The 44,089-nt window shown below is 60.1% G+C and carries 35 protein-coding genes and 1 pseudogene; 9 read left to right on the plus strand and 27 right to left on the minus strand.

Annotation, left to right across the window (positions count from 1 at the left end; translation table 11 throughout):
* Positions 1-118: 118 nt before the first annotated feature.
* Complete coding sequence (locus tag HXW87_RS14330) at positions 119-1,552, minus strand: heavy metal sensor histidine kinase (RefSeq protein ID WP_239779118.1); 1,434 nt, start codon at positions 1,550-1,552, stop codon at positions 119-121.
* Positions 1,549-2,223, minus strand: a complete 675-nt coding sequence (locus HXW87_RS14335) for a heavy metal response regulator transcription factor (RefSeq protein WP_047291700.1) — start codon at positions 2,221-2,223, stop codon at positions 1,549-1,551. Before HXW87_RS14335 ends, HXW87_RS14330 begins: the two co-directional genes overlap by 4 nt.
* Before the next feature lie 409 nt (positions 2,224-2,632).
* Here HXW87_RS14335 and HXW87_RS14340 point away from each other — a divergent pair, with 409 nt between their 5' ends.
* From HXW87_RS14340 to HXW87_RS14365, 6 genes are all read left to right on the plus strand, one after another.
* Entirely contained in the window at positions 2,633-3,880 is a 1,248-nt protein-coding gene (locus HXW87_RS14340; protein ID WP_239779119.1) for a TolC family protein, read from the plus strand.
* Positions 3,881-3,929: 49 nt separating this feature from the next.
* Positions 3,930-5,123, plus strand: coding sequence for an efflux RND transporter periplasmic adaptor subunit (locus HXW87_RS14345; RefSeq protein ID WP_239779120.1), 1,194 nt, complete (start codon positions 3,930-3,932; stop codon positions 5,121-5,123).
* A 15-nt stretch (positions 5,124-5,138) separates the two neighbouring features.
* Positions 5,139-8,288, plus strand: a complete 3,150-nt coding sequence (locus tag HXW87_RS14350; RefSeq protein WP_239779121.1) for a CusA/CzcA family heavy metal efflux RND transporter — start codon at positions 5,139-5,141, stop codon at positions 8,286-8,288.
* A gap of 258 nt (positions 8,289-8,546) precedes the next feature.
* Positions 8,547-8,750 carry a co-regulatory protein PtrA N-terminal domain-containing protein gene (locus HXW87_RS14355; RefSeq protein ID WP_239779122.1) on the plus strand — a complete coding sequence of 68 codons (204 nt, stop codon included), beginning with the start codon at positions 8,547-8,549 and terminating at the stop codon, positions 8,748-8,750.
* A gap of 76 nt (positions 8,751-8,826) precedes the next feature.
* A complete protein-coding gene (locus HXW87_RS14360) occupies positions 8,827-9,159 on the plus strand; it encodes a DUF2790 domain-containing protein (protein WP_041073199.1) in 333 nt (110 codons plus the stop codon).
* A gap of 460 nt (positions 9,160-9,619) precedes the next feature.
* Positions 9,620-10,000 carry a DUF6124 family protein gene (locus HXW87_RS14365; RefSeq protein ID WP_239779123.1) on the plus strand — a complete coding sequence of 127 codons (381 nt, stop codon included), beginning with the start codon at positions 9,620-9,622 and terminating at the stop codon, positions 9,998-10,000.
* 199 nt (positions 10,001-10,199) lie between these two features.
* On the opposite strand, the gene HXW87_RS14370 is transcribed toward HXW87_RS14365, so the two are convergent.
* The 24 genes and pseudogenes from HXW87_RS14370 to HXW87_RS14485 form a co-directional block, all read right to left on the minus strand.
* Complete coding sequence (locus HXW87_RS14370) at positions 10,200-11,525, minus strand: OprD family porin (RefSeq protein WP_239779124.1); 1,326 nt, start codon at positions 11,523-11,525, stop codon at positions 10,200-10,202.
* A gap of 440 nt (positions 11,526-11,965) precedes the next feature.
* Positions 11,966-12,046: pseudogene (locus tag HXW87_RS14375) on the minus strand (transcriptional regulator); the annotation flags it as partial.
* 270 nt (positions 12,047-12,316) lie between these two features.
* Complete coding sequence (gene nuoN / locus HXW87_RS14380; protein WP_095666947.1) at positions 12,317-13,780, minus strand: NADH-quinone oxidoreductase subunit NuoN; 1,464 nt, start codon at positions 13,778-13,780, stop codon at positions 12,317-12,319.
* 7 nt (positions 13,781-13,787) lie between these two features.
* Positions 13,788-15,320: an NADH-quinone oxidoreductase subunit M gene (gene nuoM / locus HXW87_RS14385; RefSeq protein ID WP_027614661.1), complete on the minus strand. Its 1,533-nt coding sequence runs from the start codon at positions 15,318-15,320 to the stop codon at positions 13,788-13,790.
* 39 nt (positions 15,321-15,359) lie between these two features.
* The gene (gene nuoL, locus HXW87_RS14390) at positions 15,360-17,213 is read right to left on the minus strand and encodes an NADH-quinone oxidoreductase subunit L (protein WP_095666946.1); all 1,854 of its coding nucleotides are present in this window, start codon (positions 17,211-17,213) and stop codon (positions 15,360-15,362) included.
* Positions 17,210-17,518 carry an NADH-quinone oxidoreductase subunit NuoK gene (gene nuoK / locus HXW87_RS14395; protein ID WP_003180046.1) on the minus strand — a complete coding sequence of 103 codons (309 nt, stop codon included), beginning with the start codon at positions 17,516-17,518 and terminating at the stop codon, positions 17,210-17,212. Before nuoK ends, nuoL begins: the two co-directional genes overlap by 4 nt.
* 3 nt (positions 17,519-17,521) lie before the next feature.
* Complete coding sequence (gene nuoJ, locus HXW87_RS14400) at positions 17,522-18,022, minus strand: NADH-quinone oxidoreductase subunit J (RefSeq protein WP_041073216.1); 501 nt, start codon at positions 18,020-18,022, stop codon at positions 17,522-17,524.
* Positions 18,023-18,031: 9 nt separating this feature from the next.
* Entirely contained in the window at positions 18,032-18,580 is a 549-nt protein-coding gene (nuoI, locus tag HXW87_RS14405; RefSeq protein WP_003223795.1) for an NADH-quinone oxidoreductase subunit NuoI, read from the minus strand.
* 11 nt (positions 18,581-18,591) lie between these two features.
* Positions 18,592-19,599 (minus strand): NADH-quinone oxidoreductase subunit NuoH, encoded by a 1,008-nt coding sequence (nuoH, locus tag HXW87_RS14410; RefSeq protein ID WP_047291723.1) that lies wholly within the window; start codon positions 19,597-19,599, stop codon positions 18,592-18,594.
* Positions 19,596-22,310 carry an NADH-quinone oxidoreductase subunit NuoG gene (gene nuoG, locus HXW87_RS14415; RefSeq protein WP_121184787.1) on the minus strand — a complete coding sequence of 905 codons (2,715 nt, stop codon included), beginning with the start codon at positions 22,308-22,310 and terminating at the stop codon, positions 19,596-19,598. The genes nuoH and nuoG overlap by 4 nt, the downstream gene beginning before the upstream one ends.
* A gap of 136 nt (positions 22,311-22,446) precedes the next feature.
* A complete protein-coding gene (gene nuoF / locus HXW87_RS14420) occupies positions 22,447-23,802 on the minus strand; it encodes an NADH-quinone oxidoreductase subunit NuoF (protein ID WP_041073222.1) in 1,356 nt (451 codons plus the stop codon).
* Positions 23,799-24,296, minus strand: coding sequence for an NADH-quinone oxidoreductase subunit NuoE (nuoE, locus tag HXW87_RS14425; RefSeq protein WP_003223804.1), 498 nt, complete (start codon positions 24,294-24,296; stop codon positions 23,799-23,801). Before nuoE ends, nuoF begins: the two co-directional genes overlap by 4 nt.
* 2 nt (positions 24,297-24,298) lie before the next feature.
* Positions 24,299-26,083, minus strand: a complete 1,785-nt coding sequence (gene nuoC, locus HXW87_RS14430) for an NADH-quinone oxidoreductase subunit C/D (protein ID WP_041073225.1) — start codon at positions 26,081-26,083, stop codon at positions 24,299-24,301.
* Between the two features lie 69 nt (positions 26,084-26,152).
* Entirely contained in the window at positions 26,153-26,827 is a 675-nt protein-coding gene (locus HXW87_RS14435; protein WP_003223809.1) for an NADH-quinone oxidoreductase subunit B, read from the minus strand.
* 10 nt (positions 26,828-26,837) lie between these two features.
* Entirely contained in the window at positions 26,838-27,251 is a 414-nt protein-coding gene (locus tag HXW87_RS14440; protein WP_003223812.1) for an NADH-quinone oxidoreductase subunit A, read from the minus strand.
* A 742-nt stretch (positions 27,252-27,993) separates the two neighbouring features.
* On the minus strand, positions 27,994-29,319 hold the full coding sequence (gene aceA, locus HXW87_RS14445; RefSeq protein WP_041073228.1) for an isocitrate lyase: 1,326 nt from the start codon (positions 29,317-29,319) through the stop codon (positions 27,994-27,996).
* 473 nt (positions 29,320-29,792) lie between these two features.
* Positions 29,793-30,554, minus strand: a complete 762-nt coding sequence (locus tag HXW87_RS14450; protein ID WP_047291730.1) for a secretin N-terminal domain-containing protein — start codon at positions 30,552-30,554, stop codon at positions 29,793-29,795.
* Positions 30,555-30,943: 389 nt separating this feature from the next.
* Positions 30,944-31,369, minus strand: a complete 426-nt coding sequence (locus tag HXW87_RS14455) for a GNAT family N-acetyltransferase (protein WP_003223818.1) — start codon at positions 31,367-31,369, stop codon at positions 30,944-30,946.
* Positions 31,362-32,534: a cupin domain-containing protein gene (locus HXW87_RS14460; RefSeq protein ID WP_239779125.1), complete on the minus strand. Its 1,173-nt coding sequence runs from the start codon at positions 32,532-32,534 to the stop codon at positions 31,362-31,364. The genes HXW87_RS14455 and HXW87_RS14460 overlap by 8 nt, the downstream gene beginning before the upstream one ends.
* A gap of 86 nt (positions 32,535-32,620) precedes the next feature.
* Positions 32,621-33,991: an adenylosuccinate lyase gene (gene purB / locus HXW87_RS14465; protein WP_047291732.1), complete on the minus strand. Its 1,371-nt coding sequence runs from the start codon at positions 33,989-33,991 to the stop codon at positions 32,621-32,623.
* A 127-nt stretch (positions 33,992-34,118) separates the two neighbouring features.
* Positions 34,119-34,742 (minus strand): high frequency lysogenization protein HflD, encoded by a 624-nt coding sequence (gene hflD, locus HXW87_RS14470; RefSeq protein ID WP_003223824.1) that lies wholly within the window; start codon positions 34,740-34,742, stop codon positions 34,119-34,121.
* On the minus strand, positions 34,739-35,863 hold the full coding sequence (gene mnmA / locus HXW87_RS14475; protein WP_239779126.1) for a tRNA 2-thiouridine(34) synthase MnmA: 1,125 nt from the start codon (positions 35,861-35,863) through the stop codon (positions 34,739-34,741). The genes hflD and mnmA overlap by 4 nt, the downstream gene beginning before the upstream one ends.
* A 59-nt stretch (positions 35,864-35,922) precedes the next feature.
* Positions 35,923-36,369, minus strand: coding sequence for an NUDIX hydrolase (locus tag HXW87_RS14480; protein ID WP_041073236.1), 447 nt, complete (start codon positions 36,367-36,369; stop codon positions 35,923-35,925).
* 196 nt (positions 36,370-36,565) lie between these two features.
* Positions 36,566-38,791, minus strand: a complete 2,226-nt coding sequence (locus HXW87_RS14485; RefSeq protein ID WP_239779127.1) for an NADP-dependent isocitrate dehydrogenase — start codon at positions 38,789-38,791, stop codon at positions 36,566-36,568.
* Between the two features lie 480 nt (positions 38,792-39,271).
* Between HXW87_RS14485 and icd the strand changes: the two genes are divergently transcribed.
* Entirely contained in the window at positions 39,272-40,528 is a 1,257-nt protein-coding gene (gene icd / locus HXW87_RS14490; RefSeq protein WP_041073239.1) for an NADP-dependent isocitrate dehydrogenase, read from the plus strand.
* A 79-nt stretch (positions 40,529-40,607) separates the two neighbouring features.
* Here the strand turns inward: icd and HXW87_RS14495 are convergent, their stop codons facing one another.
* Positions 40,608-40,889 (minus strand): cold shock domain-containing protein, encoded by a 282-nt coding sequence (locus HXW87_RS14495; protein WP_047292037.1) that lies wholly within the window; start codon positions 40,887-40,889, stop codon positions 40,608-40,610.
* 224 nt (positions 40,890-41,113) lie between these two features.
* On the opposite strand from HXW87_RS14495, the gene clpS reads away from it, so the two are divergent.
* Complete coding sequence (gene clpS / locus HXW87_RS14500) at positions 41,114-41,497, plus strand: ATP-dependent Clp protease adapter ClpS (RefSeq protein ID WP_011334948.1); 384 nt, start codon at positions 41,114-41,116, stop codon at positions 41,495-41,497.
* A 30-nt stretch (positions 41,498-41,527) separates the two neighbouring features.
* Positions 41,528-43,798: an ATP-dependent Clp protease ATP-binding subunit ClpA gene (gene clpA / locus HXW87_RS14505; protein ID WP_095666943.1), complete on the plus strand. Its 2,271-nt coding sequence runs from the start codon at positions 41,528-41,530 to the stop codon at positions 43,796-43,798.
* The last annotated feature ends 291 nt before the right edge of the window (positions 43,799-44,089 follow it).

Genomic DNA, 44,089 nt, shown 5'->3' on the forward strand with positions numbered 1-44,089 from the left:
CTGATCTTCAAAGGCCAAGGCAAAAGATCGCAGCCTGCGGCAGCTCCTACAGGACATCGGTCAATGCCAGCTTCATGCTTGGTATCAAGCATGGCGTCAGGCCCGGGCATACCGCGACTCACTGTGGGAGCTGGCCTGCAAGCGATGGGGCCATGGGTGCCGCCGCAGGAAAACCGAGGCGGAACACGGTCATGACGCCGGGCAAGCTCTTCACCTCCGCCACCCCCTGATGCAGGCTCATGATCGAGCGCACGATTGCCAGTCCCAGCCCGGTGCTGCCCTGCGAGCGCGAGCGGGCGCTGTCGACGCGGTAGAAGCGGTCGAACAAGTGCGGCAGATGCTGTGCTTCGATGCCGACGCCGGGATTGCTGACCAGCAGTGATGTCTGCGTCGCGCCTTGCTCGATCAGCAAGGTGATGGTTTTACCGTGCGGGCAATGACGCAGCGCATTGGACAGCAGGTTGGAAATTGCCCGCTGAATCATCAGCCGATCGCCCAACACCGGGGCGCTGCCCACAACATTCAAGTGAATCTGCTTGTCCTGCGCCGACAGCGAAAACATCTCCGCGACCTTCGCCGCCTCAACCTCCAGCGCCACCGATTCAAACGGCGCCAGCGCCGACGGATGACTGACCTGCGCCAGAAACAGCATGTCCGAGACAATCCGCGCCACACGCTCCAGTTCCTCGATGCTGGACACCAGCACATCCTTGTACTCCTCGGTCGTACGCTCGCGGGACAGCGTTACCTGGGCCTTGCCCATCAGGTTGTTGATCGGCGTACGCAGCTCATGCGCCAGGTCATCGGAGAACTGCGACAACTGCTGCACCCCGGCATCGAGGCGGTGCAGCATGAAGTTGATGCCCTGCGCCAGTTCGCTCAGCTCCTGCGGCATGTTCACCACCGACAGCCGATGCTCCAGATCCTGCGTCGAGACCATCGCCGCCACTTTGCGAAACTCGCGCAGCGGCGCCAGTCCGCGCTGCACCGCGCCCCAGGCTGTGAGGCCGATGAACATCAGCAGCAACGGCAACGCGATCAGCGTCGAGCGCAGATAGGCACTGAGCAGCGCTTGATCATGCGCGTTGTCCATCGACAGCAGCACCGGCACGCTGCTGCCGTCCTTGAGGCGAATCAGCTTCGATGCGGTGAGGAACCGCGCGCCTTCAGCATCGCTGCTGTCGCTGTAGGTCAGTTGATCGGTGGTTCCGCGAACCGCTCTGAGTTCCACCCGTGGATCGGTGAGTCCCGAGCCGGATTTGAGCAGCGGCGAACGCAGGTTCGACCGGTCATAAATCGTCAGCGTCAGGTTGTCATGGCCCATGACCTGATCGAGCAGAATGTGCGGCTTGCCACTGACTTCGTTGGCGTCGACGTACAGCGACAGGCTGTGCTCCACCTGCGCCATCTTCTTTTGCAGGCTGTCGCGCGACAGCGCATTCAGCTCATGGGTCAGGGCGAAATACGCAAGGATCGCCAGAAACACCACCAGCAGCGCACCGAGAATACTCACCGTCAACCCGAGGCGCATCGACAGGCTGGCCGGCTTCATTCCCGCGCCTCCAGCACGTAGCCGACACCGCGCAGGGTGTGGATCAGCTTGTTGTCGAACGGGTCATCAATCTTCGCCCGCAAGCGGCGGATCGAGACTTCGACCACGTTGGTGTCGCAGTCGAAATTCATGTCCCACACCAGCGAGATGATTTGTGTGCGGGTCAGCACCTCGCCGGACTGGCGCATCAGCAAGTGCAGCAGGGCGAACTCCTTGGTGGTCAGGTCGATGCGCTGCGCGCCGCGAAATGCCCGATGGCGGCCTGGATCGAGTTCCAGATCGGCGACTTTCAACACCTGTGGCACTGGGATGTTTTCACTGCGGCGCATCAAGGTGCGGACCCGCGCGAGCAATTCGGGAAACTCGAACGGCTTGACCAGATAGTCGTCGGCGCCCAGATCCAGACCACGAATCTTGTCCGCCAGCCGCCCGCGCGCGGTGAGCATCATCACCCGCGTCGAGTGGGTGCGGCGCAGTTGTTCCAGCACGCCCCAGCCGTCCAGTTCTGGCAAGTTCACGTCGAGAATGATCAGGTCGTACGTCTGCTGTTGCGCGAGATGCAAGCCATCGGCACCGGTGGCGGCGTGGTCTACGATATAACCACTTTCGGTCAAACCCTGATGCAAGTATTCGGCAGCTTTAAGCTCGTCCTCGACGACAAGGATTCGCATGATCTTTCACCACTTTCATTTAATGGATGTTTAATTAAGGCGGTCGGGAAAGTTGTTGTTTTTGTAGGGCCTTGCGCACGTTTCAATAACTTGATGCCAGGCACGGTAAAGGCTGAAGTGGCTACAGGGTCAACGAACGGAGCCTTTAAACCGGCGTTGCGCGACACCCTGTCGCAGCTTGTACGACTAATTTCCGAGACTTCGATTTCGGCAAGTGCTGTTTGGCAGATAATCCGTGCGTATGTGTTTCGATGTATTACGACAACGCCGTTTGCACTTCGCATCCTAGAGCAAAACAACTTTCGCTAACCGTTGATAACGGATTTGTAATGTTCCAGTCACCTTGACGATAAGTTCAAAACCCTACCGTGGCGGCATCAAAGATTCTTGAATAAAGGAAGTCTTCCAATTGCCCGGTTTAATCAAACTGACGGCGCGAACACGCCTGAACATAACCGCCAGCGGCCTCTTGTGGTTGGCGTGCAACAGCCTTGCCAGCGCCTCGACCCTGACTCTGGATCAGGCGCTGCAAAGTGCCTTCGCCGGCAACCCCGACCTCGCCGCCGCGCAGTGGGAAATCGGCATCGCCGAGGGCGATCGCCAGCAGGCCGGGCTGATCCCCAATCCCGAAGTGTCGTGGGAGGCCGAAGACACGCGGCGCGACTCGCGCACCACTACGCTGATGCTCAGTCAGCCGATTGAACTGGGCGGTAAACGCGCCGCGCGGATCAATGTTGCCAGCCGCGCGCAGGACGCCGCCGGCATCGAGCTGGAGCGCAAGCGCAATGCCTTGCGCGCCGATGTGATTCAGGCGTTCAACAGCGCGCAAACCGCGCAGCAACGCCTGCAGTTGGTGCGCCAGTCGCTGCAACTGGCCGAGCACGGCTTGCGCGTGGCGCATGGCCGGATCGAGGCCGGTAAATCGTCGCCGGTCGAAGGCACGCGGGCACAGGTGCAACTCTCGGAAGTGCGCCTGGAGCTGAGCCGCGCCGAGCGCGATCAGGCCAACGCGTATCAACAGTTGGCGCAGGTCATGGGCGCGCCGTTGCCGACTTCGACCAACGTGCAAGCCGCCACGCAAAACCTCGCCACGCTGCCGCCGCCCGGCCGTTTGCTTGAGCGTCTGAACCAGACTGCCGAGCTGCGTCTGGCGAAACTGCAGATCGATCAGCGCGAAGCCTCATTGGGCCTGGAAAAGTCGCAGCGCATTCCCGACCTGACCGTGAGCATCGGCAGCCAGTACAGCGAAACCGAGCGCGAACGGGTCAACGTGGTCGGGCTGTCGATGCCGATTCCGCTGTTCAACCGCAATCAGGGCAACGTGCTCGCCGCCGCCCGTCGCACCGATCAGGCGCGGGATCGGCGCAACGCCACCGAGCTGCGCTTGCGCACCGAAGTCCAGACCAGTCTGGAGCAATGGCAGACCGCCAACGGCGAAGTCAACGCGTTCAATCAGACCATCCTGCCCGCCGCACAAAGTGCAGTGGACAGCGCCACCCGTGGTTTCGAAATGGGCAAGTTCGGTTTCCTCGACGTGCTCGACGCCCAGCGCACCCTGATTGCCGCGCGCAGCCAGTACATCCAGGCCGTCAGCGAGGCGACCGACGCCCGCGTGCGCCTGGAACGGATCTTCGGCGACCTCAGCGTCAGCCCTTGAATTTCACTGTTCAGACAACTGCGCGATGGCATGGCGCAGAGGAGTTTCCATGGATAAAAAACTGATGGTGGTCGCGGTGGCGACCCTGGCGCTGGGCATTGGCATCGGTTCGATGTGGCCGGCCACGAGCAACATCGACGCGCATGCCGATGAGGCTTCCGAACATGCCGATCACGCCGAGGAGGGCGCTGCCGCCGAAGGCGAACACGCCGAAGAAGGCCACATCGAATTGAGCGCCGAGCAGATCGCCGCCGCAGGCATTCAACTGGTTGAGGCGCGGGCGCAGCGCATCAGTCTCGGCCTGTCGTTCCCCGGCGAAGTGCGCTTCGACGAGGACCGCACTGCGCACGTGGTGCCGCGCGTGCCGGGGGTGGTCGAGTCGGTGGCGGTCAACCTCGGGCAAGCGGTGAAGAAGGGCCAGTTGCTGGCGGTGATCGCCAGTCAACAGATCTCCGATCAGCGCAGCGAGCAGGCTGCCGCGCAACGTCGCCTGGCGTTGGCGCGTACCACCTACGAGCGCGAGAAAAAGCTTTGGCAGGACAAGATCTCCGCCGAGCAGGATTTCCTCCAGGCCAGGCAAGCGTTGGAAGAGGCGGAAATCGCCATGAACAACGCCCGACAGAAAATCAGCGTGCTCAGCGGCAGCGTGGTCGCCACCGGCGGCAATCGCTACGAACTGCGCGCGCCGTTCGACGGCGTGGTGGTGGAAAAACACCTGACGCCGGGCGAAGTGGTTGATGAAACCACCGCCGCGTTCACCCTTTCGGACTTGTCCCGCGTGTGGGTGACCTTCGGCGTTTCGCCCAAGGACCTGACCCAGGTGCAGGTCGGCAAAGCGGTGACCGTCAGTGCGCCGGAATTGAAAGCTGAAGTGACTGGCAGTGTGGCTTATGTCGGCAGTCTGCTCGGCGAACAGACCCGCACCGCGACCGTGCGCGTGACCCTGGAAAACCCGCAAGGCTCGTGGCGACCGGGGCTGTTCGTCAGCGCACGGGTCGCCACTGACAGCCGCGAAGCGAAAGTGGCCGTGCCGGAAACCGCGATCCAGACCGTCGAGGACAAACCCACGGTGTTCGTGCGTACCGACGACGGCTTCAAGGCGCAGGCGGTGGAACTGGGCAGCCGCGCCGCCGGCCACGTGGAAGTCACCCAAGGGCTGGAACCGGGCGCGCAAGTCGCCAGTGCCGGCAGCTTCGTTCTCAAGTCGGAGCTGGGCAAAGCCTCGGCCGAGCACAGTCATTAATTCTGGAAGGTTCCCATGTTCGAACGCCTGATCCAGTTTGCCATCGAGCAGCGCATCATCGTGCTGCTCGCCGTTCTGCTCATGGCCGGCCTCGGTATCGCCAGCTATCAGAAACTGCCGATTGATGCCGTGCCCGACATCACCAATGTCCAGGTGCAGATCAACACCGGTGCCGCCGGGTTCTCGCCGCTGGAAACCGAGCAGCGCATCACTTTCCCGATTGAAACCGCGATGGCCGGTCTGCCGGCGCTGGAGCAGACTCGCTCGCTGTCGCGCTCCGGGCTGTCGCAGGTCACGGTGATCTTCAAGGACGGCACCGACCTGTTCTTCGCTCGCCAACTGGTCAATGAGCGCCTGCAGATCGCCAGGGAGCAATTGCCCGAAGGCGCGGAAGCGCTGATGGGGCCGATTTCCACGGGTCTCGGCGAGATTTTTCTGTGGACGGTGGAGGCGCAGGAAGGCGCGTTGAAGGACGACGGCACAGCCTACACGCCGACCGATCTGCGGGTGATTCAGGACTGGATCATCAAACCGCAATTGCGCAACGTACCGGGGGTGGCGGAGATCAACACCATCGGTGGGTTTGCCAAGGAATATCAGATCGCGCCGGATCCGAAACGCCTTGCTGCGTACAAGCTCACCCTCACCGATCTGATCACTGCGCTTGAGCGCAACAACGCCAACGTCGGTGCCGGGTACATTGAGCGCAGCGGCGAGCAGTTGCTGATCCGCGCACCAGGGCAAGTGGCGAGCACCGAAGACATCGCCAACATCGTCATGGCCAATGTCGATGGCACGCCGATCCGGGTCAAGAATGTCGCTACAGTGGAAATCGGCCGCGAACTGCGCAGCGGTGCGGCCACCGAAAACGGTCGTGAAGTGGTGCTCGGCACGGTGTTCATGTTGATCGGCGAGAACAGCCGCACCGTCTCGCAAGCGGTGGCCAGCAAGCTCGAACAGATCAATAAATCCTTGCCGCAAGGCGTGATCGCGGTGCCGGTGTACGACCGCACGCACCTGGTCGACAAAGCCATCGCCACGGTGAAAAAGAACCTGATCGAAGGCGCGATTCTGGTGATCGCGATTCTGTTCCTGTTCCTCGGCAACATTCGCGCTGCGCTGATTACCGCGATGGTGATTCCGCTGTCGATGCTGTTCACCTTCACCGGCATGTTCAGCAACAAGGTCAGCGCCAACCTGATGAGCCTCGGCGCGCTGGACTTCGGCATCATCGTCGACGGCGCGGTGGTGATCGTCGAAAACACCCTGCGCCGGTTGGCACATGCGCAGCAACATCACGGGCGTTTGTTGAGCCGTGCCGAGCGTTTCAAGGAAGTGTTCGCCGCCGCGAAAGAGGCGCGGCGCCCGCTGATTTTCGGTCAGTTGATCATCATGGTGGTGTACCTGCCGATCTTCGCCCTGAGTGGCGTCGAAGGGAAAATGTTCCACCCGATGGCGCTCACCGTGGTCATCGCGCTGCTCGGTGCGATGCTGCTGTCGGTGACCTTCGTCCCGGCGGCGATTGCGCTGTTCGTCACCGGCAAGGTCAAGGAAGAAGAGGGCGCGGTCATGCGCGGCGCACGTCGGGTGTATGCGCCGGCGCTGGCCTGGGTCATGGCCCATCGCACGGTTGCGGTGGGCGCGGCGTTAGGGGTGATCGTGCTCAGCGGCGTGCTCACCAGCCGTATGGGCAGCGAGTTTGTGCCGAGCCTCAGTGAGGGTGATTTCGCCCTGCAAGCACTGCGCGTGCCGGGCACCAGCCTGACGCAATCGGTGGACATGCAGCAGCGCCTGGAAACGCTGATTCTGGCCAAAGTGCCGGAGGTTGAACGGGTGTTCGCCCGCACCGGCACGGCGGAAATCGCTTCCGACCCGATGCCGCCGAACATCTCCGACAGCTACGTGATGCTCAAGCCGAAGGAGCAATGGCCAGACCCGAACAAGTCCCGCGAAACCCTGATGGCCGAACTGCAAGCTGCAGCCGCGACACTGCCGGGCAGTAACTATGAACTGTCGCAGCCGATCCAGTTGCGCTTCAACGAACTGATTTCCGGCGTGCGCAGCGATGTTGCGGTCAAGGTGTTCGGCGATGACATGGACGTGCTCAACGCCACGGCGGCGAAGATCGCGGCGGCGATGCAGAAGGTCAGCGGCGCGTCTGAAGTGAAGGTCGAGCAGACCACCGGGTTGCCAGTGCTGACCATCAACATCGACCGCGACAAGGCAGCGCGTTACGGGCTCAACGTCGGCGATGTGCAGGACACCATCGCCGTGGCCGTCGGCGGGCGTCAGGCCGGCACCTTGTACGAGGGCGATCGGCGCTTCGACATGGTGGTGCGGTTGTCCGATGCCATGCGCAAGGACATCGACGGCTTGTCGGCGCTGCTGATTCCGGTGCCGGCGCTGAGCGGTGCGGCGAACCAGATCGGGTTTATCGCGCTGAAGGACGTCGCCAGCCTCGATCTGGTGCTCGGGCCGAACCAGGTCAGCCGCGAAAACGGCAAGCGCCTGGTGATCGTCAGCGCCAACGTGCGCGGGCGCGATATCGGCTCGTTCGTCAGCGAAGCGAGTGCGGTGATCGAGCGCGAGGTGCAGGTCCCGGCCGGTTACTGGACCCGTTGGGGCGGGCAGTTCGAGCAACTGCAATCGGCGGCCAAGCGCTTGCAGATTGTGGTGCCGGTGGCGCTGCTGCTGGTATTCGGGCTGTTGTTCATGATGTTCAACAATGTGAAGGACGGCTTGCTGGTGTTTACCGGGATTCCGTTTGCGTTGACCGGTGGGGTGATGGCGTTGTGGCTGCGGGATATTCCGTTGTCGATTTCGGCAGGCGTCGGGTTTATTGCGCTGTCCGGAGTGGCAGTGCTCAACGGGTTGGTGATGATCGCGTTCATTCGCAATTTGCGCGAGGAAGGGCGGTCGCTGGCCGAGGCGATCAATGTCGGTGCGCTGACGCGGTTGCGGCCGGTGTTGATGACGGCGCTGGTGGCGTCGCTGGGTTTCATTCCGATGGCGCTGGCAACCGGCACCGGTGCTGAAGTGCAGCGGCCGCTGGCGACGGTGGTGATCGGCGGGATTCTGTCCTCGACCATTCTCACGCTGCTGATCTTGCCGGCGCTGTACCAGATCGCCCATCGCCGGGATGAGGACGTAGTGCCCATTCGGTAGAACAGCACTACCTTTGTGGCGAGGGGATTTATCCCCGATGGGGCTGCGCAGCAAGCCCGCTTTTTTGGATAAAGAGCGGGGCCGCTGCGCGGCCCCATCGGGGATAAATCCCCTCGCCACAAGGTATTTCTCAGGCCTGAGATTTTCTGTGTGGCTGCCGTACTTGCCACATTACGAATCTGTAATTCCCCCGCCACCGTCACGAAAGGTACGCCTTGTTACCTTGATCCCGTCAGTTACTTAAACGAGGAATCAAAAATGAAAATCGTACAAATGGGTGCTTTTGTGGTGGCGTTGGCGATGTCTTCCCTGGTCATGGCTGAAGGTGGCGGCGACCGCACGTTCGACCGGATGATGACCAACAATGATCGTTCCATGGAGCTGTTCGTGGCCAAGGAAAAAGCCGCCGGCAACCCGGTGGTGGTCAATGAAAAAGCCATCGACAACAGCAAGAGCCTGTAAGCGACAGCACTTGATCAAGCCCGTCATCGCGCATCGATGCTGGGCTTTTTTATGCCTGGATGGGAAGGAAATGGATATGAAAATACGCAAGTTGATCGCGTTCGCCAGCGTCATGGCAATGTCTTCTCTGGTCATGGCCGAAGGCGGCGGTGACCGCACTTTCGAGCGTGCCTTCAGCGCCAACGCCAAAGCCATGGAGCAATACGCCGCCGAGCAGGGCAAAGCGCCGCCGGTGGTCAAGGAATACGAATACGGCATGAAGCTCGACGTGGTGAAAATCGTCAGCGTGGTGAAGCCGCAGCCGGCTTGCTCGGTGGTGCCGACGGCCATGACCTACGAGGACTCGCAAGGACAGCTCAACACCCTCAAGTACAGCGTGGCCGGCGTGTGCCGCAACAGCGGTGGCTAACCAACACCTAATCCCTGTAGGAGCTGCCGAAGGCTGCGATCTGTTGATCTTGGTCTTCAAAGTCAAAAGATCGCAGCCTGCGGCAGCTCCTGCACGGGGCACATTTTCAGTATCACGATCTGTATTTAGATTCGGAATGTTTAAAGGTTGTGTGGGAAAAGCAGAACCTTCCCACAATGTTTTCAGGTTGTCCCTCGGACGTCCGCTCTCTAGCCTGTGTGGGTCGCTGCCAAATCAGCGATCGGGATTGGAACCCCTCGGCTTAACTGAAGCAAATCGCACCGTTCATGACGTATGCTTGCGCACTTTCATGTGTGCACTCCGTTATGGCGGCTGTGCGCGGGAGACTTCGAGTCTGTCGGGTTTTGCTCAGTTGCCCGGGTTCCAACCTGCGTACAGCTGCCACCCTTTCGCGTGGAACCGAAAGGGTCAGCTCCACCGTCAAGCTGAGTAAAACATTATGAAAAAGCCAACACCGAATCCGCCCGAAACAGACACGCCTGCAGACCCCGATCCAACATCCCCCTACGCCGCCATCGACACCCACAAACTCCACGAAGCCGCCGACCGCGCCCTCGACTACTACCTCAAGCCCGCACCGCCCATCATGGCCACACCTTACACCGCCAACGCGCTGTTCCTGGTCAACCCCAACGCCGACACCGAATCCCTGCTGGCCAACGCTTGCGAATCCCTGGCCTCGGCCACGGTGATGCTCGGTGACTTCGCGGCGCTGCTGGAGGGCACGCATCGCAAGACTCTGCTGGGGATTGCGCAGGTGGTCATGCTTGGTGAACTGGCGGTGAACAAGGCACTGGATAACGTCGAACCCACTGCATAAAAAATAGCTTCTGTAGGAGCTGCCGAAGGCTGCGATCTCTTGATCTTTAAAATCAAAGTCCAAAGATCGCAGCCTTCGGCAGCTCCTACAGGATTGTGTTTGAAGACGAAAAAAAGGCGCCCCGTAGGACGCCAAAAAATTCACCTCTGACCAAAGGAGCAAGGAGCTTCTAAAGGTGAATGGTATTGCTCGGGGAAACTCAGAGAATCGCCAGCGGGTATTCGACGATCACGCGCACTTCATCCAGGTCCGACTCGAATGCCGTGGCGCGAGTGGTGGCCTGGCGCAGACGCAGCGACAGGTCTTTCATCGAACCGCTCTGCACCACGTATTTGACTTCCACATCACGCTCCCAGCGTTTCTGGTCGGTCAGCGGATTGCCGTCGGCATCGCGGCGCATGTACACGGCGTTGGCGTTGGAATAATCGGCGTCGGTGCCGCGCGCGTAACGGGTCATGAACGACAAACCGGGTATGCCGTAAGCGGTCATGTCGAGGTCGTAGCGCACCATCCACGAACGTTCCTTCGGCGAGTTGAAGTCGCTGTACTGGATCGAGTTGTCGAGGAAGATCGAGTCGGACTGCCGCAGGTAGTCGAAGTCGTCGTTGCCGTTGTTGCGCTGGTGGGAGAGGGCGACGGAATGGGCGCCGAGTTTGACCCCGACGCGGCCGCTCCAGATATTGTTGTCGAACTGGCCGAGCAGTTGTTTGCCTTCGTCGACCGCCTTGTAATAGTTCAGCCCCCCGAACAGCGACAGGTCGTCCGCCAGCGGATAGGTCCAGGCGGTGCCGGCGTAATACTGGTTCCAGGCGTCCTTGAGGCGGCTGGAGTACAGGCTGAAACTGAGGTTCTTGTTCAGCACATAATCGCCACCGCCATAAGCGATCCACGGCGAGTTGACCGGACCGGCGTAAAACGTGGCGAAGTTCTCGCGCATGTCGTTGGACACCGGCTGGCTCATCGCATGCAGCCGTCCGCCCTGAATCGACAGACCGTCGATGCTGGTGTTGGTCGCCGTCACGCCGCGAAAACTTTCCGGCAGCAAGCGTGAGTCACCGGCCGCCACCACCGGGTTGGCCGGAAACACATCCCCGACCTTGATCACCGTGTCGAACGCCCGCACTTTCGCGGCGCCACCGAACTTGGTGTATTCATCCCGCGCCTGGCCGTCACTGTTGACTGGCAGCACATCGAACGAACTGCGCCCGCCGTTGCGGCCGTCACCGGTGTCGAGTTTCAAGCCGATCATGGCAAATGCATCGACCCCGACCCCGACGGTGCCTTGGGTAAAACCGGATTCGAACTTGCTGATCACCGCATGCGCCCAGGCCTCGGAATAACCGTTGCCGGTGGGGCTGGACTGGCCATTGCGATGATCACGATTGAAGTAGAAGTTGCGGTTGAGCACGGTCAGGCTGCTGCCTTCGACAAAACCCTCGGGCTTGTCTTCTGCAAACACCATGGACGGCCCTGAGCCGACCACCACCGCTAAAGCGGCCATCGATATTTTTGTAGGGTTAACCATCAAACACTCCTTGGGTTCGGCAGAACGGGAACGTGCGTCGGCGTGGTTTTATTGTTCAGCGGGGCAGGGCCCGCCGGCATTGGTCGCCGGGTCACATCGTTGCAGGCTGCGGATAACGCCAAGGTGATGGGGGGATTACAATTTCGTCATGTGGTTATATGGATTGAGTGAACGCCACATAAACCTGTGGGAGCGAGCCTGCTCGCGAAAGCGGAGTGTCAGGCACTGAAGATGGGGATGTGCCGACGCCTTCGTCGGAACGCCGCCCGGATCAGGCTCGCTCCCACAGTGGGTTGAGTGAGTCTGCTAGATCACATGAGAGCAGATGTAGCTTTTTATCGTTCGAAGGTATCCAGCAAACCGTGTGATAGAGAGGCATCAGTTTCGGCGGGAAGTATGAGTTTGCCCTTCGTGTCGCCGATCCGTTTTACACGCGTCTTCTTCAAGGTAATTTTGCCTTGGCGTTCTTCGGCTATCGCATCAAGGCCATCCATCAACTCTGAAAAAATATCCCGCTTCATGGTTCGTAGATCTCCACTTGATAGGTGATCCTCAAATTTAACCGCAATTACCTTCTGCAGAATGTCAGCCATTGCTCACCGCTTTGCAGGCAAATTCCTAGAAAGGGGAGAGCGTTATAAGTCAAAAGATCGCAGCCTTCGGCAGCTCCTACAGACCGCATACCATCCCAATGTAGGAGCTGCCGAAGGCTGCGATCTTTTGATGTTGATTCCCGCAAAAACAAAAACGGCACCCGAAGGTGCCGTTTCCGTTTCCAGCCAGCCGAGCAATCAGCCCGCCAGACCCGCCTGCTGAACCAGCGTCAGCAATGGCTGCGGGTACACACCGAGGAAGAACGCAACCACGGCGATGGCCAGCAGCATCACGCCGCCTGCCTTCTGTTCCCAGTGCAGCTGGGCGTCGTGGCGGCGCAGGTTCGGTTCGATCAGGTACAGGGTGACCATCACGCGCAGGTAATAGAACACGCCGATGGCGCTCCCCAGTACCAGCGAGCCGACCAGCCACCATTGGTGCGATTCGACACCGGTGGCGATGATGTAGAACTTGCCGATGAAGCCAGCGGTCAGCGGGATACCGGCCAGGGACAGCATCATCACGGTCAGGACGGCGGTCAGGTACGGACGGCGCCAGAACAGGCCGCGGTATTCGTACAGCGCGTCGGCGTCACGGCCGTTGTACGGCGAGGACATCAGGGTGATCACGCCGAACGCGCCGAGGCTGGTGATCACATAAGTCACCAGATACACGCCGATGGCTTCCACCGCCAGACCCTTGCTCGCCACCAGCGCGATCAGCAGGTAGCCGAAGTGTGCGATGGACGAGTAACCGAGCAGACGCTTGAGGTTGCTTTGGGTCAGGGCCAGCAGGTTACCGAACAGGATCGAGGCGATGGCGATGACGGTCAGTACGTCGCTCAGCACGCCACTGCTCGCGGCAGGGGAGATCTGGAACAGACGCACCATCACCGCGAACACGGCAACCTTCGACGCCGTGGCGAGGAACGCGGCCACCGGCGCCGGAGCACCTTCGTACACGTCCGGCGTCCACAGGTGGAACGGTACCAGCGACAGCTTGAACGCCAGACCGATCAGCATCATGCCCAGACCCAGCTGCGCCAGCGAGCTCGGCAGGTTGGTGGTAGCCAGTGCCTGACCGATACCGTTGAAGCTCAGGGTGCCGGCGTCAGCGTAGAGCAGGGCCATACCGAACAGCAGGAACGCGGAACCCGCAGCCGACAGCACCATGTATTTGATGCCGGCTTCCAGCGAACGCTTGTTGAAGAAGGCGTAAGCCACCAGACCGTAGACCGGTACCGACAGCAGTTCCAGACCAATGAACAACCCGGCCAGGTGCTGCGCGCTGACCAGAACCAGACCACCGGCGGCGGCCATCAGGATCAGCAGGTACAGTTCTTCACGGTTGCCCGGGTAACCCGAACCGCCATCGCCGAGGTAGGCGTGGGCGAGGGTTACACAGGCGAGGGTGGCGACCAGGATCAGCGCCATGTACAGACAGGCGAAGGTGTCGACTTGCAGCAATGGCGTCACGGCCAGAGGCGCGACTTTCAGGGCTGGCAGGATCGACAGCAGGGCCAGGTTCAGACCGGCGACCGAGATCAGGAAGGTCTGCGAGTGGTTGCGGCGCCAGGCGATTGCCAGCATCACCACGATAATGGTGAGGCTGGTGATCAACAGTGGCGCAAGCGCAATAAAGTGTTGAATCGTGAATTCCATAGCGCTCTTACCGGGCCGAAGCGAGTTGAGTGAAGGCGGTGCCGAGCCACTGCTGCACGCCATGCATCGTGGCGGCGGAAGTGTCGAGGAACGGTTGCGGGTAGACGCCGAGGTAAATCAGCAGCGCCGCAAGGCCCAGCACCATGGTCAGTTCGCGACCGTCCATGCCGTGCAGGATCGAATCCGATTTCGACGGACCGAAGTAGGCACGATGGATCATGATCAGCGAGTAGACCGAACCGAACACCAGACCGGAGGTGGCAATCGCGGTGATCCATGGCGCACTGGCGAACGTACCGATCAGGATCAGGAACTCGCCGACGAAGTTACCGGTACCCGGCAGACCCAGAGAGGCGGCTGCAAAGAACAGGCTGATCGCCGGCAGGTAAGCGATACGCGACCACAGACCGCCCATCTCACGCATGTCCCGAGTGTGCAGACGCTCGTACAGCTGACCGCTGAGGATAAACAGTGCTGCCGCCGACAGACCGTGCGCCAGCATCTGGATCACTGCACCTTGCAGCGCCAGTTGGCTGCCGGAGTAGATGCCGATCAACACGAAGCCCATGTGGGAAACGGACGAGAAGGCGATCAGACGCTTGATGTCGGTTTGCGCGAACGCGAGGAACGCACCGTAGAAGATCCCGATCAGACCGAGGGTCATGGCGATCGGCGCGAACTCGGCCGAAGCATTCGGGAACAGCGGCAAGGCGAAACGCAGCAGGCCGTAGGCCGCGGTTTTCAGCAGGATACCGGCGAGGTCGACAGAACCGGCAGTCGGCGCCTGGGCGTGGGCATCAGGCAGCCACGAGTGGAACGGTACGACTGGCAGCTTGACCGCGAAGGCGATGAAGAAGCCGAGCATCAGGATGTACTCGGTGGTCATCGACATCTTGGTCTTCAACAGGTCGGCGTAGTTGAAGGTGATCACGCCGGTGTTGTTGAAGTTGACCAGCACCAGACCGAGGATCGCCACCAGCATGATCAGGCCGGAAGCCTGAGTGAAGATGAAGAACTTGGTCGCCGCGTAGATCCGGGTTTTCTTGCCGTCCGAAGAACTGTGACCCCAGAGCGCGATGAGGAAGTACATCGGCACCAGCATCATTTCCCAGAAGAAGAAGAACATGAACAGGTCGAGGGCGAGGAACACGCCGACAACGCCGCCCAGGATCCACATCAGGTTCAGGTGGAAGAAGCCAACGTGACGTTGAATCTCTTTCCACGAGCAGAGTACCGAGAGGATACCCAGCAGACCGGTCAGCAGGATCATCAACAGCGACAGGCCGTCGAGGGCCAGGTGCACGTTGATGCCAAAGCGCTGGATCCAGACGTGCTTGAACTCAAGTGCCCAGGTCGGATCGGCGCCAGGCGCCGGCGCAAATGAATAGTCACCGTGGGCCCACAGCCAGAGGCCGAGGGCGAGTTCCAGGGTCATGGTCAACAGCGCAATCCAGCGGGGGAGGGTAGCGCCGAAGCGCTCACCCATCCAGCACAGCAGGCCGCCGATGAAGGGGATCAGGATTAGCCAAGGCAGAATCATGACGGGCTCGTTTCCTTTCGCAAATTCGCAAGGTTCATATCAGACCGCTACCAGCACGATGGCGCCGATTACCAGCACGGCACCAGCAGCCATCGAGGCGGCATACCAACGCAGTTGACCGGTCTCGGTGCGGCTCAGGGCGGTGTGACCACCCTTGGCCATACGCGGGATCAGACCGATGGTCTGGTCGAGCGGGTCTCTGCGCAGTACATGGCTGATCGCAAGGTACGGCTTGACGAACAGTTTGTCGTAGATCCAGTCGAAGCCCCAGGCAGCGAACCACCAGGCCGAAAGGAAACGGCCGATGCCGCTGTTGGCGATCGCGGTCACGAAGCGACGCTTGCCGAGGAACAGCAGGGCCGCCAGCAGGATACCGGCCAGAGCGATGGCGCCCGAGGCGATTTCCAGACTGTGCTTGGCTTCGCCACCGGCATGGCCGACGCTCTCCGGCAGTACGCCGTGCAGCGGCGGTACGATCATGGCGCCGACGAAAGTCGACAGCACGATCAGCACCGACAGTGGCAGCCAGTGAGCGATGCCGTGACCGGCGTGGGCTTCGGTCTTGGCTTCACCGTGGAACGTGATGAAGATCAGGCGGAAGGTGTACAGCGACGTCATGAACGCGCCGACCAGACCGGCGTAAAGCAGACCGTGGTTGCCGCTGGCGAACGCTTCCCAAAGGATTTCGTCCTTGGAGTAGAAACCGGCGGTGACCAGTGGCAGGGCGGCCAGTGCAGCACCACCGACGATGAAGCTGGCGTAGGCCAGTGGCAGTTTTTTCCACAGACCGCCCATCTTGAAGATGTTCTGCTCGTGGTGGCAGGCAACGATCACCGCACCGGAAGCAAGGAACAGCAGGGCCTTGAAGAAGGCGTGGGTCATCAGGTGGAAAATCGCGCCATCCCAGGCACCCACGCCCAGCGCCAGGAACATGTAGCCGATCTGGCTCATGGTCGAGTAGGCGAGGATACGTTTGATGTCGGTCTGTACCAGGGCGGCGAAACCTGCGAGAACCAGGGTCACACCACCGACGATGCCGACCAGGTGCAGGATTTCCGGCGCCAGGGTGAACAGGCCGTGGGTACGGGCGATCAGGTAGACACCCGCTGTCACCATGGTTGCAGCGTGGATCAGTGCCGACACCGGGGTCGGACCGGCCATCGCGTCCGCGAGCCAGGTTTGCAGTGGCAGTTGCGCCGATTTACCGACCGCACCACCCAGCAGCATCAGGGTCGCCAGGGTGATCCAGAAGTCGCCGGCCTGGAATTTCTGCGGTGCCAGCACCAGCAGTTCCTGAATGTTCAACGTGCCCACTTGCTGGAACAGGATGAACAGGCCGATGGCCATGAACACGTCGCCGATCCGGGTCACGATGAAGGCCTTGAGTGCGGCGTTACCGTTGTTGCGGTTGCTGTAGTAGAAACCGATCAACAGGTACGAGCACAGGCCCACGCCTTCCCAGCCGAAGTACAGGAACAACAGGTTATCGCCGAGCACCAGGAACAGCATGCTGGCGATAAACAGGTTGGTGTACGAGAAGAAGCGCGAGTAACCCGCTTCACCGCGCATGTACCAGGACGCGAACAGGTGGATCAAGAAGCCTACGCCCACCACCACGCCGAGCATGGTGATCGACAGGCCGTCGATGTAGAGGGCGAAGTCAGGCTTGAAACCTTCGACCGCCATCCACTTCCACAGCACCAGCGTGTAGTGACCGCCCTCGGGTGGCGCGACGTTGAATTGCCAGATGACGTAGGCGGCGACAATCGCCGACAAGCCAATGGAACCCACGCCGATCAGCGCCGAGAGGTTTTCCGACCAGCGTCCACGGGAGAACGACAGCAGCAGGAAACCGATCAGAGGGAATACAAAAGTCAGAAAGATTAGGTTCATCCGCGCATCTCACTGGCAGCGTCGATATCGAGCGTGTGGAAGCGGCGATACAGTTGCAGCAGGATCGCCAGGCCAATACTGGCTTCGGCGGCTGCCAGGCTGATCACCAGGATGAACATGATCTGTCCATCCGGTTGCGCCCAGCGGGCGCCGGCGACGATGAAGGCCAGGGCAGAGGCGTTCATCATCACTTCCAGACTCATCAACACGAACAAAATGTTGCGGCGGACCATCAGGCCGACCAGACCAAGGCAGAACAGGATGCCGGCAACGGCCAATCCATGCTCGAGAGGGATAGCAGGCATGTCTTACTCCTTCGCCTCGTTACGGCCCAAATGGAACGCCGTGACGGCTGCGGCGAGCAGCAGCATCGAGGCGAGTTCGACCACCAGCAGATACGGGCCGAACAGGCTGACGCCCACGGCTTTTGCATCGACGGTGGTGTGGCCGATGGCCTGACCGCTCTGGTGAGCGAACAGCACATACAGCAGTTCGGCCAGCAGCAGAGCGGCGAGAATCACCGGTCCTGCCCAGATGCCGGGCTTGAGCCAGCTGCGTTCCTGCTGAACCGAGGCGGGACCCAGGTTCAGCATCATCACCACGAACACGAACAGCACCATGATGGCGCCGGCGTAGGCGATCACTTCCAGCACGCCGGCGAACGGTGCGCCGAGTGCAAAGAAGGTCATGGCCACGGCGATCAACGAGATGATCAGGTAGAGCAGGGCGTGCACAGGGTTGGTGTTGGTGACCACACGTAGCGTGGACACAACCGCGATACCCGATGCGAAATAGAAAGCGAATTCCATCGTTCTTCCTTAAGGCAGCAAGCTCTTCACGTTGATCGGTTCGGCTTCGTTCTGCGCAGAGCCTTTCGGCTTGCCAGCGATTGCCATACCTGCAACACGATAGAAGTTGTAATCAGGGTTTTTGCCGGGGCCGGAGATCAAAAGATCTTCTTTCTCGTACACCAGGTCCTGACGTTTGAACTCGGCCATCTCGAAATCCGGGGTCAGCTGGATCGCGGTGGTCGGACAGGCTTCCTCGCAGAGACCGCAGAAAATGCAGCGCGAGAAGTTGATACGGAAGAAGTCCGGGTACCAGCGACCGTCTTCGGTTTCAGCTTTCTGCAGCGAGATGCAACCTACCGGGCAAGCCACGGCGCACAGGTTGCAGGCTACGCAACGTTCTTCGCCATCGGGGTCGCGGGTCAGGACGATGCGACCACGGTAGCGTGGTGGCAGGTAGACCGGCTCTTCCGGGTATTGCAGGGTGTCGCGCTTGCGAAAGCCATGGCCGAAGACCATGACCAGGCTGCGCAACTGGGTACCGGTACCCTTAACGATGTCGCCAATATATTTGAACATGGGTCAAATCCTCACTGAACCGCAACCGCAGGTGTGTTCCACAACACAACCGCAGCGGTTATCAGCAAATTGATCAGGGTCAGTGGCAGGCAGAATTTCCAGCTGAAATCCATCACCTGGTCATAACGCGGACGCGGGATGGAAGCGCGCAGCAGGATGAACAGCATGATGAAGAACGCGGTCTTCAGTGCGAACCAGACGAAGGACAGTTGCGGCAGGATGCCGAACGGACCGTGCCAGCCACCGAAGAACAGGGTGACCAGCAGCGCCGAGATCAGGATGATGCCGATGTATTCACCGACGAAGAACATGCCCCATTTCATACCGGCGTATTCAATGTGGTAACCGTCGGCCAGTTCCTGTTCCGCTTCCGGCTGGTCGAACGGGTGACGGTGAGTCACGGCGACGCCAGCGATGAAGAAAGTACAGAAGCCGAAGAACTGCGGAATGATGAACCACAGGTTCTGCGCCTGGTACTCGACGATGTCGCGCATGTTGAACGAGCCGACCTGCACCACGATGCCCATCAGGGCCAGGCCCATGAACACTTCGTAGGACACGGTCTGCGCCGAGGCACGCAAGCTGCCGAGCAGGGCGAACTTGTTGTTGCTCGACCAGCCGGCGAACAGCACCGCGTAGACCGACAGACCGGCCATGGCGAAGAAGAACAGCAGGCCGATGTTCAGATCCGCCACGCCCCAGGTCGGGGTGATCGGGATGATCGCGAAGGCGATCAGCAGGGCGGACATGGCCACCACCGGTGCCAGGGTGAAGATCACCTTGTCGGCAAACGGCGGGGTCCAGTCTTCCTTGAAGAACATCTTCAGCATGTCGGCGGCGATCTGGAACATGCCGAACGGGCCAACGCGGTTCGGACCGTAACGGTCCTGCCACCAGCCCAGCAGGCGACGTTCGACAAAGCTGAGCAATGCGCCTGCGACCACAACGGCCAGCAGAATCACGATGGCTTTGACGACCGTCAGGATCACATCGATCACTTCAGGGGTGAACCAGGTCATTGCGCTGCCTCCTGCAGACCGTCGACGGACAGGCCGGCGAATGCCGGTGGAATGCCGGCGATGCCCGCAGGCAAGGCCACCAGACCAGCGCCCAGTTCTTCATTGATGCGCAGCGGCAGACGCAGGGTCTGGCCGGCCACGTTCAGGCTCAGCAGGGCACCGTCGTTGACGCCCAGGCGGTCCGCTTCGGATTTGGCCAGCGCCACGTACGGAGCCGGGATGCGTTCCTGTACCGGTGCGGCTTTCGACGAGTTTTCGTCGCTGCCGAACAGGTGGTAGAACGGCACGGCCTGCCAGGTGCCCGGCGCCGGGTTGAATGCGCGCGGAGCAGCAGCGAACCAGTTCAGCGAATCACCGGTGCTTTCGATCAGGCGGGTGCCTGGGTCGCCAGCACGCAGGTGACCACCGACTTCGTCCTGGAACTTGTTCCAGGCTTGCGGCGAGTTCCAGCCCGGCGACCAGGCGAATGGCACCTGCTGACGCGGTTCGGCCGAGCCCGAGTAACCTTCCATGGAGAAGGCGAACGCGGTGTCTTTGTCTTGCGGGGTGCGCGGTTCGTGAACGCTGATGTCGGCGCGCATCGCGGTGCGACCGGAATAACGCAGCGGCTCACGCGCCAGTTTCAGACCCTTGATGCGGAACGCGGCAGACGGCGCGGCATCGACGATACGCGCCAGTTGCTCGGTGCTCGACGCCACGGCAGCGGTGACGTGGTCGAGTTGCGTCCAGTCGATCGGCTGGTTCAGCAGGGTCGAGCGCAGGGCGTGCAGCCAGCGCCAGCCTTCGTGAACCAGGATGCTCGCATCCATGTATTGCGGATCGAAAACCTGGAAGAAGCGCTGGGCGCGGCCTTCCTGGCTGACCAGCGTACCGTCGCCTTCAGCGAAGCTAGCGGCTGGCAGGACCAGTTGCGCGCGATCGGTGGTGGCGGTTTTCTGGTGGTCGGCAACGATCACTACTTTCGCAGCGTTCAGCGCGGCATCGACCTTGGCTTTCGAGGTGCGGGTGTACAGATCGTTTTCCAGCACGACGATGGCGTCGGCCTTGCCATCGATCACGGCTTGCAGCGCCGCGTCGACCGATTCGCCACCGAGCATGGCCAGGCCGAGGCTGTTGGCTTCCGGCACGATCAGGCTGATCGAACCGTTCTTCTCGCGCAGCTTCAGGGCTTTGGCGATGTTCGCCGCGGCTTCGATCAAGGCTTTGGAACCCAGCGAAGTACCGGCGATGATCAGCGGACGCTTGGCGGCGAGCAGGGCGTCGGCGATGCGCTTGGCCAGTTCAAGGGCTTCGGCGTCCAGACCTTCAACGGCCGGGGCGCTGGCGTCCAGCACGTGAGCCACGGCGAAACCGAGGCGTGCCAGGTCATCCGGAGCGGCGTGAACGCATTCTTCGGCGATGTCGTCGAGCTTGGTTTCGGCCAGGCTGGCGATGAACAGCGGGTTCAGTTCGTGCTGACCGATGTTCTTCACCGCAGCGTCGAGCCATGGCTGCACGCGCATGGCTTCGGCCATGTCTTCGGCCTTGCCTTTGACCGACTGACGTAGGGCCAGCGCCATACGGGCGGCGGTCTGGGTCAGGTCTTCACCAAGGACGAACACGGCGTCGTGGTCTTCGATGTCACGCATGTTCGGCACGGGCAACGGGCTGTCTTTCAGCACTTGCAGGACCAGGCGGATGCGCTCCAGTTCGGAGGCTTCGATACCGGAGTAGAAGTGCTCGGCACCGACCAGCTCGCGCAGCGCGTAGTTGCTTTCGAGGCTGGCACGCGGCGAACCGATACCGACGATGTTGCGCCCGCGCAGCAGGTCAGCGGCTTTATCCAGCGCAGCGTCGACGCTCAGCTTGGTGCCGTCGGCCAGCAGCGGCTGACGTGGACGATCAGTGCGGTTGACGTAGCCATAACCGAAACGGCCACGGTCGCACAGGAAGTACTGGTTCACCGAACCGTTGAAACGGTTTTCGATGCGACGCAGTTCGCCGTAACGCTCGCCCGGGGAGATGTTGCAACCGCTGGAGCAGCCATGGCAGATGCTCGGCGAGAACTGCATGTCCCATTTACGGTTGTAGCGCTCGGAGTGCGTCTTGTCGGTGAACACACCGGTCGGGCAGACCTCGGTGAGGTTGCCGGAGAACTCGCTTTCGAGGGTGCCGTCTTCAACGCGACCGAAGTACACGTTGTCGTGGGCGCCGAATACACCGAGGTCGGTGCCGCCGGCGTAATCCTTGTAGAAACGCACGCAGCGGTAGCAGGCGATGCAGCGGTTCATTTCGTGGGAAATGAACGGGCCCAGTTGCTGGTTCTGGTGGGTGCGTTTGGTGAAGCGATAACGGCGCTCGTTGTGGCCGGTCATCACCGTCATGTCTTGCAGGTGGCAGTGACCGCCTTCCTCGCACACAGGGCAGTCGTGCGGGTGGTTGGTCATCAGCCATTCGACAACGCTGGCGCGGAACGCCTTGGATTCTTCATCGTCGATGGAGATCCAGGTGTTGTCGGTGGCAGGGGTCATGCAGGACATGACGATGCGACCACGGGTGTCGTTCTCGTCGGTGTACTGTTTGACCGCGCACTGGCGGCAGGCCCCGACGCTACCAAGCGCGGGGTGCCAGCAGAAATAAGGGATGTCGAGGCCCAGCGACAGACATGCCTGTAACAGGTTGTCTGCCCCGTCGACTTCGAGCGCTTTGCCGTCTACGTGGATAGTGGCCATGGTTCAAAGGTCTTCGTTGGCCCGGTGTCAGCGGGCGTGGCTAATGGAATCTTGTTATCCGTCCGAATCCAGTCAGCCCCGAAAGGCGTCATCGGACGAAAGGCGAAGGGCACGGACCCTTCGCCTTTTTAAGCGTTTACGCGCCGATTACGATCGGCCTTGCCAGAGGCGGGACGGCGGCGCTTGCAGGCGCAATACCGGCTTCGAACTCTGGACGGAAGTATTTGATGGCACTGCCCAGCGGCTCCACGGCACCCGGTGCGTGAGCACAGAAGGTCTTGCCTGGGCCGAGGAAGCCGACCAGACCCAGCAGGGTCTCGATGTCGCCTGGCTGACCGCGACCTTCTTCGATGGCCATCAAGAGCTTGACGCTCCATGGCAAGCCATCACGGCACGGGGTGCAGAAACCGCAGGATTCGCGAGCGAAGAACTGCTCCATGTTGCGCAGCAGGGAGACCATGTTGACGCTGTCGTCCACCGCCATCGCCAGGCCGGTACCCATCCGGGTGCCCACTTTGGCGATGCCGCCGGCGTACATTTGTGCGTCGAGGTGTTCTGGCAACAGGAAACCGGTACCGGCGCCACCTGGCTGCCAGGCCTTGAGCTTGTAACCGTCGCGCATGCCGCCGGCGTAGTCTTCGAACAGCTCGCGACCGGTAACGCCGAACGGCAGTTCCCACAGGCCCGGATTCTTCACCTTGCCGGAGAAGCCCATGAGCTTGGTGCCCATGTCTTCGCTGCCTTCGCGGGCCAACGATTTGTACCAGTCAACGCCGTCGGCAATGATCGCCGGCACGTTGCACAGGGTTTCGACGTTGTTCACGCAGGTCGGCTTGCCCCACACGCCGACGGCGGCAGGGAAGGGCGGCTTGGAGCGCGGGTTGGCGCGGCGGCCTTCGAGGGAGTTGATCAGTGCGGTTTCTTCACCGCAGATGTAACGCCCGGCGCCGGTGTGGACGAACAGTTCGAAGTCGAAACCGCTGCCCAGAATGTTTTTACCCAGCAGGCCTGCAGCCTTGGCTTCTTCCACGGCACGGTTGAGGTGCTTGGCGGCGGTGGTGTACTCGCCACGCAGGAAGATGTAGCCACGGTAGGTTTTCAGTGCGCGGGCACTGATCAGCATGCCTTCGATCAGCAGATGGGGCAGTTGCTCCATCAGCATGCGGTCTTTCCAGGTGTTCGGCTCCATCTCGTCCGCGTTGCACAGCAGGTAGCGGATGTTGATGGATTCGTCCTTGGGCATCAGGCCCCACTTCACGCCAGTGGGGAAGCCTGCACCGCCGCGACCTTTGAGGCCGGCGTCTTTCACGGTCTGGACGATGTCGTCCTGAGCCATGTCGGCGAAGGCTTTGCGCGCAGCGGCGTAGCCGTTCTTGGCCTGGTATTCGTCGAGCCACACGGCCTCGCCGTCATCACGCAGGCGCCAGGTCAGCGGGTGAGTCTCGGCCGAACGCTTGATGCGGTTGGCAGGACCAAAAGATGTCAGGGTCATACGTAGCCCTCGAGCAGTTTGGCCACGCCGGCAGGCTGCACGTCGCCAAAGGTGTCGTCGTCGATCATCAGCGCCGGTGCCTTGTCGCAGTTGCCGAGGCAGCAGACCGGCAGCAGGGTGAAACGACCGTCGGCGGTGGTCTGACCCAGGCCGATGCCCAGATTGTTCTGGATTTCGCTGACCACCGACTCGTGGCCGCCGATGTAGCAGACCATGCTGTCGCAGACGCGGATGATGTGGCGGCCGACCGGCTGGCGGAAGATCTGGCTGTAGAACGTCGCCACACCTTCAACGTCGCTGGCCGGGATGCCGAGGATCTCGCCGATCGCGTACAGGGCGCCATCCGGCACCCAGCCGCGTTCTTTCTGAACGATCTTCAGGGCTTCGATCGACGCCGCGCGCGGGTCTTCGTAGTGATGCAGCTCGTGCTCGATGGCCGAGCGCTCGGTTTCACTCAAGGTGAAACGGTCTGTCTGGATAAGCGTGCTGTTCATGCTTAGCGGTCCACGTCGGCCATAACGAAGTCGATACTACCCAGGTACGCAATCAAGTCCGCGACCATGCTGCCTTTGATCACCGAAGGGATCTGTTGCAGATGCGCGAAGCTCGGAGTACGGATCCGGGTACGGTAGCTCATGGTGCCGCCGTCGCTCGTCAGGTAATAACTGTTGATGCCCTTGGTCGCTTCGATCATCTGGAAGGATTCGTTGGCCGGCATGACCGGGCCCCACGAAACCTGCAGGAAGTGCGTGATCAGGGTTTCGATGTGCTGCAGCGTGCGCTCTTTCGGCGGCGGCGTGGTCAGCGGGTGATCCGCCTTGTACGGGCCTTCCGGCATGTTGCGCAGGCACTGATCGATGATCTTGACGCTCTGGCGCATCTCTTCGACGCGCACCATGCAGCGGTCGTAGGCATCGCCGTTGGCAGCCAGCGGCACTTCGAACTCGAAGTTCTCGTAGCCGGAGTATGGACGTGCTTTACGCAGGTCGAAGTCGCAACCGGTGGAACGCAGGCCGGCACCGGTGACGCCCCATTCCAGCGCCTCTTTGGTGTTGTACTGGGCAACGCCGATGGTACGACCCTTGAGAATGCTGTTCTGCAGGGCGGCCTTGGTGTATTCGTCGAGGCGCTTCGGCAGCCATTCAACGAAGTCTTTCACCAGTTTTTCCCAGCCGCGTGGCAGGTCGTGGGCGACGCCACCGATGCGGTACCAGGCCGGGTGCAGACGGAAACCGGTGATGGCTTCGATCACCGTGTACGCCTTCTGGCGGTCGGTGAAGGTGAAGAACACCGGAGTCATGGCGCCGACGTCCTGGATGTAGGTACCGAGGAACAGCAGGTGGCTGGTGATCCGGAAGAACTCGGCCATCATGATGCGGATGACGTCGACCTTCTCTGGCACCTTGATGCCGGCCAGCTTCTCGACCGAGAGCACGTACGGCAGGTTGTTCATCACGCCGCCGAGGTAGTCGATACGGTCGGTGTACGGAATGAAGCTGTGCCAGGACTGACGCTCGGCCATCTTCTCGGCGCCACGGTGGTGGTAACCGATGTCCGGCACGCAGTCGACGATCTCTTCACCGTCCAGCTGCAGAATGATGCGGAACGCACCGTGCGCCGAAGGGTGGTTCGGACCCAGGTTGAGGAACATGTAGTCCTCGTTGGCCCCGGAACGCTTCATGCCCCAGTCTTCAGGACGGAAGCGCGCGGCTTCTTCCTCAAGCTGCTGCTTGGCGAGGTTGAGGCTGAACGGATCGAATTCGGTGGCGCGCGCCGGGAAGTCCTTGCGCAGCGGGTGACCTTCCCAGGTCGGCGGCATCATGATGCGCGACAGGTGCGGGTGGCCTTTGAAGTCGATGCCGTACATGTCCCAGACTTCACGCTCGTACCAGTTGGCGTTCGGCCAGATGCTGGTGACGGTCGGCAAGCTCAGGTCGCTTTCGGACAAGGCGACTTTGATCATCACGTCACTATTACGCTCAAGCGACATGAGGTGATAGAACACGGTGAAGTCGGCGCCCGATGGCAGCCCCTGACGCTTGGTGCGCAGACGCTCGTCCACGCCGTGCAGGTCATAGAGCATGACGTACGGCTTGGGCAGGTTGCGCAGGAAGGTCAGGACTTCGACGAGTCTGGCGCGCGCCACCCACAGCACCGGCATGCCGGTGCGGGTCGACTGAGCGGTGAACGCTTCGGCGCCAAAACGGTTGTTCAATTCGACGACCACATCCTGGTCGTCTGCCTTATAAGGCGGGATGTACAGAGCGCTGCCTGTAGTCATGGTTATTTTTTCGCTTTCGGTCAACGTAAAGAATGAAGCCAGCTTCTCGTTTCTTTGAAACAGACTGGATCAGACTTCGTCAGGGCTGCGCAGGTTGGTGACTGCGATTCGCTGTTCGCGGCGCTGTTCCTTTTGCGAAGGCATGTCGGCGCGATAAACGCCTTGGTCGCCAACGACCCAGGAAAGCGGACGACGCTCCTGTCCGATCGATTCCTGCAACAGCATCAAGCCTTGAAGGAATGCTTCCGGACGAGGCGGGCAGCCAGGTACGTAGACGTCCACGGGCAGGAACTTGTCCACCCCTTGAACCACGGAGTAGATGTCGTACATGCCACCGGAGTTGGCGCACGAACCCATGGATATCACCCACTTCGGTTCGAGCATCTGCTCGTAGAGACGCTGAATGATCGGCGCCATCTTGATGAAGCAGGTACCGGCGATAACCATGAAGTCGGCCTGACGCGGTGATGCCCGGATAACTTCGGCGCCAAAGCGCGCGATGTCGTGGGGCGCCGTGAAGGCGGTGGTCATTTCCACGTAGCAGCACGAAAGGCCGAAGTTGTACGGCCACAGGGAGTTTTTACGCCCCCAGTTGACCGCGCCACTCAGCACGTCTTCGAGCTTGCCCATGAAAATGTTTTTGTGGACTTGATCCTCTAACGGATCGGAAACGGTTTCCCGTTCGCCGATCGGATACTGCTCGTTAGGAGCATCGGGGTCGATTCTGGTGAGATTGTATTGCATTGCCAAAGCCTCATTGTTTCAGCTTCGCCTGCCGCTTGCGACGAGCTTCCGGAGCCCAGTCAAGGGCGCCCACTCGGAACAGGTAGACAAGACCTGCCAACAGAATTGCTATGAAAACGAGAGCTTCGACGAATCCGGTCCAGCCGCTTTCGCGGACGGACACAGACCATGCAAAGAGAAAGAGGGCTTCGATATCGAAGATCACGAACAGCATCGCGACCAGATAGAATTTGGCTGAGAGCCGCAAGCGGGCGCCACCTGTAGGTAGCATGCCGGACTCGAACGGTTCGTTTTTGCTGCGGCCCCAGGCTTTTGACCCGAGGAGGCTGGAGACGCCAAGCATGAAGGCGCACAGGCCGACGACACCCAGAAGGAAAATGGCAAAGCCCCAGTTGTGGGCCATGAGTCCTGTCGCTTCGGGCATGCTGGTAATCCTTAACAGAGAGCAAAGGTCTCTGAGCTTGATAAAGAAATAGGCAGTGACGATATGTCGCAGCAATCAATCGCGCTGATTTTATGGCTAAACACCCGGCAAGTAAAATTCCTATAGCGAAATTATTTATTGGAATAAGGACATAGCGTACCTCCGGTACCCTGTAGCCCTTGCAGTGCGGGCATTAGCCAGGTTTTGGCGAATTATGTTTTGTGGGAAATGTAACGAACATAGTTGCTGCTAAATGATAATTGATATCGTTTGCACTGGTTTTGTAACTGTTTAGCGGTGCAGTAAACAGAAAGTTGTCTTATATGCCTGTTACTGCAAGTAGCGGTGGCGAGCGTTTTAGCTGATTTTTGTGTCGTCTATACCGCTCTGGGTCAATGTTTTGTCTCGGGGGCTGAAGACGAAACCTGTGGGAGTGAGCCTGCTCGCGAATGCGGTGGGTCAGTCGCCGCATGTGCAGGCGACACTACGCTTTCGCGAGCAGGCTCGCTCCCACAAGGGTCGTTGCAGGATCTACCCTTTGTAGGAGCTGCCGAAGGCTGCGATCTTTTGACTTTGCTTTTTAAAGACAAGATCAAAAGATCGCAGCCTGCGGCAGTTCCTGCAGGGCGGTGGAATTCTGCGGGCAAAAAAAACGCCCCGAACCAGTCGGGGCGTCAGTCTTGCGGCTTTGCGGTTAGCTTTTTATACGATCCGCAAAGGCCGTTTGCTCAGCGAAGCCGAATCAGTGGAACTGTTCTTCTTCGGTCGAACCGGTCAGCGCGGTGACCGAGGACGTGCCGCCCTGGATTACGGTGGTCATGTCGTCGAAGTAGCCGGTGCCCACTTCCTGCTGGTGAGCCACGAAGGTGTAACCCTTGGCGGCGTCAGCGAATTCCTGCTCCTGCAGCTTCACGTAGGCAGTCATGTCGTTGCGGGCGTAGTCGTGCGCCAGGTTGAACATGCTGTGCCACATGTTGTGAATGCCGGCCAGGGTGATGAACTGGTGCTTGTAGCCCATGGCGGACAGTTCGCGCTGGAACTTGGCGATGGTCGCGTCGTCCAGGTTTTTCTTCCAGTTGAAGGAAGGCGAGCAGTTGTACGACAGGATCTGGTCCGGGTATTCCTTTTTGATCGCTTCGGCGAAGCGACGGGCTTCTTCCAGATCCGGCTTGGCGGTTTCGCACCAGATCAGGTCGGCGTACGGTGCGTAGGCCAGGCCACGGGCGATGGCCTGGTCCAGACCGGCGCGAACCTTGTAGAAACCTTCCTGGGTACGGGTGCCAGTCACGAACGGCTGGTCGTACGGGTCGCAGTCGGAAGTCAGCAGGTCGGCAGCGTTGGCGTCGGTACGGGCCAGGATAATGGTCGGTACGCCGGCAACGTCGGCAGCCAGACGAGCAGCGGTCAGCTTCTGCACGGCTTCCTGGGTAGGAACCAGCACCTTGCCGCCCATGTGGCCGCACTTCTTCACGGAAGCCAGTTGGTCTTCGAAGTGCACGCCGGCGGCGCCTGCTTCGATCATGCTCTTCATCAGTTCGTAGGCGTTCAGTACGCCGCCGAAACCGGCTTCGGCGTCAGCCACGATTGGCGCGAAGTAGTCGATGTAGCCTTCGTCACCCGGGTTCTTGCCGGCTTTCCACTGGATCTGGTCGGCACGACGGAACGAGTTGTTGATGCGCTTGACCACGGTTGGCACCGAGTCCACCGGGTACAGCGACTGGTCCGGGTACATCGATTCGGCGGAGTTGTTGTCCGCAGCCACTTGCCAGCCCGACAGGTAGATCGCCTGGATACCGGCTTTGACCTGCTGAACAGCCTGGCCGCCGGTGAGGGCGCCCATGCAGTTGACGAAATCTTTCTCTGGGCGGAAGGACGGCTTGGCACCCTGGGTCACCAGGTTCCACAGCTTCTCGGCGCCCATTTTTGCAAAGGTGTGCTCAGGTTGAACCGAGCCACGCAGACGGACGACGTCAGCAGCGGAGTAAGTGCGAGTCACGCCTTTCCAGCGCGGGTTTTCAGCCCAGTCTTTTTCAAGGGCTGCAATTTGCTGTTCGCGTGTCAGTGCCATGGAGATAAACCTCGTCGCGTCTTTATGAAAAGTTGTTCTGCGGTGGAAAATTCCTGCGCTCGCTGACCAGAAGCTTAGGCGGTCAGGTCGGGTTCGGCGGGGTAGGCGACGGGATGAACGATGGGCTCGAGGGGAAGTGAGCAGGTAGTGGCGGACTGCGTGCGCATTCGGGCGTCGTGGGCCTTTATACGTTCTACAGCGTGAAGCCGGGTTACCTAATTACGCTTCCGTCCCTCGGGACAACTTCGTTCCAGTCGGCAACCTCGTCAAACACACCTTGTGGGCGGTACAGACACGAAGCGGTTCGCGGGGTAGGTGCGGACGTCACTTCGAAGGCCCTTGCCAGGGCCTCTGATTAGCGGGAGCGAGGCCATCATGCCTTCGCTTTTTTGGCTCGTCAAACGATTTGTAGTGCTTTTTTTCAAGCACTACATCTTTCGTCTAATACGACTAATCAGTCAGTTTTCGGTGCTTTAGTCCAGGGAGTCGACTTTGACCCGCAAGGTCATGTCATCCCGGCCTTGAGTCGAGTAGCTGCGGGTCAGCCCCTGTTTGTCGGCCTGAGTCTGACGATTCACCCCGGCGAGAGTGATCCATTCGCCCAGGCGTCCGCTGACTGTTGTGTCGGTACTTTGCACGTTCACTACATCGGGACGTTCCTGGCTCATGCGGTCACGGTTGGTACTGATTGCCAGGTGAACGATGTCGCCGGTAACGCTTGCCGTCACATAGAAACCCTGGGTGACGTTGCGGTATTGCGTCTGGCTGCTGTAATCGCCGTAGGAGTTGGTCTGGCTGCTGGTGATCGGCACACTTTGACCGACTTGAATCAGCGCCGGCATGCCGTCGGTGGCTTGCACCTGTTGCACGCCGCCGTCGCGACTGGCGGTGCTGCGGCTGATGATGCGGGTCTGGTTCGGTTGGGCGCCGTTGACCGAGTAGCCTTCATCGCCACGGTCGTTGTTTTCATTGGTATCGACCGTGATCAGCAGGCGTTTGGGCGCAGTGTCGAGTTGACTGATCAGCGCCTTGAGTTCCTGGATCTTGTCCGGCTCGGCCTTGATGATCAGTTGATTGCCATAGGCGCTGACCTGACCGTCCTTGCCGATGAAGTCCTGCGCCATCGGCAGCATATCTGCGCTAGTGCGGTAATTGAGGGGCACGATTTCTGTGGCTGCCATCACCGAAAAACTGCAGCCGAGCAGCAGGGTGGTGAGCAGGGTGCGTAGGGACATGTCCGTTATCTCCGCTTTCGAAAGGCTTGATATTGCCAGTTTGTCGGCCCGGGGTGGGGCAAGTTGAATCGTAGACAGCAAAACGCCCCGGCATCCGAAAATGGCGGGGCGTTTTGAGTGGGCGCTCAAGGGCCTTTGTGGTGAGGGGATTTATCCCCGATGGCTGCGAAGCAGACCTGAAATTTTGGGGCCGCTCCGCGACCCATCGGGGATAAATCCCCTCACCACAGGATCTCCAGAGATCACAAAATCAATGGAGGTCTCAGGAGCTCTACTGATCAAGCCGAATGCCGAACCATATCGACATGCGGAATCCCGGCTTCAAGGAATTCCTCACTGANGATCTCCAGAGATCACAAAATCAATGGAGGTCTCAGGAGCTCTACTGATCAAGCCGAATGCCGAACCATATCGACATGCGGAATCCCGGCTTCAAGGAATTCCTCACTGACCAGGCTGAAGCCCAGGCGCTCATAGAACGCTGTGGCCTGTACCTGCGCGCTGAGCATCTGCTGCTGCAGGCCGCGGGCTTCGGCTTCGGCGATGACCGCTTGCATCAGCGCATCGCCCACCTTCATCCCGCGCCAGTCCTTCAGTACCGACACCCGGCCAATGTGCCCGTCGGGCAGCAGGCGCGCGGTGCCGATCGGAAAGTCGCCTTCGAACGCCAGGAAATGTACGGCGGTCGCGTCATCGGCGTCCCATTCAAGCTCGGGTGGCACTGATTGTTCGGCGATGAACACCGTTTCACGAATGCGCCGGATCTCGGCGTTGTCCTTTTGCCAGTCTGCGACACGTACGCGAATCTTATTCATCGGCAAATCCCAGGCTGCCCTGTTTGACCAGCTCACACAGCAGGCCGCGACCGTCGTCGTCGTTCAGCCACTCGCCGAGGTTGTCGACGTGCAGCGCATCGGCGGCGCAGATCATCTTCAACAACTCGCGCAGCTTGCCCGGCAGGTAACGGCTCTGACCGCTGGCGAACAGCAGCAGATCGTCATCGACTTCCGACCAGGCCAGGCGCGCGCTCGGGTTGCGGATCAGCACCGCACCGTCCTGCAGGGCATTGAGGAAGTCATCTTCTTCAACGTCTTCCGGGCCGACCACCAGTTCCGGGTAGCGCGGCTCGGTCATGTACTGGCCGAACCAGGTCAGCAGCAGGCGTTCGTCGCTCATGTGTTCGGCGAGCAGGCTTTTCAGGCGGCCGAGTGCGTCGTGCTGGATCTGATGCGGATCATCGCTGACCGGTTTCGCATCGGCGTCGGTGTAGCGTTCTTCGTCAGTCAGGAACTGGCTGAGGAAGTCAGTGAAATGGGTCAACACTTCAGAGGCGCTCGGCGCGCGGAAACCGACCGAGTAGGTCATGCAGTTGTCGACCGCGACACCGCAGTGGGCCAGGCGCGGTGGCAGGTAGAGCATGTCGCCCGGTTCCAGCACCCACTCTTCGGTTTCGTGGAATTCGGCGAGGATGCGCAGATCCGCGTGTTGCAGCAGCGGGCTCTCGGAGTCGCACATCTGGCCGATCTTCCAGTTGCGCTTGCCGTGGCCTTGCAGCAGGAATACGTCGTAGTTGTCGAAGTGCGGACCGACGCTGCCACCCGGAGCGGCGAAGCTGATCATCACGTCATCGACGCGCCAGCTCGGCAGGAAGCGGAAATTTTCCAGCAGTTCGCTGACTTCCGGGACGAATTGATCAACGGCCTGAACGAGCAAAGTCCACTCTTTTTCCGGCAGTTTGCTGAATTCGTCTTCGGCGAACGGGCCGCGACGCAGCTCCCACGGGCGCTCGCCGTGCTCGATCACCAGGCGCGACTCGACCTCTTCTTCCAGGGCCAGGCCGGCCAGTTCGTCGGCGTCGATCGGGCTTTCGAAGTCAGGAATGGCCTGACGGATCAGCAGCGGCTTTTTCTGCCAGTAATCGCGCATGAATTCGCGCGCCGTAAGACCGCCCAGAAGTTGAAGAGGAGTATCAGGATTCATGTGTAACCTATTGAAAAAAAGCATTTTTCAGACGGGAATAAAAACGCCCGGCGCGGCCGGGCGTCTCAAACGGGTCAAGCGGTGAATCAGATGCGTCTGGCTTGCGCTACAGCGTTACCGATGTAGTTGGCCGGGGTCAGCTGTTTCAGCTCGGCTTTCGCTTCGGCTGGCATGTCCAGGCCGTCGATGAAAGTCTGCAGCGCTTCAGGGCTGATGCCCTTGCCGCGGGTCAGTTCTTTCAGCTTCTCGTACGGGTTTTCGATGTTGTAGCGGCGCATTACGGTCTGGATCGGCTCGGCCAATACTTCCCAGCAAGCGTCCAGATCGGCAGCAATCTTGTCGGCGTTGAGCTCGAGTTTGCTGATGCCTTTGAGGCTGGCTTCGTAGGCGATCACGCTGTGAGCGAAGCCCACGCCGAGGTTGCGCAGTACGGTGGAGTCGGTCAGGTCGCGCTGCCAGCGGGAGATCGGCAGCTTGCTCGCCAGGTGCTGGAACAGTGCGTTGGCGATGCCCAGGTTGCCTTCGGAGTTTTCGAAGTCGATCGGGTTGACCTTGTGCGGCATGGTCGACGAACCGATTTCGCCAGCGATGGTGCGCTGCTTGAAGTAACCCAGGGAGATGTAGCCCCAGATGTCACGGTCAAAGTCGATCAGGATGGTGTTGAAGCGCGCAATGGCGTCAAACAGCTCGGCGATGTAGTCGTGCGGTTCGATCTGTGTGGTGTACGGGTTGAAGCCCAGGCCCAGCTCGTCTTCGATGAACGCACGGGCGTTGGCTTCCCAGTCGATCTGCGGGTAGGCCGACAGGTGCGCATTGTAGTTGCCCACGGCACCGTTGATCTTGCCCAGCAGCGGCACGGCAGCGACTTGAGCGATCTGACGCTCGAGGCGGTAAACCACGTTCGCCAGCTCTTTGCCCAGTGTGGTTGGGGAGGCCGGCTGGCCGTGAGTGCGCGACAGCATCGGCACGTCGGCGAAACGGATCGCCAGTTCGCGGATGGCGTTGGCAGTCTGGCGCATCAGCGGCAGCATCACGTCGTCACGGCCTTCGCGCAGCATCAGGGCGTGGGACAGGTTGTTGATGTCTTCACTGGTGCAGGCAAAGTGAATGAACTCGCTGACCTTGGCCAGCTCCGGCAGTTTGGCCGCCTGCTCTTTGAGCAGGTATTCGATCGCCTTGACGTCGTGGTTGGTGGTGCGCTCGATCTCTTTGACGCGCTCGGCGTGCTCCAGCGAGAAGTTTTCAGCCAGTTCATTCAGAACGGCGTTGGCCTCGGCGGAGAAGGCGGGCACTTCCGGGATACCGGCGTGGGCGGCCAGGCGCTGGAGCCAGCGCACTTCAACCAGGACGCGGGCACGGATCAGGCCGTACTCGCTGAAAATCGGGCGCAGGGCCTGGGTTTTGCCGGCGTAGCGGCCGTCAACAGGGGAAACCGCAGTGAGCGAAGAGAGCTGCATGGGGTGTTCTCGGACAGTCGGGCAACGAAATGGGGCGCGTATCATACATGAAAAAATCCGCCGGTCCGTTGCCAACTGACCGGCGTATTACGCGCTACAGACTACAAAACTTTTATCGCGCGACGATTTACTCGCTGCGCATCAACGGATACAGCTCTTTGAGCAGCTTGCGCCGGCTGATCACCAACTGCCAGCGGTGGCCGCCGAGCTGTCGCCACAGGCGCGCCGAACGGATGCCGGCCAGCAGCAAGGCGCGGATTTTCGAGGCATTGCTCGGTTGTTGCAGGTTGCGCATGTCGCCATGCACCTGAATCCGCTGGCGCAGTGTGCTCAAAGTGTCCTGATACAGCGCACCGCAAGCGGCGATCACGTTTTCGTGGGCCGGGCCGAAATGTTCGACCTGTGACTGGATCTGCGGCAAGCGCTTGCCGATGGTGTCGAGCATGTCGTCTCGTTTGGCCAATTGCCGCTCAAGGCCGAGCATCGACAGGGCGTAGCGCAGCGGCTCGCGCTGCAGGGTGCTGGGGTCGCGCTCAAGAGCGCCGATCAATGCACGGTAGCCTTCGCGCAGATTGAGGTCGTCGCCGCCGTACACATCCAGTGTGTCCTTCGGGTCGCGTACCAGCAGGCTGCCGAGCATGCAGCTCAGGCCGGCCTCGCTGGTCTGCCCGGTCTTGGCGATCCGGTCGACCAGCACGGCGGCGAGAAACACGCCGCCCAGCGCCGTCAGTTGCTCCTGAGTCGGGCTCATGCCTGGCCGCTCCACGGCTCGGCAACTTCGATCACGCCGCCGCCGAGGCAGATTTCACCGTCGTAGAACACCACGGACTGGCCCGGGGTGACAGCGCGCTGCGGCTCGTCGAACACGGCGCGATAGCCGCTGGCGGTTTTTTCCAGGGTGCAAGCCTGGTCGCTCTGGCGATAACGCACTTTGGCGGTGAGGCGCAGTGGCTGGCTCAGGTCGATCGGATTGACCCAGTAGATTTCCGAGGCGAGCAGGGCGCTGGAGAACAGCCACGGATGGTTGTTGCCCTGACCGACGATCAGCTCGTTGGTGTCCAGATCCTTGCGCAACACGTACCACGGCTCGTCGCCGGCATCTTTCAGACCGCCGATACCCAGGCCCTGACGCTGACCGATGGTGTGGTACATCAAGCCGTGGTGACGGCCGATGACCTCGCCTTCGGTGGTCTTGATCTCGCCCGGTTGCGCCGGCAGGTATTGCTTGAGGAAATCGCTGAAGCGTCGTTCGCCGATGAAGCAGATTCCGGTGGAATCCTTCTTCTTGGCGGTCGCCAGCTCGTATTTCTCGGCAATCGCACGCACTTCGGGCTTTTCCAGTTCACCGACCGGGAACAGGGTCTTGGCAATCTGTTCGCCGCCGACGGCGTGCAGGAAATAGCTCTGGTCCTTGTTCGGATCGAGGCCCTTGAGCAGTTCGGTGCGGCCATCGATGTCGCGACGGCGCACATAGTGGCCGGTGGCGATCAGGTCGGCGCCAAGCATCATGGCGTAGTCGAGGAATGCCTTGAACTTGATCTCGCGGTTGCACAGGATGTCCGGGTTCGGCGTGCGACCGGCCTTGTATTCGGCGAGGAAGTGCTCGAACACGTTGTCCCAGTACTCGGCGGCAAAGTTGGCGGTGTGCAGCTTTATGCCGATCTTGTCGCACACGGCCTGGGCATCCGCCAGGTCATCCATGGCGGTGCAGTATTCCGTTCCGTCGTCTTCTTCCCAGTTCTTCATGAACAGGCCTTCCACCTCGTAACCCTGCTCGATCAGCAGGAGAGCGGAAACGGAAGAGTCCACGCCGCCGGACATGCCGACAATGACGCGCTTCTTGGATGTGTCAGAATGGGCTGGATCACGCATAGGGATTCAATGAGTGTCTTGAAAAAGGACGCGATTCTAGCAGGCTCACGGCCTCAAGGCTAAAGAGAAGGGCGGATCAGTTCCAGACTGAAGTGATGGCCGGCCAGATAGTCGTCGATGCAGCGGATGATCAGCTCGCTGCGCCAATTGTCGCGCTGGGCGATTAATTCGCTGCGGGTCAACCACTTGGCGCCGACGATGCCGTCGTCGAGTTGATAGTCCGGGTGGTGTTTCACCGCTTTGGCGCTGAAGCACACGCGTTGATACGTCACGCCGTTGCTCGGCGCGGTGTACAGGTAAATCCCGATCACGCCGGTGGGTTCGACGTCCCAGCCGGTTTCCTCAAGGGTTTCGCGGATGGCGGCGTCAATCAGGGTTTCGTCCGGGTCGAGATGGCCGGCGGGCTGGTTCAGCACGTTACGCCCGGCCTTGTGTTCTTCGACCATCAGAAAGCGGCCATTGTCTTCGACGATGGTGGCTACGGTGATGTGGGGGAGCCATTCCATAAAACCTTCCTCAATATCCAGGTTTAACCGATTCACTGTGGGAGCTGGCTTGCCAGCGATGGCGGCTTATCATTCACCATTGAAAGTGCCTGATCCACCGCTATCGCTGGCAAGCCAGCTCCCACAGGGTTTCGTGTTGTGTTTGGAAACACAAACCCCGGCACAGGGCCGGGGTTTGTGATGTTCCCTTACAACCTTAAACCAGCGCAGCAATCGCCGCGTTGAAGGTTGCGCTTGGGCGCATTGCCTTGCTGATCAGCTCGGCGTCGGCGTGGTAGTAACCACCGATGTCCACTGGCTTGCCCTGCACGGCGTTGAGTTCGGCAACGATGGTCGCCTCGTTCTCGGTCAGGGTTTTGGCCAGCGTCGCGAACTGCGCTTGCAGTGCAGCGTCTTCGGTCTGGGCGGCCAGGGCCTGAGCCCAGTACAGCGCCAGGTAGAAGTGGCTGCCGCGGTTGTCGATGTTGCCGACTTTGCGCGATGGCGACTTGTTGTTGTCGAGGAACTGGCCAGTGGCCTGATCCAGGGTCTTGGACAGAATCAGTGCTTTCGGGTTGTTGTAGTTCACACCCAAATGCTCGAGGGACGCTGCCAGCGCGAGGAATTCGCCCAGCGAATCCCAGCGCAGGAAGTTTTCTTCGACCAGTTGCTGCACGTGCTTCGGTGCCGAACCGCCAGCGCCGGTTTCGAACAGGCCACCGCCGTTCATCAGCGGCACGATCGACAGCATCTTGGCGCTGGTGCCCAGTTCCATGATCGGGAACAGGTCGGTCAGGTAGTCGCGCAGGACGTTGCCGGTCACCGAAATGGTGTCCTTGCCTTCGCGGGTGCGCTGCAGGGTGTACTTCATGGCATCGACCGGCGCCATGATCTGGATGTCCAGGCCGCTGGTGTCGTGATCCTTCAGGTACGCCTGAACCTTCTCGATGACCACGCCGTCGTGGGCGCGCATCGGGTCCAGCCAGAAGATCGCCGGGGTGCTGCTGGCGCGAGCGCGGTTGACGGCCAGTTTGACCCAGTCCTGAATCGGCGCGTCTTTGGTCTGGCACATGCGGAAGATGTCGCCGGCTTCAACAGCCTGTTCCATCAGCAGGTTGCCCTTGCTGTCGGTGACGCGAACCACGCCGTCAGCCTTGATCTGGAACGTCTTGTCGTGCGAGCCGTACTCTTCGGCTTTCTTCGCCATCAGGCCAACGTTTGGCACGCTGCCCATGGTGGTCGGATCGAACGCGCCGTTGGCTTTGCAATCTTCGATCACGGCCTGGTAGATGGTGGCGTAGCAACGATCCGGGATCACTGCCTTGGTGTCGTGCAGTTGACCGTCGGTGCCCCACATCTTGCCGGAGTCACGGATCATCGCCGGCATCGAGGCGTCGACGATGACGTCGCTCGGCACGTGCAGGTTGGTGATGCCCTTGTCGGAGTTGACCATCGCCAGCGACGGACGCGCGGCGTAGACCGCGGCGATATCGGCTTCGATCTGCGCTTGCTGCTCGGCCGGCAGGGCCTTGATGCGCGCGTACAGATCGCCAATGCCGTTGTTCAGGTTGAAGCCGATCTGGGCCAGCACGTCAGCGTGCTTGGTCAGGGCGTCTTTATAGAACTCGGCAACGATCTGGCCGAACATGATCGGGTCGGAAACCTTCATCATGGTCGCTTTCAGGTGCACCGAGAGCAGTACGCCTTGCGCCTTGGCGCTGTCGATTTCAGCGGCGATGAACGCGCGCAGGGCGTTTTTGCTCATCACGGCGCAGTCGAGGATCTCGCCGGCCTGAACGCTGGTTTTTTCTTTCAGGACGGTCGCGGTGCCATCTTTGGCGATCAGTTCGATCTTCACAGCGTCAGCGGCGTCGATCAGGGCAGCTTTTTCGCTGCCGTAGAAATCGCCGGTGCTCATGTGAGCGACGTGGGACTTGGAGTCTTTGGCCCAGGCGCCCATTTTGTGCGGGTGCTTGCGCGCATAGTTCTTGACCGACAGCGGAGCACGGCGGTCGGAGTTGCCTTCACGCAGAACCGGGTTCACGGCGCTGCCCTTGACCTTGTCGTAACGCGCCTTGGCTTCTTTTTCGGCGTCGTTGGTCACGGTTTCCGGGTAGTCCGGCAGGTTGTAACCCTGGGCTTGCAGCTCTTTGATTGCCGCTTGCAGCTGAGGTACCGAAGCACTGATGTTCGGCAGCTTGATGATGTTGGCTTCAGGCGTAACGGCCAGGGCGCCCAGTTCGGCGAGGTGGTCGGCTACGGCTTTTTCGCCCAGTTGCTCGGGGAAGCTGGCCAGGATGCGTGCTGCAAGAGAGATATCGCGGGTTTCCACGGCGATATCGGCCGAGGCGGTGTAAGCCTCGATGATCGGCAGCAGGGAATAGGTGGCGAGGGCTGGAGCTTCGTCGGTGAAGGTATAGATGATCTTCGAGCGGGTGGGCATATTCGGATTAACTCTCTCTTCTTTGCTAAAGCGTGCGCAGAAACTCGAGGGGCGCCGGGTAAGCGCGTTCGTTCAAAGTCATCCATGAACCGAATGTCGAGAATCTTCGCGGTGATGTTGGGTGCATCGTTGAGCGTCAAGCAGTCAGGTTGCGGTAACAACCCGACCAATCAGGCGGAAAGTCTCGTGCTAGAGAGGCCAGCCGTCGTGACCCTTTGGTCAGCGGGCGGCATTATACATAGGTAGCTGGCAATCTGCCGATGGTTCATATGCAACCGGTCTCGTCCATTGGTCTAAAGGTCGCAGGGCGGGGTGGGGCGTAGAGTCGCCGGGAATGCTTGAGTTTGGCGCTTTTCCCTTTGCTTTCAGGCTTGTACGAAACCAGATGTGCCCGCGTCGTGAACAGAGGGTTTGCGTGTTGATTTAACTGGGTTACGCTCGAACCAAGCCAGATGTTCAATCCAAACAATGGAGTTCAGCATGGGTTACAAGAAGATTCAGGTTCCAGCCGTCGGCGACAAAATCACCGTCAATGCAGACCATTCTCTCAATGTTCCTGATAACCCGATCATCCCCTTCATTGAAGGTGACGGCATTGGCGTCGACGTCAGCCCGGTGATGATCAAAGTGGTTGATGCTGCCGTGGCCAAGGCCTACGGGGGCAAGCGCAAGATTTCCTGGATGGAGGTTTATGCTGGCGAAAAAGCGACTCAGGTCTATGACCAGGATACCTGGCTGCCCCAGGAAACCCTGGACGCCGTCAAGGATTACGTGGTCTCCATCAAAGGCCCGCTGACCACCCCGGTCGGTGGCGGCATCCGCTCCCTCAACGTGGCCCTGCGCCAGCAGCTCGATCTCTATGTCTGCCTGCGCCCTGTGGTGTGGTTCGAAGGCGTGCCGAGCCCGGTGAAAAAGCCTGGCGACGTCGACATGGTGATCTTCCGCGAGAACTCCGAAGACATCTATGCCGGCATCGAATGGAAGGCCGGCTCTCCTGAGGCCACCAAAGTCATCAAGTTTCTGAAAGAAGAAATGGGCGTCACCAAGATCCGTTTTGACCAGGATTGCGGTATCGGCATCAAGCCTGTTTCCAAGGAAGGCACCAAACGTCTGGTGCGTAAGGCCTTGCAATACGTGGTGGACAACGACCGCAAGTCGCTGACCATCGTGCACAAGGGCAACATCATGAAATTCACCGAAGGTGCCTTCAAGGACTGGGGTTACGAGGTGGCGAAGGAAGAATTCGGCGCCGAGCTGCTCGATGGCGGCCCATGGATGAAATTCAAGAACCCGAAAACCGGCCGTGAGGTCATCGTCAAGGATGCCATTGCCGACGCCATGCTCCAGCAGATCCTGCTGCGTCCGGCCGAATACGATGTGATCGCCACGCTGAACCTCAACGGTGACTACCTCTCCGATGCCCTGGCGGCTGAAGTGGGCGGTATCGGTATCGCGCCGGGTGCCAACCTGTCGGATACCGTGGCGATGTTCGAGGCGACCCACGGTACCGCGCCGAAGTACGCCGGCAAGGACCAGGTCAACCCGGGCTCGGTGATTCTGTCGGCCGAGATGATGCTGCGTCATCTGGGCTGGACCGAAGCGGCTGACCTGATCATCAAGGGCACCAATGGCGCCATCAAGGCCAAGACCGTGACTTACGACTTCGAACGTCTGATGGAAGGCGCCACGCTGGTGTCTTCTTCGGGCTTCGGTGAAGCGATCGTCAAGCACATGTAAGAAAGGCAGTTGCAACAAAGCCGCCCGGCTCGAGTGATCGAGCCGGGCGGTTTGTTTTCTGGCAGGTGTCCGGTTGGCTTCAGCTGGTCACGGATTGGTGATGAGCGGCTGTCGAGGCACTATCTTTTGCGGCCTCGACATTCTGAATTTTTGTGGCGTGCAGGCCTTTGGGCCCTTGCACGATCTCGAATTTGACTTCTTGCCCGGCTTTAAGGGTTTTGTACCCGTCCATTTCAATGGCGGAGTAATGGGCAAAGAAATCGATCTCCTTGCCATCCTCGTCCTTCCCCTCGCGGGAGTCGGTGTTAATGAAACCGAACCCCTTGGCATTGTTGAACCATTTCACCTTGCCGACAGCCATGCTCAAATCCCTCTGCAACAGTCTCCATCGCTGGAGTATCATCCAATTCATCCGCAATCGAATCCGTTAAAAAGATTGACTCCGCGGATCTTTTTTACCCACTGTGGGCTCTATTGGTTGTAACACCGTTTTCCCGATAGTCAAGGTGACCGGGCAGTCGGAGTTGAAAAGGTGTACAGCCGCCCCCACCACTGTATTTGCACAACTGACGAACCTTTCTTTCCATGCATGCAATCAGCCAGATTCGACTAACATTCAATCAGGATCGCCCGCTTCTCCAGAAGGATCTTCCACAGGAGCACGACGACGATTCGGCAGGCGTTGCTGTTCAGGAAGCAAAGCCTGCGTTACAGGCGCCGCCGATGTACAAGGTGGTTTTGTTCAACGATGACTACACACCGATGGATTTCGTCGTCGAAGTGCTCGAGGTGTTTTTTAACCTGAATCGCGAGCTGGCGACCAAGGTCATGCTGGCCGTTCACACAGAAGGACGGGCAGTATGTGGAGTGTTTACCCGCGACATCGCCGAGACAAAGGCCATGCAGGTCAACCAGTACGCCAGGGAAAGCCAGCATCCGCTACTCTGTGAAATCGAGAAGGACGGTTAATCGCCGACCACTTGGGTATGAGGTGAAGCTATGTTAAACCGCGAGCTCGAAGTCACCCTCAATCTTGCCTTCAAGGAGGCTCGTTCGAAGCGTCATGAATTCATGACCGTCGAACACCTGCTGCTGGCCCTATTGGACAATGAGGCTGCCGCCACCGTATTGCGTGCCTGCGGCGCAAACCTCGACAAACTCAAGCACGACCTGCAGGAGTTCATCGACTCAACCACGCCATTGATCCCCGTCCACGACGAAGATCGCGAAACCCAGCCGACCCTGGGCTTCCAGCGTGTACTGCAACGTGCTGTTTTTCATGTACAGAGCTCGGGCAAACGCGAAGTGACTGGCGCCAACGTGCTGGTTGCAATCTTCAGTGAGCAAGAGAGTCAGGCCGTGTTCCTGCTGAAACAGCAGAGCGTTGCGCGCATTGATGTCGTCAACTATATCGCCCATGGCATCTCCAAGGTGCCGGGGCATGGCGATCACTCTGAAGGTGAACAAGATATGCAGGACGACGAGGGCGGTGAGTCTTCTTCTTCAGGCAATCCGCTGGACGCTTATGCCAGCAATCTCAACGAACTTGCTCGCCAGGGGCGGATCGATCCGCTGGTCGGTCGTGAGACGGAAGTCGAGCGTGTCGCGCAGATCCTCGCGCGTCGACGCAAGAACAATCCGCTGTTGGTGGGCGAGGCGGGCGTGGGTAAAACCGCGATTGCCGAAGGCCTGGCCAAGCGCATTGTCGACAACCAGGTGCCGGATCTGCTGGCCAACAGCGTCGTCTATTCGCTCGACCTCGGCGCTCTGCTTGCAGGCACCAAGTATCGCGGTGATTTCGAGAAGCGCTTCAAGGCGCTGCTCAATGAACTGAAAAAACGTCCGCAGGCGATCCTGTTCATCGACGAGATCCACACCATCATCGGTGCGGGTGCCGCGTCCGGTGGCGTGATGGATGCCTCGAACCTGCTCAAGCCGCTGCTATCGTCTGGCGACATCCGCTGCATCGGCTCGACCACGTTCCAGGAATTTCGCGGCATCTTCGAGAAGGATCGTGCGTTGGCACGACGCTTCCAGAAAGTCGATGTTGTCGAGCCGTCGGTGGAGGACACCATCGGTATCCTGCGCGGCCTGAAGGGGCGTTTCGAGCAGCACCACAACATCGAATACAGCGATGAGTCGTTGCGCGCGGCTGCTGAACTGGCATCGCGTTATATCAATGACCGGCACATGCCGGACAAGGCCATCGACGTGATCGACGAAGCGGGTGCCTACCAGCGTCTGCAGCCGGCCGACAAGCGCGTGAAGCGCATTGACGTGCCACAGGTTGAAGACATCGTGGCGAAAATCGCGCGGATTCCGCCGAAACATGTCACCAGCTCCGACAAGGAACTGCTGCGCAATCTGGAGCGTGACCTGAAGCTGACGGTATTTGGTCAGGACGCGGCGATCGATTCGCTGTCGACCGCGATCAAGCTGTCTCGTGCCGGGCTCAAGTCGCCTGACAAGCCTGTCGGTTCGTTCCTGTTCGCAGGGCCCACCGGTGTCGGTAAAACCGAGGCCGCGCGGCAACTGGCCAAGGCGCTGGGCATCGAACTGGTGCGCTTCGACATGTCCGAGTACATGGAGCGTCACACCGTATCGCGTCTGATCGGTGCGCCTCCGGGCTATGTCGGCTTTGATCAGGGCGGTCTGTTGACCGAAGCGATCACCAAGCAACCGCACTGCGTATTGCTGCTCGATGAAATCGAGAAGGCGCATCCGGAAGTCTTCAACCTGCTGCTGCAGGTGATGGACCACGGCACGCTCACCGACAACAACGGGCGCAAGGCGGATTTCCGCAATGTGATCGTGATCATGACCACCAACGCCGGTGCCGAAACTGCGGCGCGTGCTTCGATCGGTTTCACTCATCAGGATCATTCGTCCGATGCGATGGAAGTGATCAAGAAGAGCTTCACGCCGGAATTCCGTAACCGTCTGGACACCATTATCCAGTTTGGTCGCCTCAGCCATGAGGTCATCAAAAGTGTGGTGGACAAGTTCCTTACCGAACTGCAGGCGCAGCTGGAAGACAAGCGTGTGCTGCTTGAGGTCACTGATGCCGCGCGTAGCTGGCTGGCGGCGGGTGGTTATGACTCGGCGATGGGCGCACGTCCGATGGCGCGTCTGATCCAGGACAAGATCAAGCGTCCGCTGGCGGAGGAGATTCTGTTTGGCGAGCTGGCCGAGCATGGCGGTGTGGTGCACATCGACATCAAGGATGGTGAGTTGACGTTTGACTTCGAAACCACGGCTGAGATGGCCTGACGGCTGTAAGACAAGAGGGCGCCTTCGGGCGCCTTTTTGTTGTCTGATGTTTTTGGGTGTATATCCGTTGCTGCGGTAGCGGCTGCTTAGGGTTCCGCCCTTACGGCGGGTCACTTTGGCAAACGCCCCAAAGTAACCAAAGGGCTTTACCCTGACGTTCGGCCCTCGCTTAGGCTCGGGTTCCTTCGCTCCGGGATTCATCCGGGGTACAGCGCCTACGGTTTGCTTCGCTGCACCTCCTCTCGCTGTGTTTGGCTGCGCCAAACGGTCGCTGCGCTCCCACCCCCGGAT

The sequence above is a fragment of the Pseudomonas sp. Y5-11 genome (genome assembly GCF_022368695.1).
Taxonomy (GTDB): domain Bacteria; phylum Pseudomonadota; class Gammaproteobacteria; order Pseudomonadales; family Pseudomonadaceae; genus Aquipseudomonas; species Aquipseudomonas parakoreensis.

Bases quoted from the DNA above. Each gene is read 5' to 3' on its own strand.
- HXW87_RS14330 (WP_239779118.1), bottom strand. From the start codon at position 1,552: ATGAAGCCGGCCAGCCTGTCGATGCGCCTCGGGTTGACGGTGAGTATT.
- HXW87_RS14335 (WP_047291700.1), bottom strand. From the start codon at position 2,223: ATGCGAATCCTTGTCGTCGAGGACGAGCTTAAAGCTGCCGAATACTTG.
- HXW87_RS14345 (WP_239779120.1), top strand. From the start codon at position 3,930: ATGGATAAAAAACTGATGGTGGTCGCGGTGGCGACCCTGGCGCTGGGC.
- HXW87_RS14350 (WP_239779121.1), top strand. From the start codon at position 5,139: ATGTTCGAACGCCTGATCCAGTTTGCCATCGAGCAGCGCATCATCGTG.
- HXW87_RS14355 (WP_239779122.1), top strand. From the start codon at position 8,547: ATGAAAATCGTACAAATGGGTGCTTTTGTGGTGGCGTTGGCGATGTCT.
- HXW87_RS14360 (WP_041073199.1), top strand. From the start codon at position 8,827: ATGAAAATACGCAAGTTGATCGCGTTCGCCAGCGTCATGGCAATGTCT.
- HXW87_RS14365 (WP_239779123.1), top strand. From the start codon at position 9,620: ATGAAAAAGCCAACACCGAATCCGCCCGAAACAGACACGCCTGCAGAC.
- HXW87_RS14370 (WP_239779124.1), bottom strand. From the start codon at position 11,525: ATGGTTAACCCTACAAAAATATCGATGGCCGCTTTAGCGGTGGTGGTC.
- nuoN (WP_095666947.1), bottom strand. From the start codon at position 13,780: ATGGAATTCACGATTCAACACTTTATTGCGCTTGCGCCACTGTTGATC.
- nuoM (WP_027614661.1), bottom strand. From the start codon at position 15,320: ATGATTCTGCCTTGGCTAATCCTGATCCCCTTCATCGGCGGCCTGCTG.
- nuoL (WP_095666946.1), bottom strand. From the start codon at position 17,213: ATGAACCTAATCTTTCTGACTTTTGTATTCCCTCTGATCGGTTTCCTG.
- nuoK (WP_003180046.1), bottom strand. From the start codon at position 17,518: ATGCCTGCTATCCCTCTCGAGCATGGATTGGCCGTTGCCGGCATCCTG.
- nuoJ (WP_041073216.1), bottom strand. From the start codon at position 18,022: ATGGAATTCGCTTTCTATTTCGCATCGGGTATCGCGGTTGTGTCCACG.
- nuoI (WP_003223795.1), bottom strand. From the start codon at position 18,580: ATGTTCAAATATATTGGCGACATCGTTAAGGGTACCGGTACCCAGTTG.
- nuoH (WP_047291723.1), bottom strand. From the start codon at position 19,599: ATGACCTGGTTCACCCCTGAAGTGATCGATGTGATCCTGACGGTCGTC.
- nuoG (WP_121184787.1), bottom strand. From the start codon at position 22,310: ATGGCCACTATCCACGTAGACGGCAAAGCGCTCGAAGTCGACGGGGCA.
- nuoF (WP_041073222.1), bottom strand. From the start codon at position 23,802: ATGACCCTGACATCTTTTGGTCCTGCCAACCGCATCAAGCGTTCGGCC.
- nuoE (WP_003223804.1), bottom strand. From the start codon at position 24,296: ATGAACAGCACGCTTATCCAGACAGACCGTTTCACCTTGAGTGAAACC.
- nuoC (WP_041073225.1), bottom strand. From the start codon at position 26,083: ATGACTACAGGCAGCGCTCTGTACATCCCGCCTTATAAGGCAGACGAC.
- HXW87_RS14435 (WP_003223809.1), bottom strand. From the start codon at position 26,827: ATGCAATACAATCTCACCAGAATCGACCCCGATGCTCCTAACGAGCAG.
- HXW87_RS14440 (WP_003223812.1), bottom strand. From the start codon at position 27,251: ATGCCCGAAGCGACAGGACTCATGGCCCACAACTGGGGCTTTGCCATT.
- aceA (WP_041073228.1), bottom strand. From the start codon at position 29,319: ATGGCACTGACACGCGAACAGCAAATTGCAGCCCTTGAAAAAGACTGG.
- HXW87_RS14450 (WP_047291730.1), bottom strand. From the start codon at position 30,554: ATGTCCCTACGCACCCTGCTCACCACCCTGCTGCTCGGCTGCAGTTTT.
- HXW87_RS14455 (WP_003223818.1), bottom strand. From the start codon at position 31,369: ATGAATAAGATTCGCGTACGTGTCGCAGACTGGCAAAAGGACAACGCC.
- HXW87_RS14460 (WP_239779125.1), bottom strand. From the start codon at position 32,534: ATGAATCCTGATACTCCTCTTCAACTTCTGGGCGGTCTTACGGCGCGC.
- purB (WP_047291732.1), bottom strand. From the start codon at position 33,991: ATGCAGCTCTCTTCGCTCACTGCGGTTTCCCCTGTTGACGGCCGCTAC.
- hflD (WP_003223824.1), bottom strand. From the start codon at position 34,742: ATGAGCCCGACTCAGGAGCAACTGACGGCGCTGGGCGGCGTGTTTCTC.
- mnmA (WP_239779126.1), bottom strand. From the start codon at position 35,863: ATGCGTGATCCAGCCCATTCTGACACATCCAAGAAGCGCGTCATTGTC.
- HXW87_RS14480 (WP_041073236.1), bottom strand. From the start codon at position 36,369: ATGGAATGGCTCCCCCACATCACCGTAGCCACCATCGTCGAAGACAAT.
- HXW87_RS14485 (WP_239779127.1), bottom strand. From the start codon at position 38,791: ATGCCCACCCGCTCGAAGATCATCTATACCTTCACCGACGAAGCTCCA.
- icd (WP_041073239.1), top strand. From the start codon at position 39,272: ATGGGTTACAAGAAGATTCAGGTTCCAGCCGTCGGCGACAAAATCACC.
- HXW87_RS14495 (WP_047292037.1), bottom strand. From the start codon at position 40,889: ATGGCTGTCGGCAAGGTGAAATGGTTCAACAATGCCAAGGGGTTCGGT.
- clpS (WP_011334948.1), top strand. From the start codon at position 41,114: ATGCATGCAATCAGCCAGATTCGACTAACATTCAATCAGGATCGCCCG.
- clpA (WP_095666943.1), top strand. From the start codon at position 41,528: ATGTTAAACCGCGAGCTCGAAGTCACCCTCAATCTTGCCTTCAAGGAG.